Raw genomic sequence first — 55,274 nt, 5'->3', positions numbered from 1 at the left:
CACCTGCCGCGGCCGCTGGGGCAGTCGGTCCGCCACACCCCGCGCCCGGTCTGAGGCCCCCTGAGGCAGGTGCGGCCACAGATAAGGCACCCGCCCCATGTGAACGCCTGCCTCAGACGGTCAGGTTTGAGGACACACCACCACCAGAAGGAGCACAGCATGAGCATCAACGCAGACCCGCTGTTCGTCGCCGCCGAGGTTGCCTGGCGCACCGAGAGGCTGTCGACCGGGCTGGCCAGCGCCGTCCCCGCACGGCACCACGGCCACGCCATCCGCACCGCCCTCGGCCGGGTCGTGCACTCGCACCGTCACGGTCAGGGCGCCGCCCGCACCGGCTCGGCTCGGGTCGCCTGACGGCGGCCGCCCGATGGCGACCACGCTCGACGTCGACACCCACCGCGGCGACCGTCACCCAGCCGAAGCCCACCACGCCGAAACCCACGACACCCTGTCGGAGCCCTCCGACATAATCGGTGTCGTGGGTTTCGAGCGTTCGGCTGCCGGGTTGTTCGTCGGACGTGACGACGAGGCGACCAGGCTCGCCACGCTCCTCGGCATCGACGGTCCGTCAGGCACGGGCCTGGTGCTGCTGTCCGGTGATGCCGGGATCGGCAAGACCCGCATCCTCGCCGAGGTCGCGGCGCGCGCCAGGGCCCAGGACTGGACGGTGCTGGTCGGGCACTGTCTGGGTGAGGCCGGCCAGTCGCTGCCCTACCTGCCGTTCATCGAGGTCCTCGGGCGACTCGAGAGCACCTCGCCGGACGTTCTCGACCGCGTCCTGAAGGCGCACCCGGGGCTGTCCCGGTTGGTCCCCGCCCGCCGCACCGATCCCAACCCCGACGAGGCCGCGGATGCGGCGCTCGACCGCGGCGACCTCGTCGAGGCGGTCCACGCCGCTCTCGACGACCTGGCTTCCGACGCGCCGATCCTGCTCGTGGTGGAGGACGTCCACTGGGCCGACCAGTCCTCCCGCGACCTGTTGACGCTGCTGTTCACGAGGGGTTTCGCCCGTCGGGTGAGCATCGTGGCGTCATACCGCAGCGACGACCTGCACCGGCGCCACCCGTTGCGGACCACGCTCGCCCACTGGTCCCGGCTGGCCGAGGTCGAGCGGCTCGACCTCGCCCCGCTCGGCGACGACGCCGTCCGAGCGCTGGTCCGAGGGCTGCAGTCCCAGCCGCTGCCCGAGGACCAGGTGCGTCAGGTGGTCGAGCGGGCCGAGGGCAACGCGTTCTTCACCGAGGAACTGGTGGCCGCGACGGCGCTCGGGGGGTCCGGCCTGGCCGAGGACCTGTCCCGACTGCTGCTCGTGCGCTTCGACCAGCTCGAGACCTCGGGGCAGCACGTGGTCCGGGTGGCTTCGGCCGCCGGACGCCACGTGTCGCACCGGCTGCTGGCGGCCGTCGCCGGTCTCGGCGAGGCCGACCTCGACGCGGGCCTGCGAGACGCGGTCGAGCACCACGTCCTGGTCCCCACGGACACCGGCGGCTACGCCTTCCGCCACGCCCTCTTGGGCGAGACGGTCTACGACGACCTGTTGCCCGGCGAGCGGGTCCGTGCCCACGAGAGGTATGCCGCCGCCCTGGCGCAGGACCGCTCGCTCGGCACCTGGGCAGAGCTGGCCCGGCATGCCACCGCTGCGGGCCAGCGCGAGCAGGCGCGCGAGGCCAGCGTGCAGGCGGGCGACTCCGCCTTGCGCATGGCCGGGCCGGAGGAGGCCTTCCGCCACTTCAAGAACGCCCTGGCGCTGATGCCCGAGAGCGACCCCGACTGTGACGCGGTGACGTTGCGAGCGGCCGCGGCCGCCACCGCGGTCGGGCGCGTCCTCAAGGCGCTCGAGCTGCTCGAGGAGCGACTGGCCCGCCGAGGCCCACGAGCCGACCCGGCCGGGCGTGCCGAGCTGTTGGCCGCCCTGGCGACGACGGCGCGGATCACCGAGAGCACGCTCGACACGCTGGCGGCGACCAAAGAGGGCCTCGGCCTGCTCGACGGTGTCGACGAGGAACACCCCCAGATCCGGGCCCGGCTGCTCGCGGCCAAGGTGCAGGCCCTCGCCGACCGTGGGCGTGACGGCGAGGCGATCGCCGCCGTCGACGAGGCAGTCGCTGCCGCCGAGGCGTCCGGGTTGCACGACGTGGCCGACGAGGTGCGGGTCGTGGAGGCGCGCATCCTCGAACGCGCCGGCGATCCCGAGACCTCCCGGGCCACCCTCGAGCGGATCATCGCGACCTCCAGGACTCCCGGCGACCCTGCCGAGGTCCGGGCCTACCACCACCTCGGCTGGCTGCACCACCGCGCGGGACGCCTCGACGAGGCGGTCGACGTCTACCGGCGTGGGGTCGAGCGCGCCCGCGGTGCGGGGCGGCCCTGGGCCCCCTATGCCTTCGACGGCCGGTTGCTCGCCGGGATCGCCGCCTACGAACGGGGCCGGTGGTCGGAGGCCCTCGAGATCCTCGACGTCTCGAGCGAGGTCCCGCCCGAGCCCGCCCGCTCCATGCTCATGGGGGCGCGGATGTACGTCGCCGCGGCTCAGGGGGACTTCTCTGCCGTGGCGGGGTACGAGGCGTCCCGGCCGTGGTGGGAACAGGAGGGCCTGGTCCCTCTGCTGGCGGGCAGCGCCGCCATCGACCTCTACGGTCACGCCGACGACCTCGCCTCTGCCATCAGGGTGCACGACGAGGTGGTCGACGTGCTGAACCGTGTCTGGTACCCCCTGTTCCAGGGTCAGCTGCGGCTGGACGCCCTGCTGCTCGGCCAGCTGGGCAGCCACATCCAGCGGGTGCCGACCTCGGATCGCGCAGCCCTGTTGTCACGGGGCGCCGAGCTGGCCGAGTCCGCATCGCAGGTCTGGGACCGCGCGACGACGCGGCCCGGCAACGACGGACCCGAGTCCACCGCCTGGAGGGCGCGCGCCCGGGCCGAGGCCCTGCGGCTGGAGTGGCTCGGGGGAGCCGAGGTCGACCCCGCGCCCCTCGTCGAGGCCTGGCAGGACGCGGTGGACACCTTCGACGCCTACGGGCATCCCTACGAGGCAGCGCGCTCACGGGCCCGCCTCGGCACCATCCTGAAGTCGACCGGCGACCCGCGCGGCTCGGACGAGCTCAAGGCCGCGCTCGAGGTGGCCCAGCGGCTCGGAGCCGAACCGCTCCGGGCCGAGATCCGGCTCGGTGGGGGAGTCCGGACCACGCCGAAGGCGGCCTCACGGCTCGGTGAGGCCCTCACGAGCCGTGAGGCCGAGATCCTCGCGCTGGTCGCCCTCGGCCGCAGCAACCGGCAGATCGGCACTCAGCTGTTCATCAGCGCCAAGACCGCCAGCGTGCACGTGTCCAACATCATCGCCAAGCTCGGGGTGGCCGGCCGGGGCGAGGCGGTGGCCGTCGCGCGAGAGCGTGGCCTGCTGGGCTGAGCGAGGGTTAGGTTCACCTTGCTTTCCCTTGCGCCGGGTATTTACGTAACATCGGCGTTGTGAATATCCCGGTGTCCGTCGCGACGACCCACGGGGCCCCTGCGGTCCTGGAGTCACGCACGCGCGACCGGATCCTCCAGGTGATCAGCGAACGCGGTCCCATCACGGCCGCGACGCTGGCCCTGGACCTCGGGCTCACCGCCCCCGCCGTGCGTCGTCACCTCGAGAACCTCGAGGACGCCGGCCTCATCGCCACGCACGAGGTGGCCCCCGGTGTTCGCGGTCGCGGCCGCCCGGCACGCTCGTTCGTGTTGAGCGACGCGGGCCACCAGGGCCTCGAGTCCGACTACGACCACCTGGCCACCGAAGCCCTACGGTTCCTGTCGCGGGAGTCCGGCCAGGACGCAGTGCGCCGGTTCGCCGAGTCACGCGTGGCCGAGCTCGAGGGCCGGTATGCCGCCGAGCTGGCTGCCGCCGGCCCCGGCACCGCCGCTCGCGTGGACGCCCTCGTCGGCGCCCTCACGCGCGACGGTTTCGCCGCCTCGGCCCGCCCCGTGGGCGAGCCGGGCTCCACGAGCCCGTTCACCGGCATACAGCTGTGCCAGGGGCACTGCCCCGTCCAGCACGCGGCTCGGGAATTTCCGCAGTTCTGTGACGCTGAGACTGATGCGTTCTCGCGGCTGCTCGGCGTGCACGTGCAGCGCCTGGCGACGCTCGCCCACGGAGACCACGTCTGCACGACGTTCGTCCCGACCAGCAAGCCCGTCACCTCCAAGCCCGCCACGACCACCACAACCACCACCACGACTGCTGTCACACCAACACCTGTTACACCAACAGAAGGGGCCACGCGATGAGCACCAACATCGAGGAGCGGAACCCGGGTCTGAAGGACCTGGGACGCTACGAGTACGGCTGGGCCGACAGCGACACCGCTGGCGCCACGGCCAAGCGTGGCCTCAACGAGGACGTCGTGCGCGACATCTCCGGCCGCAAGAGCGAGCCCCAGTGGATGCTCGACCTGCGGCTGAAGTCGCTGCGCCTGTTCGGCAAGAAGCCGATGCCCAACTGGGGCAGCGACCTCACCGGCATCGACTTCCAGAACATCAAGTACTTCGTGAAGTCGACGGAGAAGCAGGCGACCTCGTGGGACGAGCTCCCCGAGGACATCAAGAACACCTACGACCGGCTGGGCATCCCGGAGGCCGAGAAGCAGCGCCTCGTCTCCGGTGTCGCGGCGCAGTACGAGTCCGAGGTCGTCTACCACCAGATCCGTGAGGACCTGGAGGAAAAGGGTGTCATCTTCGTCGACACCGACACCGGCCTGCGCGAGCACGAGGACCTGTTCCGCGAGTACTTCGCGTCGGTCATCCCCGCCGGTGACAACAAGTTCGCCGCGCTCAACACCGCCGTCTGGTCGGGTGGCTCGTTCATCTACGTCCCGCCGGGCGTCCACGTCGACATCCCCCTGCAGGCCTACTTCCGGATCAACACCGAGAACATGGGCCAGTTCGAGCGCACGCTGATCATCGCCGACGAGGGCTCCTACGTGCACTACGTCGAGGGCTGCACCGCGCCGATCTACAAGTCCGACTCGCTGCACTCCGCGGTCGTCGAGATCATCGTGAAGAAGAACGCCCGCGTTCGGTACACGACCATCCAGAACTGGTCCAACAACGTCTACAACCTCGTCACCAAGCGGGCGACCGCGGCCGAGGGCGCGACGATGGAGTGGATCGACGGCAACATCGGCTCCAAGGTCACCATGAAGTACCCGGCGGTCTTCCTCCTCGGCGAGCACGCCAAGGGTGAGACGCTGTCCATCGCCTTCGCGGGTGAGGGCCAGCACCAGGACGCCGGCGCCAAGATGGTGCACGCGGCCCCCAACACCTCCTCGACCATCGTCTCCAAGTCGGTGGCCCGTGGCGGCGGGCGCACGTCCTACCGCGGACTCGTGCAGATCCTCGAGGGTGCCCATGGCTCCCGCTCGAGCGTGGTCTGCGACGCCCTGCTGGTCGACACGATCAGCCGCTCGGACACCTACCCCTACGTCGACATCCGCGAGGACGACGTGACGATGGGCCACGAGGCGACCGTCTCCAAGGTGTCCGAGGACCAGATGTTCTACCTCATGTCCCGCGGGATGACCGAGGAAGAGGCCATGGCCATGATCGTGCGCGGGTTCGTCGAGCCCATCGCGCGTGAGCTGCCCATGGAGTACGCCCTCGAGCTCAACCGCCTGATCGAGCTCCAGATGGAAGGAGCAGTGGGTTGAGCCTGCTGGCCCAGAAGAACCCCGAAGCGCCGGCGGGGTCCCACGAGGACTCCGCCGCCGCATTCGTCCCCGACCAGTCGAGGGCCGAGCGCAAGACCTCGTATGCCGTGGACGACTTCGCCGTCCCCGGTGGCCGAGAGGAGGCGTGGCGGTTCACCCCGGTGGACCGGCTGTCCGCACTCTTCCAGGTCGCGCCCACCCAGGCCGACAAGGTCACCGTCGACATCCAGGCGCCAGCCGAGGTGACCACCTCGCTGGTGGACCCGAGGTCTGCCGGCGTGCTGGTCCCCGCCGACCGCGCCGCCGCGGTCGCGTGGGCCGGTGAGGCGCAGGCGACCCAGGTGTCCATCCCGGCCGAGTCGGAGCTCGCCGAGCCGGTGCGGATCACCGTCACCGCGACGGACTTCGCCCGCGTCAACGGCCACCTCGTCATCGACGCCGGGCGCCACAGCAAGGCCACCGTGGTGCTCACGCACCGCGGGTCGGCCGAGTGCGGGGCCAACGTCGAGCTCAAGGTCGGCGACGGCGCGGACCTGACCTTCGTCACGGTGCAGGAGTGGGACGACGACGCCCACCACGTCACCCAGAACGACGCCCTGATCGGTCGCGACGCCCGCCTGCGCCACATCGCCGTGACCCTCGGCGGCAAGGTCGTCCGGGTCTCGACGAACGCCCGCTACTCGGGCCCCGGTGGCTCCTTCGAGGGGCTCGGCGTCTACTTCGCCGACGCCGGTCAGCACCAGGAGCACCGCCTCTTCGTCGACCACGAGGCGCCGCACTGCCACTCCAACGTCGAGTACAAGGGCGCGCTCCAGGGCGACACCGCCCACACCGTCTGGGTGGGTGACGTGCTCATCCGTGCCAGCGCCGAGGGCACCGACACCTACGAGCTCAACCGCAACCTCGTGCTCACCGAGGGTGGTCGCGCCGACTCCATCCCGAACCTCGAGATCGAGACCGGCGAGATCGTCGGTGCCGGACACGCCTCTGCGACCGGCCGCTTCGACGACGAGCAGCTGTTCTACCTCATGGCACGCGGCATCCCGGAGGACGTCGCCCGCCGGCTGGTGGTCCGCGGTTTCTTCGCGAGCATCGTCGCCCGCATCGGGGTCCCCGAGATCTCCGAGCACCTCATGGAGGTCATCGACGCCGAGCTCGGCGCGGTGCCCGGCATCGCGGCGATCGAGGACGTCGCGTGAGCGCCGTCTCCGAGCTGGTGCCCGACGAGGCCGAGTTCGTGCGCGTCTGCCGCGTCGACGAGCTCCCCGAGCGGGGCGCGGCTGCCGCGGACATCAACGGCACGATCATGGCGATCATCCGCACCGAGAGCGGCGAGATCCACGCGGTCGACGACACCTGCAGCCACGCCAACGTCTCCCTGTCCGAGGGTGAGCTGGACGGCTGCACGCTGGAGTGCTGGCTGCACGGCTCCCGGTTCGACATCCGCACCGGCGAGCCCTCCGGGCCGCCCGCGATCGTGCCGATCAACGTCTACCCCGTCCGGGTCGAGAACGACGAGGTCTTCGTCAGCCCGACCCCCTTGAACGCCTGACCACAGAAGGAAAACGAGAAAACCATGGCAACACTTGAGATTCGTGGCCTGACGGTCACCGTCGACGTCGAGGACGGCACCAAGGAGATCCTGCGCGGGGTCGACCTGACCGTGAAGTCCGGCGAGACCCACGCGATCATGGGCCCCAACGGCTCGGGCAAGTCCACGCTGGCCTACTCGATCGCCGGCCACCCCAAGTACACGGTCACCGGCGGCACCGTCACCCTCGACGGTGAGGATGTGCTGGCCATGAAGGTGGACGAGCGCGCCCGCGCTGGCCTGTTCCTCGCCATGCAGTACCCCGTCGAGGTCCCCGGCGTGACCGTCAGCAACTTCCTGCGCACAGCCAAGACCGCCATCGACGGCCAGGCCCCCAAGCTGCGCACCTGGGTCAAGGACATGAAGGGCGCCATGGAGGCGCTGCGGATGGACCCGACGTTCGCCGAGCGCAACGTCAACGAGGGTTTCTCCGGTGGCGAGAAGAAGCGCCACGAGATCCTCCAGATGGAGCTGCTCAAGCCGTCCATCGCGATCCTCGACGAGACCGACTCCGGCCTGGACGTCGACGCCCTGCGCGTGGTCTCCGAGGGTGTCAACCGGGCCAAGCAGAACAGCGAGGTCGGCGTCCTGCTCATCACGCACTACACGCGGATCCTGCGCTACATCAAGCCCGACTTCGTGCACGTCTTCGTCGACGGCCGGATCGTGGAGGAGGGCGGCCCCGAGCTGGCCGACCGCCTCGAGGCCGAGGGCTACGACCGCTACCTCGCCACCCAGGCCTGAGCGCCACACCCAGCCACGCGGCATACCCCATGAGTGCAACGACCTTCAGCGACGGGGAGCTGGCCCGCATCCGGGCCGGCTTCCCGATCCTGTCGCGCACCGTTCGCGACGGGAAGCCGCTGGTCTACCTCGACTCCGGTGCCACGTCGCAGCGGTATGCCGGTGCGCTCGACGTCGAGCGCGCCTTCAGCGAGCAGGTCAACAGCGCGGTGCACCGCGGGGCGCACCAGCTCAGCGAGGAAGCCACCGACGCCTACGAAGGCGCCCGCGCGAAGGCTGCGCGGTTCGTCGGGGGAGCGGACGACGAGGTGGTGTTCACCAAGAACGCCACCGAGTCCCTGAACCTCGTGGCCTACGCTTTCTCGAACTCCGTTGCGGGACAAGCCAAGGATCCTCGGCTCGACCTCGGTGAGGGTGACGAGATCCTGGTCACCGAGATGGAGCACCACGCCAACCTCGTGCCCTGGCAGGAGCTCGCCCGGCGCACCGGCGCGACCCTGCGCTGGGTCGGGGTGACCGACGAGGGCCGCCTCGACCTCGACGGGGTGCACGGCCCGGCGCTGGGGGAGCTGCTCACCGACCGCACCAAGGTCTTCGCGTTCACGCACGTCTCGAACGTCCTCGGCACCATCAACCCGGTCCGCGAGCTCGCTGCCGCCGCCCGGACCGTCGGTGCCCTGACGGTCCTCGACGCCTGCCAGTCGGCACCCCACCTCGCGCTCGACGTGGCCGACCTCGGTGTCGACTTCGCGGCCTTCTCCGGCCACAAGATGTTCGGCCCCACCGGGGTTGGAGTGCTGTGGGGTCGCGGCGAGCTGCTGCACGCCATGCCGCCCTTCATCACCGGCGGCTCGATGATCGAGACCGTGCGGATGGAGGCGACCACCTACGCACCGCCGCCCCAGCGCTTCGAGGCCGGTTCGCCCAACTCGGCGCAAGCCGTCGGGCTCGGCGCCGCCATCGACTACCTCGACGAGCTGGGCCTGGACCGCATCGCGGCCCACGAGCACGCGCTGACCGAGCGACTCCTGGCGGGCCTCGCGCAGCGGCCGTGGGTGCGCATCGTCGGTCCCGCCGAGTCGGTCGACCGGGTGGGTGCCGTCGCCTTCGACGTGCAGGGGGTGCATGCCCACGACGTCGGGCAGGTGCTGGACGACCAGGGAGTCGCAGTCCGCGTCGGACACCACTGCGCCTGGCCGCTGCACCGCCGGATGGGCGTGACCGCGACGACGCGGGCCACCCTCGCGGCCTACAACGCGCCGGCTGAGGTCGACACGCTGCTCGACGCGCTCGACCGCGTCCCGGCGATCTTCGGGGTGGCGAGCTGATGGACCTCTACCAGGAGCTCATCCTCGAGCACTCCAAGCGCCCGCTGCACGCCGGTTTGCGCGAGCCCTTCGAGGCCGAGGTCCACCACGTCAACCCGACCTGCGGCGACGAGGTGACCCTGCGCGTGCACGTCGAGGGCAGCGGCAGCGACGCCGTCGTCAAGGACATCTCCTACGACGCGCTGGGCTGCTCCATCTCCACGGCCTCCACCAGTGTGCTGGCCGACGAGGTCATCGGGCACACCGTCGCCGAGGCGATGACCACGCACGAGGCGATGCGCACGATGCTCACCTCCAAGGGTGCCGACCCCGGCGACGAGGAGGTCATCGGTGACGGGGTCGCCTTTGCGGGGGTCAGCAGGTACCCGGCGCGGGTGAAGTGTGCTCTGCTGGGATGGATGGCGTTCACGGACGCGTTGCACCGAGCAGGCCATGACACCAAGAGCAGTGACACAGCCGGCAGCACGACCGGCAGCACGAACAGCGACACGAGCACCGACACGGCAACCAGCAAGGACAAGTCATGAGTGAGACGAGCACAGCCTCCCCCAACGTCGCGGACGTCGAAGAGGCGATGCGCGACGTCGTCGACCCCGAGCTCGGGATCAACGTCGTCGACCTCGGCCTCGTCTACGGCATCACGGTGGACGCGCAGAAGCATGCCGTCCTCGACATGACGCTCACCTCGGCGGCCTGCCCGCTGACCGACGTCATCGAGGACCAGACGCAGCAGGCCCTCGAGGGCCTGGTCGCGTCCTACCGCGTCAACTGGGTCTGGATGCCGCCGTGGGGCCCCGACAAGATCACCGACGACGGTCGCGAGCAGCTGCGCGCCCTGGGGTTCAACCTCTGACCGGTCCCAGGCCGAGAGTCGTCGACGTCGCCCCCGAACGGCTTGACGGCTGGCTGGAGCGGTTCGCCGCCAACAACGAGGGCTCGGCGACGCCGCAGCTCATCACGGGACGTGACGAGTTCTCGCACGACCCGTTGGGCGTGCTCCTCATCCGACGCGGTGGGTATGCCGTGGGCTTGGCGCACGGGGCCACCTTCACCGAGTCCAAGGTGGGCACACGACACGTGCAGTCCCGCACGGCTGCCGGTGGCTGGTCCCAGCAGCGCTTCGCGCGGCGACGGGGCAACCAGGCCGACGAGCTGGTCCGTGCGGTCGCCGAGCACACGCTGCGGATCCTGCCGCGCGGCATACCAACCGGTCTGGTGGTCGGCGGCGACAAGGCGCTGGTCCGCGCCGTCCTCGACGACCCCAGGCTCGCGCACCTCGACGCGCTGCCACGCCGTGAGCTCTACGACCTGCCGGACCCCCGGCGGGCGGTGCTCGAGGACGCGCTCTACCGAGGCCGCGCGGTGCGCATCACGATCCAGGACTGATCTGTCGCATGATGGCTGCATGGCGAAGTACAAGGTCAACCGGGCAGCCGTGCGGCACTGCCGCGACCTGATCAAGGCCGGCGAGGTCGTGCTCGACAGCGAGTGGGGCAGCGTGCAGCCCGACGCGGACACCGAGAACGCGTTCCTCGAGGAGCACGGCTGGGACGAGTACCCGAAGTGGTTCCTCGGGCTCACCGAGGGAGCCAACGACGAGACGAAGGCGCGGCACGCCTTCGCCTACGGCGACTTCGGCACGGTGCACCGCAGCGGGCTCATCGCGTGTGTGTACCGCGCCGCGGAGTGGCGCCACAAGGACGTCGAGCTGGCGGCGCACCGGCTGCTCCAGGAGCTCGACAAGGCTCACCCGGGTGCGAAGGACGACTGACCGCAGGTTCCCTACTCGACCGTGGCCGGGCTGAGGGTGTCGCACTGGTTGAGGTCGCCGGTCTTGTAACCGGTGGTGAACCACTGCTGGCGTGCCGCCGCAGACCCGTGTGTCCACGACTCGGGGTTCACCCGGCCCTGGGTCTTCTCCTGGATCCGGTCGTCACCGACCGACGAGGCCGCGGAGAGCGCGTCCTTGATGTCCTTGTCCGTCAGTGGCTTGAGGAAGGCCACCTCGCCGCCGCTCGTGCTCTCACCCTTGGTCTGCGTCGCGTGGTTGGCCCACACGCCGCCCAGGCAGTCAGCCATCAGCTCGATGCGGACGCTGCCGCTGTTCTTGCCCTGGGGGTTCTGCTGGGCCTGGTCGAGCAGGCCCAGGATGTCCTGGATGTGGTGGCCGTACTCGTGGGCCACGACGTACTCCTGGGCGAGGGCCCCGCTGCTCGAGCCGAACTGGGAGGACAAGATCTCGAAGAAGCTGACGTCGATGTAGACCTGTTTGTCCAACGGGCAGTAGAACGGGCCGACCTGGTTGCTTGCGGTGCCGCAGGCCGACTGGGTCGAGCCGTTGTAGAGGATCGTCTTGGAAGGCGTGTACTCCCGCTTGTACTTGGGCAGCTCCTGCGCCCAGAAGGCGTTCACCGAGTTCACCGTGGCGATGACGCGGCAGGTGTCGTTCTTGTTGGCGTCGGCACCGGTCTTGCACTCGGCGAACGCGGAACCGTCCTCGGTGCCCCCGGGTTGGACCTGGCCCTGGTCCGACGTGCCCCCGCCGGGGTTGGTCGGGAGGTCGCTCGGGTTGATCCCGAAGATGAGGGCGATGATGAGCAGGATGATGCCGCCGATCCCGCCGCCCACGACCATGCCCCCCGGGGCGCCCCCGCTGCCGCCCGACCCGACCTGCGAGGTGTCGATCTTGACATCGTCGTTGAAGCTCATCTGGCCTCCGCGGTCGTGAGGGCGTGGCTGCCCTGTGCAGCTGTACTGGTCGGTCAACTCTCCCGGTTAGACTAGTGATCTCAACCCCTGCGCGGCGCATCCGCAACTCATCGGAGCGCCCCACCCCACCTGTGATGTCTGGAGTTCCGTCGTGATTGCCGCCAGTGGGATCGAGCTGCGTGCTGGGTCCAGGCTCCTGCTCGACGGCGCGACGTTCCGGATCGCGGCCGGTGACCGGGTCGGCCTCGTGGGCCGCAACGGTGCGGGCAAGACGACCCTGACCAAGGTGCTCGCGGGGCAGGGGCAGCCTGCGGCCGGCTCGGTGACCGCGACAGGCGAAGTGGGCTACCTGCCGCAGGACCCGCGCACCGGTGACCTGCACGTCCTGGCCCGCGACCGCATCCTGTCGGCGCGCGGACTCGACCGGATCATCACCCAGATGCGTGAGGCCGAGGGCGCGATGGCCAGCGCCGACGACCAGACGCGCGACAAGGCCATGCGGCGCTACTCGCGGCTCGAGGGCGAGTTCACCGCCCAGGGCGGGTATGCCGCCGAGTCCGAGGCGGCGACCATCGCCAGTGCCCTGTCGCTCGAGGAGCGGGTGCTGGGCCAGCCGCTCGCCACCCTGTCCGGTGGACAGCGCCGCCGCGTTGAGCTGTCACGCATCCTGTTCTCGGGCGCCGCGACCCTCCTGCTCGACGAGCCGACCAACCACCTCGACGCCGACTCCATCGGCTGGCTGCGCGACTACCTCAAGGGCTACCAGGGAGGGTTGGTGGTGATCAGCCACGACGTCGAGCTGCTCGACGCCGTCGTCAACCGGGTCTTCCACCTCGACGCCAACCGCGGCGAGCTCGACCTCTACAACGTCGGCTGGAAGCCCTACCTCCAGCAGCGCGAGACCGACGAGCGGGCCCGCAAGCGCGAGTACGCCAACGCGACCAAGAAGGCCGCTGCCCTCATGGAGCAGGCCGAGAAGATGCGCGCCAAGGCGACGAAGGCGGTCGCTGCCCAGAACATGATCAAGCGCGCCGAGCGCCTGATGGCGAGCGTCGAGGGGGAGCGGACCAGCGACAAGGTGGCCAAGCTGCGCTTCCCCGATCCTTCCCCGTGCGGGCGCACGCCTCTGCGAGCCTCGGGCCTGTCCCGGTCCTACGGCAGCCAGGAGGTCTTCACCGACGTCGACCTCGCCATCGACCGCGGGTCACGCGTCGTCGTCCTGGGCCTCAACGGTGCAGGCAAGACGACCCTGCTGCGCATGCTGGCCGGCGTCGACACCCCCGACACGGGTCAGGTGGAGCCAGGCCACGGCCTCAAGCTCGGCTACTACGCCCAGGAGCACGAGAACCTCGACGTCTCCCGCACCGTGCTCTCGAACATGAAGTCCGCCGCGCCCGACTCGTTCGGCGAGACCGAGGTCCGCAAGGTCCTCGGGTCGTTCCTGTTCAGCGGTGACGACGTCGACAAGCCCGCCAGCGTCCTGTCAGGCGGGGAGAAGACCCGGCTGTCATTGGCGATGCTCGTCGTGTCCAGCGCCAACGTCCTCCTGCTCGACGAGCCCACGAACAACCTTGACCCCGCGTCGCGCGAGGAGATCCTCGGTGCCCTGCGCACCTACAAGGGGGCGGTGGTGCTGGTCACCCACGACGAGGGAGCGGTCGAGGCGCTCGAGCCAGAGCGCATCCTGCTGCTGCCCGACGGCGTCGAGGACCACTGGGGCCAGGACTACCTCGACCTCATCTCGCTGGCCTGACGGGCCCCCTGACCGCGCGGCATACCCACAGGTTTGGTGGGGATTGCGGTCGAATAATGGACGGTTATGCAATCCATAACAGGATTGGCACAATGGTTGGGTGACGCAGACCCCCACGCGACCCCAGCGGCAGGCAGGCAAGGCCACTGGCGCCTGGGCCGACGGCGACCGCACCCCTCTCAACGCCAACGAGGAGTTCAAGCAGGCCGATGACGGCCTCAACGTTCGGGCGCGGATCGAGGAGGTCTACTCCAAGGAGGGGTTCGCCTCCATCACGGGCGAGGACCTGCGCGGGCGGATGCGCTGGTGGGGGCTCTACACCCAGCGCCGTCCCGGCATCGACGGCGGCAAGACCGCCACCCTGGACCCCAGCGAGCTGGACGCCGAGTTCTTCATGCTCCGGGTCCGCAGCGACGGCGGCGCGCTCGACGGGGACCAGCTCCGCACCATCGCCCAGATCAGCACCGAGTTCGCCCGCGACACCGCCGACATCACCGACCGGCAGAACATCCAGCTGCACTGGATCCGGGTCGAGGACGTCCCCGAGATCTGGAAGCGCCTCGAAGCCGTCGGACTCACCACTGCGGAGGCGTGTGGCGACACCCCTCGCGTCATTCTGGGCTCCCCGGTGGCCGGCATCGCCGCCGACGAGGTGCTCGACGGGACCCCGGCGGTCCGCGAGATCCTCGAGCGCTACATCGGCAGCCCCGAGTTCTCCAACCTGCCGCGCAAGTTCAAGACCGCCATCTCCGGCAGCCCGAGCCTGGACGTCGCGCACGAGGTCAACGACATCTCGTTCGTCGGGGTCCAGCACCCCGAACACGGTCCCGGGTTCGACCTGTGGGTCGGTGGGGGACTGTCCACCAACCCGATGTTCGCCCAGCGACTCGGCGCGTGGGTGCCGCTCGAGGAGGTCCCCGAGGTCTGGAAGGGCGTCGTCTCGATCTTCCGCGACTACGGCTACCGCCGGCTGCGCAACCGTGCCCGGCTGAAGTTCCTGATGGCCGACTGGGGACCGGAGAAGTTCCGCGAGGTCCTCGAGACGGAGTACCTCGAGCGCACCCTCACCGACGGACCTGCACCACCCCCGCCTTCGGCACACCGTCGCGACCACGTCGGCGTGCACGCCCAGCAGGACGGCAGGTTCTGGGTCGGCGTCGCTCCCATCGCCGGCCGCGTGAGCGGCACCACCCTGTATGCCGTCGCGAAGCTGGCTGCCAAGCACGGCTCGGGTCGCGTGCGGCTCACCGCCCACCAGAAGCTGCTCGTGCTCGACGTTGCGCAGGGCGAGGTCGCCGCCCTCACCGCGGGTCTGGACGAGCTCGGCCTGCCGACCGCCCCCAGCGAGTGGCGACGTGGCCTGATGGCCTGCACCGGCATCGAGTTCTGCAAGCTGGCGCTGGTGGAGACCAAGGCACGTGCCCACACGGTCATCGCCGAGATGGAGCGTCGGCTGCCCGACTTCGACGTGCCGTTCTCGATCCACATCAACGGCTGCCCGAACTCCTGCGCCCGCACCCAGGTCGCCGATGTCGGCCTCAAGGGCATGGTCCAGACCGACGACGACGGCCACCTCGTCGAGATCTTCCAGGTCCACCTCGGCGGCGGCCTCGGCACCGAGCCACAGCTGGCCCGCAAGACCCGTGCCCTCAAGGTCCGCGCCGAGGACCTGCCCGAGTACGTCGAGCGGCTCGCCGGACGGTTCGTCGGGCAGCGAGAGGGCGACGAGTCGTTCGCGCACTGGGCCCATCGCGCCGAGGAGGACGACCTCCGATGAGTGACGCGCCGCGCGGGAGCGTCATCTACTACTGCCCGTTCTGCGCCGAGGAGGACCTGCGACCCGTGGAGGAGCCTCGCGGCGGCTGGCGTTGCAACGCCTGCGCGCGGGTGTTCACCGTCCAGCTGGCGGCCCTCGACACCACCCGCATCCCGGGTCGCCTCCGGGAGGAAGCCGAGCTGCAGGGAGGAAAGCCATGACCGCGGTCACCAGCGACACCCGTCCGGCCGACGCGCTGCGCGCTCTCGCCGCCGAGGGCGGTGACAGGTTCGCCGCGCTCGAGGCCAGCGGCGCCGAGACGTCCGGCGACGCGGCATACGAAGCCCGCGTGGAGCTGGCCCGTGAGGCCCTGCGCTGGGCGCAGGAGACGTTCGGTGAGCACCTCACCGTCGCCTCGTCGATGGGCGACGAGGTGCTGGTGCACCTCGTGGGCACCACGATCCCGGGCGCCGACGTGTTCTTCCTCGACACGGGTTACCACTTTGCCGAGACGCTGGGCACCCGCGACGCCTACGAAGCCATGCTGCCCATCACGATCCGCACCATCCTGCCCCTGCTCACGGTGGCCCAGCAGGACGCGAAGTACGGCGAGAAGCTGCACGACCGTGCTCCCGACCAGTGCTGCGCGATGCGCAAGGTCGAGCCGCTCAACCGTGCGCTCTCGACCCACCAGGCCTGGGTGACGGGCATGCGACGGGTGGACGCGCCGACCCGCACCGACATCGGCATCGTCGGGTGGGACGAGCGTCGCGAGATGGTCAAGCTCAACCCCATCGCGGGGTGGACCGACGACGACGTGGACCGCTACGTCGAGGAGCACGGGGTGTTCCTCAACCCGTTGCGGCAGGAGGGCTACACCTCGATCGGGTGCGCCCCGTGCACCCGTCCGGTCGCCGAGGGCGAGGACGCCAGGGCCGGCCGCTGGGCCGGCAAGGACAAGACCGAATGCGGGCTGCACACATGACGACGACCACCGCCGCGCGGGCGCTGCCCGCCGAGTACACCCTCGACCACCTCGACCACCTCGAGTCCGAGGCGATCCACATCTTCCGCGAGGTCGCGGGGGAGTTCGAGCGCCCGGTGATCCTCTTCTCGGGTGGCAAGGACTCGGTCGTGATGGTGCACCTGGCGCTCAAGGCCTTCGCCCCGGCGGCGCTGCCGTTCGCGCTCCTCCACGTCGACACCGGCCACAACTTCCCCGAGGTGCTCGACTACCGGGACGCGACGGTCGAGCGGCTTGGAGTGCGGCTCGTCGTGGCCCACGTGCAGGACTACATCGACGACGGCCGGCTGCGCGAGCGCGCAGACGGGACCCGCAACCCGTTGCAGACGGTCCCGCTGCTCGATGCCATCGAGGCCGGCAAGTTCGACGCGGTCTTCGGTGGAGGCCGCCGCGACGAGGAGAAGGCCCGGGCGAAGGAGCGCGTGTTCAGCCTGCGTGACTCCTTCGGCGCCTGGGACCCGCGTCGTCAGCGTCCGGAGCTCTGGGACCTCTACAACGGCAAGCACGCGGTCGGTGAGCACGTCCGCGTCTTCCCGCTGTCCAACTGGACCGAGCTGGACGTCTGGCGCTACATCGAGCGTGAGGGCATCGCGCTGCCGGACCTCTACTACGCCCACGAGCGCGAGGTCTTTGCTCGCGACGGCATGTGGCTCGCTCCGGGTGAGTGGGGCGGCCCCAAGGACTCCGAGCGGGTCGAGAGCCGCACGGTCCGGTACCGCACGGTCGGCGACATGAGCTGCACCGGCGCCGTCGACTCGGACGCCACCGACGTGGCCGGCGTGATCCTCGAGCTGGCGGCCTCCCGGCTGACCGAGCGGGGCGCCACGCGGGCCGACGACCGCATGTCCGAGGCCGCCATGGAGGACCGCAAGAAGCAGGGGTACTTCTGATGCCCTCGACCCAGGAAGCGCAGACCCCCGTGACCACTGCCGTCCAGGACCCCTCCGCCCCCGCGCGACGCCACGACCTGCTCAGGCTGGCGACGGCCGGCTCGGTCGACGACGGCAAGTCGACCCTGGTCGGGCGGCTGCTCTACGACACCAAGTCGGTGCTGGCCGACCAGCTCGACGCCGTCGAGCGGGTCAGCCGTGAGCGGGGCCTGGATGCCGCAGACCTCGCGCTTCTCACCGACGGCCTGCGGGCGGAACGAGAGCAGGGCATCACCATCGACGTGGCCTATCGCTACTTCTCGACTGCGACCCGGTCCTACGTCCTCGCCGACACCCCCGGCCACGTCCAGTACACCCGGAACATGGTCACGGGTGCCTCGACCGCGGAGCTGGCCCTCATCCTGATCGACGCGCGGCACGGGGTGGTCGAGCAGACACGACGCCACCTCGCAGTCACGGGACTGCTGGGTGTCCGTCACGTGGCGGTGGCCGTCAACAAGATGGACCTGGTCGACTGGTCGCAACAGCGGTTCGACGACATCGTCGCCGAGTTCGGCCGCCACGCAACGCGTTTCGGGATCGAGGACGTCGCGGCGGTGCCTGTCTCCGCCCTGTTCGGCGACAACGTCGTCGATCGCTCCGACCGCGCAGCGTGGTACACCGGCCCGACCCTGCTCGAGCACCTCGAGTCGGTGCCGGTCGGCACCGACCCCTCAGCGCAGCCGCTGCGCCTGCCGGTCCAGTACGTCATCCGTCCCCAGGGCGCCGAGCACCCTGACTACCGCGGGTATGCCGGCCGGCTGGCTTCCGGTGTGGTCCGCCCGGGGGACGAGGTCGTCGTCCTGCCCGGCGGAGGCCGCACCACGGTGGCCGGCATCGACCGGGCCCGCGGCGACGGATCGCTGGAGTCGCTCGACGTGGCCTTCGCCCCCCAGTCGGTGGTGCTCCGCCTCACCGACGACCTCGACGTGTCCCGCGGCGACCTGCTGGCGACTGCTGACGAACCCAGCCTGACGACCCGCAACCTCGCAGGCACCGTGGCGGTCCTGTCGGAGCACCCGCTGCGTCAGCGTGACCGTGTGCTGCTGAGGGTCGGCACGCGCACCGTGCGTGCACTGGTGGACGACATCGTGGACCAGCTCGACATCGCGACGATGGAGCACCGCGCAGCGCCTGACGGCCTCGCCCTCAACGCCATCGGTCGGGTCCGCATCCGACTCGCCGAGGACGTCGCCATCGACGACTACCGCGCGCTGCGCCGCACTGGCGCCTTTCTGCTTATCGACGAGGCCGACGGCTCCACCCTCGCGGCCGGCATGGCCGACGCTCCGGACCGCAACGCCGGAGAAGGCATCTGATGACCTCGCCCAGCTACCCCCTGACCCTCGACCTGACCGGGCGACGGGTGGTGGTCGTCGGTGGTGGACCCGTGGCGGCGCGCCGCACGGCCGGGCTCCTCGAGGCCGGGGCAGCGGTGGACCTGATCGCACCGTTCGTCTGCGAGGACCTGGCGGCACTGGTCAGGACCGACCGGATCACGTGGCAGGACCGCGACTACGTGGCCGGCGACCTCCTCCAGCCTGAGCCCGCGTGGTTGGTGCACACCGCGACCGGCGACCCGCTTGTCGACGCCCAGGTGGCCCGCGAAGCCGATGCGGGCCGCATCTGGTGCGTGCGCGCCGATGCCGCGGAGGCCTCCGCCGCCTGGACCCCCGCCGTGGCGAGGGGTGTCGCGGGCGCGGCGAGCGACGGCCTCACCATCGCCGTCAGCGCGGGCGGCGACCCCCGTCGCGCGACCGCGGTCCGTGACGCTGTCCTGGCCGCTCTCGACAGCGGCACCCTGCCAGTGCGTCGGGTGCGGCGCGACAGCCCCCAGGATGCCCCGGGGAGCGGCCCCCAGGCCGGTGTGGGACGGGTCGCCCTCGTCGGCGGTGGGCCCGGCGCCGACGACCTCATCACGGTCCGTGGCCGCGCGCTCCTGGCGGCGGCCGACGTGATCGTGACCGATCGGCTGGGACCGCGAGGGCTGCTCAGCACCGTGGCGGCGGACGTCGAGGTCATCGACGTCGGCAAGACCCCGGGCAACCACCMCGTCAGCCAGTCCCGCATCAACGAGCTCCTGGTGCACCACGCGCACCTGGGCAAGCGGGTGGTGCGGCTCAAGGGCGGTGACCCGTTCGTCCTCGGTCGAGGAGGCGAGGAGGCGCTGTACTGCGTCGAGCACAGCGTCCCGGTCGAGGTAGTGCCCGGAGTGACCTCGGCGGTGTCGGTGCCAGCGGCCGCAGGCATCCCCGTGACGCACCGGGGGATCGCCGCGTCCTTCGTCGTGGCCTCGGCGCACGAGGGCGCCGAGCACGTGCTGGCCGCAGCTGCCGATGCCRCTCCCGACGCGACGCTGGTGCTGCTCATGGGCGTCACCCGGCTGGCCGAGACCGCCGCGGCCCTGATCGCTGCCGGCCGCGCCGCCGACACGCCGGTGGCGCTGGTGGAACGCGGCTGGACCCCGGAGCAGCGCACGACCACCACCACGTTGGCCGATGCCGCCCGTGACGCGGTGGCGGCCGGAGTGCAGGCCCCCGCGGTCGTGGTGGTGGGCCAGGTCGTCAGCCTGCGGGACCGGCTCGGCGACCTGTCGGGGGAGTAGCGTCACGCGGGTGACCACCGAACCCGACATCGTCCTGCTCGCGCACGGGTCGCCGGACCCACGGCACGCCCAGGGCGTCGAAGCCCTCGCCACGCACGTCCGAGAGCTGGTTCCGCACCGCCCGGTGCACACGGCATACCTCGACCACCACCCACCCAGCCCCCGGGACGTCGGGGTGAGTCTCGGGTCCCACGCCGTCGTGGTGCCCGTGCTGCTCACGCCCGCCTTCCACGCCAAGGTCGACGTGCCGACAGCCGTCGGCGACCTGACCCAGGCGTCCGGTTCGCAGGTGTCGGTGGCCGCTCCCCTCGGGCCGCACGAGCTGCTGCTCGACGCTGCCGAGGAGCTCCTTGCTGCGCAAGGGATCTCGCCCGATCCGACGACGGCGGTGCTCCTGTATGCCGCGGGCTCCAGTGACAGCGACGCCGTCGCCACCGTGGGACGCACCCTCGCGGAGCACCCACGCGTGGGGTGGGGTCCGTGGAGCGTCGCCGCGCTCGAGGGCGGGTCGACCATCGAACAGCTGCTGCGGCGGCTCCCCGACGAGGTCGAGCGAACCGTGGTGGTGTCCTTCATGGTCGCCGAGGGGATCCTGCGTGACCGCATGGCGCAGCACTGCGGTCGGGCCGGGGTGTCCATGGTGGCTGGGGCACTGGCCCAGACCACGGCGGTGGCCCACCTCGTCCTGGAACGCGCGGACAACGTCCGCGAGCGGGTGGATAGCCTGCCTGTGTGAGCGATGCAGCCAAGTCCCACCCGCACCTGACCGTCTCTCGGGAGGGTGCCGTCCTCACGGTGACCCTCGACAACGCGGCGAGGCGCAACGCCCAGACGCCCAGTCTCTGGGCAGCCCTCGCCGCCGTGGCGACCGGGGTCGACTCGTCCGTGCGGGTGGTCGTGCTGCGCGGCGAGGGACCGTCGTTCTCGGCCGGACTGGACCGGGGCATGCTCGCGCCCGGGGGAGTCCCGGGAGAGGTCGACATGATCGCCATGGCTGCCGAGAGTGCCGGGGCCGCCGCCGAGGTCATCGAGGACTTCCAGCGCGGGTTCTCGGCCTGGGCCGCCGTGCCTGCGGTGGTCGTGGCTGCAGTCCAGGGGCACGCGATCGGTGCCGGGTTCCAGCTGGCCCTCGCGGCGGACCTGCGGGTTGTCGCAGACGACGTGCAGTTCGCCATGAGGGAGACCTCGCTGGGGCTGGTTCCCGACCTGGCCGGCACGACGCCCCTGGTGTCGCTCGTCGGCGTGGCGCGGGCCCTGGAGATCTGCGCCACGGGCCGGTTCGTGGGGGCTGCCGAGGCCGTCGCCAGCGGACTGGCCAACGTCGCCGTGCCGGTGGATGCGCTCGAGGCCACGACGGCCGACCTGGTCGCCGCCCTCCTCGCCGCACCCGAGGCCGCACTGCGTGAGCTCAAACCGTTGCTGCGCAGTGCAGCGTCGACCGATCGCGAGACCCAGCTGCGCCTCGAACGTGAGGCCCAGGGACGGTTGCTGCACGGCCTGGCCGGGCTGTTGTCGCGCTGACCACCCCGACGTCCCGGGGCCCCGCCGGGTGACCAGCAGTGGGTCCCCGGGTTGCGCGCTCGGCGCAATGTCGGTGGCGGGCTGCATGATGGGGAATGCGCCGTCGCGAGCACGGCGTTCCATCGCCATGAGCAGAGGAGACGTTTCTTGAGCCACTCGGGCTGGATGGCCATGCGATCGCTGACCCGCGACGACTCCGTCAAGGACCGCAAGCTGGCACCCGGCACCGCGAAGCGGGTCGGGTCCTACGCGCGACCGTTCCGGCGCGAGATCGGTGTCTTCCTCGTCCTGGTGATCATCGACTCGGCTCTGGTGGTGGCCACGCCGCTCCTGCTCAAGGAGCTGATCGACAAGGGCATCACGCCGCGGGACCGCGGGGTCGTCATCGAGCTCGCGCTCGTCGTGGCTGCCCTCGCCCTGGTCAGCGGCGGGCTGACCCTCCTGGAGCGCTGGTACTCCAGCCGCATCGGGGAGGGGCTGATCTACTCCCTGCGGGTCGAGGTCTTCTCACACGTGCTGCGACAACCCATCGCGTTCTTCACCCGGGCCCAGACGGGAGCCCTGGTGAGCCGCCTCAACAGCGACGTCATCGGTGCCCAGCAGGCCTTCACCTCGGTGCTCTCGAGCGTGGTGAGCAACGTCGTGTCCCTGGTCCTCATCATCGCGACGATGGCCACGCTCTCCTGGCAGCTGACCCTGGCGTCGCTGGCCCTGGTGCCGTTCTTCCTCCTGCCGGCACGGCTCATGGGCAAGCGCCTCGCCGGGCTCGCCCATGCGCAGATGGGCCTCAACGCCGACCTGGGTTCGCGGATGACCGAGCGTTTCAACGTGGCGGGCGCGCTGTTGGTCAAGCTGTTCGGCGAGCCCCGCCGTGAGGACCGTGAGTATGCCGCGCAGGCTGCTGGCGTCCGCGACATGGGCGTGCGGATCTCGATGAACCGCAGCATCTTCTTCGTCGCGCTGACGCTCGTGGCCTCGCTGGCGACCGCGATGGTCTATGGCTTCGGTGGACTGATGGCCGTCAGCGGCACCCTCACCGTGGGCACGCTGCTGGCCCTCACGGCCCTGCTGGCCCGGCTCTACGGACCGCTCACCTCGCTGTCCAACGTGCGCGTCGACGTGATGACCGCGCTCGTGTCGTTCGAGCGGGTCTTCGAGGTGCTCGACCTGCAGCCGTTGGTGACCGAGCGTGCGGATGCCCGACCTCTGCCCCCCGTCCCGGTCCGGGTCGAGGTCGACGGCGTGGCTTTCCGCTACCCCTCGGCCGACGAGGTGTCGCTCGCCTCGCTTGAGAGCGTTGCCGCCGGTGACCGCAAGGGTGGTGGGGTCGTCCTCCGGGACATCACGTTCGAGGCGCAGCCGGGACAGCTCGTCGCCCTGGTCGGTCCCAGTGGAGCAGGCAAGTCGACGATCACTTCGCTCATCGCCCGGCTCTACGACCCCTCCACGGGAGCGGTGCGGATCAACGGCGTCGACCTGCGGGAAGCCACCCTGGAGTCGGTCGCCCAGACCGTGGGAATGGTCACCCAGGAGGCGCACCTGTTCCACGACACCATCCGTGCCAACCTCACGTACGCCGCGCCGGACGCCACCGACGACGAGCTCGTGGCGGCTCTGAAGGCAGCTCAGGTGTGGTCCCTGGTGGGCTCACTTCCCGAGGGGCTGGAGACGGTCGTGGGCGATCGTGGCCACCGGTTGTCCGGCGGCGAGAAGCAACGCCTGGCCCTGGCGCGCCTGCTGCTCAAGGGGCCGGGTTTGATCGTCCTCGACGAGGCCACCGCCCACCTCGACAGCGAGTCCGAGGCGGCCGTCCAGCGGGCGCTCGACACGGCCCTGCGCGGCCGGACCGCGATCGTGATCGCGCACCGGCTGTCCACGGTCCGGGGCGCGGACCAGATCCTCGTCGTCGACGAGGGTCGCATCGTCGAACGCGGAACCCACCGCGAGCTCATTGCACGTGGTGGTCTCTACAACGACCTCTACACCACGCAGTTCGCCGACCAGGAGACCCGCGCCAGCGATGTCCCCGCCTGACGCCTGACGACCGGGCCTGTCAGGCGTCCTCCTCGTCCCAGATCCGGACCTTCCTCGGTTTGACGGGGGCGGACCGCTGCGGCGCGTCGTCACCCTCGAGGTACTCGCGTCGGGCGCCGAACCAGACCAGCACGAACCCTGCCACCATCGCGAACCACCACTGGAACGCATAGGCCTGGTGCGGTCCGAGGTCCGTGTCCGGTGGCTCCAGGGCCGTCGGCCGTGCCGGTGCCGTGCCGTCGGGCATCCGCTCCACCTCCAGGACGACGTACGCGCCGAGCAGCTGGGCTCCGACCTGCCGGCTCGCCTCGGCGAGGTTGATGCTCGCGACCTGGCCGGGGGGCAGGCTCTTGCCGAGTGAGGGCTCCGACCGGCGCAGCCAGCCGGTCACCGTGACCGTCCCGGTCGGCGAGGGCACCACGGCCGGCAGCGTCTCCGCGGACTCGGCGTTCATCACCCAGCCGCGGTCGACGAGCACGGTGGCACCCGTGGTTTCGACGAAGGGGACCAGCACCTCGTACCCATACGTGCCGTCGAAGGGACGGTTGCGGACCAGCAACGTCTTGTCCGCGGCATACCGGCCCTGCATGGTGATCCGGGTCCAGTCCTCGGCGAGCGGCATGGGCCTGGTGCCCAGCACCTCGGTCACCGGACGCGGCTCGGCGTCGTAGTGCGCGTGGATGCGGTCGGCCCGCGCAGCCTTGGCCTCGTATCGGTGCCACTGCCACTGTCCGAGGAAGTACGCGGCGACCGCAAAGGCCAGGGCGACCCCAAAGGCACCCAGCCACCGACGCGATGTGAGCACCTTGACCACTGCTTCACGGTACCCGGCTTAGGCTAGGGACCATGACGGGCCTTCCTTTCCCCAGTGTGCGCGGTGAGACCCGCGCCCCCGAGGGGACCGTGGGCCTGCCGGACCAGCTCGGCCGGGTGGCTCGCGACCTGCGCGTCTCCGTGACCGACCGGTGCAACCTGCGCTGTCGGTACTGCATGCCGGCCGAGGGCCTGCCGTGGCTGGCCAAGCCCGACATGCTCACCGACGACGAGCTCGTGCGCGTGATCGGGGTGTTCGTGGGTCTGGGGATCCAGCAGATCCGGCTGACGGGGGGCGAGCCGTTGCTTCGCCGTTCACTCGTCGACGTCGTGCGGCGTGTGGCAGCCCTCGAGCCTCGGCCCAGGATCGCCATGACCACCAACGGCATCGGCCTCGACCGCCTGGCCCAGCCCCTGGCCGATGCGGGACTGGACCGGGTCAACGTCAGCCTGGACACCGTCGACCCGAAGGAGTTCGCCGACCTGACCCGCCGAGACCGCCTCCACGACGTCGAGCTCGGCCTCAAGGCCGCGGCCGCCGCGGGCCTGGCACCGGTGAAGGTCAACGCCGTCGCGATGCGGGGGATCAACGACCACTCGGTCGCCGACCTGCTCCAGTGGTGCCTCGACCGCGGCTACGAGCTGCGGTTCATCGAGCAGATGCCGCTCGACGCCCAGCACGGGTGGGACGCCTCGACCATGATCAGCTCCGAGGAGATCCGGGAGCGGCTGGGGGAGCGGTTCGAGCTCACTGCGCTGCCGGCTGCCGATCGCGGCAGTGCCCCTGCCGAGCGCTTCCTCGTCGACGGGGGCCCCGTCACGGTCGGCATCATCGCCAGTGTCAGCGCGCCCTTCTGCGCAGCCTGCGACCGCACCCGGTTGACCGCCGACGGCCAGGTGCGCAACTGCCTGTTCTCCCAGAAGGAGACGGACCTGCTCGGTCCGATGCGGGGCGGCGCGAGCGACGACGAGCTCGCGGCCCTGATCCAGGGCGAGATGTGGCGCAAGGCCCCCGGGCACGGCATCGGCACGGCCGACTTCGTCCAGCCGGACCGCCCCATGTCCGCCATCGGCGGCTAGGGCCTCCAGAACCTGCCGCGTCGTCTCGACCAGCGGGACGGCGGGCTCAGCCCGCGGTCTCGGGGATCGCGTCGGCGGGGACGGTCTCGATGAGGAACCCGCGGATGGAGAGGAACTCACCGAGTGAGGTCCGGTGGTCGTCGCAGGCCAGCCAGACCTTGCGGCGATCGACTGTGTGGAGTGTGGGGTTGTTCCACAGGTGCGCCCACGTCGCGGTGTTGCGGCATCCCTTGGCACTACAGACCATCGAGTCCATCAACGACCGATCTGCTCGGGGCCGTCGCCGCGCGGCGTCACCGGTGCCGACGACCCCTGCGGGCGCGGCCGCACGGCGTTGGCGAGGACCACCGCGACGTAGGGCAGCACGATCGCGGCCACCGCCATGCTGCCCCAGAGCCACCACGGAGCGCCCTGCGTCGCGGTCACCGCGGCGCCGATGAAGCATGCCGTGCGGATGCCCATGGTGATCAGGTAGCGGCGGATCCGGCCCGCCTGCTCCTCGGCCAGCGACTCCGGCACGGACGTCACCGACTGCACGACGGCCTCGTCGTGGCGGTGGCGGTGGGCGCGCGGCACATGTCCACGATAGGCGCCGCAGGATGCGGTGTACCCATGGGTAGTCGATAAGGTCGCGACCGGAGGCGCAGCGCGGGTGCGCGCCCGCCGGACGCACCGCCCGAGACACACGGAGGACATCCATGGCAGGCCGCAACGTGCTGGTCACCGGAGGCAACCGCGGGATCGGCCTGTCCATCGCCAAGGCTCTGGCCGAGGCAGGCGACAACGTCGTGATCACGCACCGCTCGGGGGAACCGCCCGAGGGTCTGCAAGGAGTGCGCTGCGAGGTGACCGACTCCGCATCGGTCGACCAGGCCTTCACCGAGGCGGAAGCGATCTGGGGCGGCCCCATCGAGGTCCTGGTGGCCAACGCCGGGGTCACGCGTGACACCTTGCTGATGCGCATGTCCGACGAGGACTTCGACGTGGTCATCGACACCAACCTCGCCGGAGCCTTCCGGTGTGCGCGCCGCGCGGTGAAGGGGATGATCAAGCAGCGCAAGGGGCGGATCATCTTCATCTCCAGCGTCGTCGGGCTCTACGGCTCACCCGGCCAGACCAACTACTCGGCGAGCAAGTCCGGGCTCGTGGGACTGGCCCGGTCCATCTCCCGCGAGCTCGGTGGCCGCGGCATCACCGCCAACGTCGTCGCCCCCGGTTTCATCGAGACCGACATGACGGCCGAGCTCCCGGAGGACCGCAAGAAGGCCTACCAGGCCACGATCCCCGCCGGTCGGTTCGCACAGCCGGAGGAGGTCGCCGCAGCGGTGCGCTTCCTCGCGGGTGACGACGCGGCATACATCACCGGAGCGGTGATCCCGGTCGACGGGGGCCTGGGCATGGGCCACTGAGCCCAGTCCCACTCTCACCACACACTGACCCCACGACGAACTCCCAGCGAAAGGCACCAGACATGCTGCTCGAGGGCAAGAAGCTCCTGATCACCGGAGTCCTGATGGACTCCTCGATCGCGTTCCACGTCGCGAAGATCGCGCAGGAGCAGGGTGCGGAGGTGGTGCTCACGTCCTTCGGTCGCACCTTCAAGATCACCCAGACGATCGCCAAGCGGCTGCCGACCACGCCGCCGGTCATCGAGCTCGACGTGACCAACCCGGAGGACCTCGACAGCCTGGCCGGACGGCTGGGCGAACACGTCGACCGCCTCGACGGGGTCCTTCACTCGATCGGCTTCGCCCCCCAGGGCGCCTTCAACTTCATGGAGGGCACCTTTGAGGACGTCTCGACGGCGATGCACGCCTCGGCCTACTCGCTCAAGTCCCTTGCGGTGGCTGCGCTCCCACTGATGAGCAACGGCGGCAGCGTCGTGGGGCTCACGTTCGACGCCAAGTTCGCCTGGCCGGTCTACGACTGGATGGGCGTCGCCAAGGCGGCTTTCGAGTCGACCAACCGCTACCTCGCCCGCGACCTCGGGCCCAAGGGGATCCGCTGCAACCTCGTCGCGGCCGGCCCGATCCGCACCACGGCAGCCAAGTCGATCCCGGGATTCCAGACCTTCGAGGACACCTGGAACACGCGGGCGCCGCTCGGGTGGGACGTGAACAACGCGGTTCCGGCGGCCCAGGCCTGTGCTGCGCTCCTGTCGGACTGGTTCCCGGCGACGACGGGCGAGATCGTCCACGTCGACGGCGGCGTCCACGCGATGGGGCAGTGACCGCCCCCGCTGGCCCTCCCACCAGCCGCTACTAGGCTCGGATGCATGACGTCTGAGCCCGCCGCTGAGCCCGCCTCCGAGCCTGTTCCGGAGCACGCCCCGTGGTCGGCTTCCGAGCCTGTTTCGGCGCCCGCCGTCGCCGTGACGGAGGTGCGGGTACTCGAGGGTCCCAACCTGTACTTCGCCAAGCCCGCGATCAAGGTCAGCCTCGAGCTGCCGGGCTACCTCTCCGCCGACGAGAGTGTCCTCGCCGCCCTGGCGGCCCGCATCGAGCTGCGCAGCGCCCGTCCCGGCGCTCCGGGCACCGAGCAGCGCCAGCGCTTCGTGATGCGTCTGGTCGAGCGTGCCGTGCGCCTGCTCGCGACCGCGAGCGGGACGACCCGGTTGGGTGTGCGGGTCCGTCCCGGCAGCTCTCCGGCCAGTGTCGTGATGGCCTTCGTATGGCGCCGTCGCACGCGGGCGCGCGCGCTCGGGCTCGGAGTGGGTCCGGTCCTGCAGGCCTGGCTCGAGGGCAGCGACGTCATCGAGCACGAAGGCCTGGTCATCGGGCAGACCGAGCCGGGTGCGCGTCCCGCGCTCCTCAAGCCGCGGATCCCGGTGGCGTCGATCACCGGCACGAACGGCAAGACCACGACCACCCGACTACTCGGCCACATCGGGATGACCGCCGGGCTGCGCACGGCCTGGTCGTCCACCGATGGGATCGTCGTGCAGGGCGAGGTGGTCGAGTCAGGCGACTACTCCGGTCCCGCCGGCGCACGGGCCGTCCTCAACGCCGCCGGCGTCGAGCTCGGCATCCTCGAGACGGCGCGGGGCGGCATGCTGCTCAAGGGAATGGGGGTGAGCGCCAACGACGTCAGCGTCGTCACGAACGTCTCCGCGGACCACCTCGGTCTCCAGGGCATCGACACCGTCGACCAGCTGGCGGAGGTCAAGGCGATCGTCACCAAGGCCACCAAGCCTCGCGGCTGGGTCGTGCTCAACGGCGAGGACCCCCGCGTGTGGGCGATGCGCAACGGCATCAAGGCCAGGCCGTGGGTCTTCACGCTGCGTTCCGACGCCCCCGCGATCCGCGAGTCGCTCGACAGCGGTGGCCGCGCGATCACAGTCCTCGACGGGTCGATCACGGTGCTGGAGAACGGCCAGGACCCCGACCGGCTGGTCAGCATCCTCGACGTCCCGGCAACGCTGTCCGGACTCTCCGAGCACAACATCGCCAACGCCCTTGCGGGAGCGGCTGCAGCCCTCGGGCTCGGGCTTCCGCGCGACGCGGTGGTCGAGGGACTGCGCACCTTCGCGCCGGACGACAAGCTCAACCCCGGCCGGATGAACACCTACACGCTGCGGCGCGGCGACCAGTCCGCCATCACGGTCATCGTCGACCTGGCGCACAACGAAGCCGGTCTCGAAGCCCTCATGGACGTCGCCCATGGCCTGAAGGTCCCCGGAGGTCAGGTGCACCTCGGGTTGGGCCTGGCCGGGGACCGCACTGACGACCTGCTCGAGTCGATCGGTGAGGTGGCCGGGCTCCGGGCCGACCGGATCGTCGCGGCGCACAAGGAGCACTACCTGCGCGGGCGCACCATGGAGGAGCTGGAGTCGCACCTGCGAAACGGCCTGGCGAGGGCCGGAGTGTCCGACATCGAGTCGTACGACACCGAGCTCGCCGGACTCCAGGCCCTGGTGCCGGGTGCCGCGGACGGCGACGTCGTGGCGCTGATGTGCCACGCCGAACGCGCCCAGGTCGCGTCCTGGCTCGCCGAGCAGGGCGCCACCCCGGACACGGCCGACGACATCCGCGCCAAGGTGGTCGCGGCTCGGGGTGAGCACGAGTTCGAGGCGGAGATCGCCGGCGTGTGGGAGCTGGTCGACGACCAGCGACGCATCGACGCCATCGCCCTCCTGCGGAGCCAGCGCCCGTCCGACCCGCGGCTGGTGTTCGAGCACGCCAGCGCGCTCGACGCGGCGGGCAAGGAGCAGGACGCCATCCCGCTCTACCGCGAGTCCCTCGCCTCGGGCCTGCGCGAACCCCAGCGCCACCGGGCGCGCATCCAGCTGGCATCGAGCCTGCGGGTGGCCGGGCAGCCCGAGCTGGCCTACTCGCTGCTCACCGAGCTCAGCGCCGAGCGGCCGGGCAGCGTGGCCGTCGAGGCCTTCCGCGCCCTCGCGGGGGTCGACAGCGGACACGCCGAGTCCTCCGTCGCCGACCTCATCGACGTGCTGCTGCACCATGCTGGCGACGACGACGCCCTCGCCTACCAGCGTGCCCTGTCAGGGTATGCCGCGGAGCTGCGCGAGCGCTGACCTCGGTCAGGTGGTGGCTGGCTCGACCTCGGAAGCCTCGGCGGCGGCCGCCTCGTCACCCGACTGCTGGGCCTCGGACTGCATCTCGACGGGGTCGAGGTCCGGGTCGCCGATGCCCTGCTTGTTGTGGGCGCCGGCCTGGGCGTGCTTGGTCATCGACTCCAGCTCACCGAGCACCTCCGCGTGCTGGTCGACGCAGAGCACCACGACGTCCCCGGGGTTGGCTCGCGCCATGCAGTGTCGCACCGCGTCCACCTCGTTGAGCACGATCTCCACCTGACGGCAGCGCACGCCCTCCTTGCCGATCTCACCCTTTGCGCCCTCGGCGATGAGGTCTGCCGTCTGACCGGCGGGCCGCCCGCGCTTGCGCTCGTCCTCACGGACGACCACGACGTCGAAGTGGCGAGCCGCGAGAGCGCCCAGCTCACGCATGTCGTCGTCGCGACGGTCACCGGCTGTCGACACCATGCCGATGCGCGACACCTTGCCGAGATCCGACTGGCCGGCCTTCTGGTCGGCATAGCTCTCCACGAACTCGCCGAGCACCCGCATGCCTGGCGCGTTGTGGCAGTAGTCGACGAACACGTCCACGTTGTGCACGTTGACGAGGTTCATCCGCCCGGGGGAGAGGTAGTAGCTCGTGGTGAAGGTCCGCAGCCCCTGGCGGATCTCGTGCAGCCCGGCGCCCGCGGCAAACGCCGCGCCAGCCGCAGCCATGGCGTTGGCGACGTTGAACTTCGCCGTGCCGCCGAAGGTCGACGGCAGCAGGTGGGTCCACGCGAGCTGCATCGAGCGGCGTCCGTGCTTGATCACGATCATGTCGCCGCGGTCGGTGTGGTCGAGGACGACGGCGCGACCGCCACGGCGGCAGTAGTCCTCGATGAACTCGCGGACCTTGCTGCCGGGCGGCTGCAGCGAGAACCACACGATGCCGCCCGAGCACTTGCGACGCATCTTGCGGACGAGCTCGTCGTCGGCGTTGAGCACCGCAAAACCGTTGCGGGGCACCGCTTCCACGACGACGGCCTTGACGTCGGCGAGCTGGGCCAGGGTGTCGATGCCCTTCATTCCCAGGTGGTCAGGGGCGACGTTGGTCACCACCGCGACGTCGTTGCGGTCGTAGCCGAGCCCTTCGCGCAGGATGCCGCCGCGGGCCACCTCCATCACCGCGAAGTCGACGCGTGGGTTCTGCAGGACCATCCGTGCCGAGCGAGGACCGGAGGCGTCCGCCTTGTAGACGAGGCGCTCGTCGATGACGATGCCGTCGGTCGAGGTCATGCCGACCTTGCGTCCGATGCCCTTGAAGATGTGGGCGATCATCCGCGACGTTGTGGTCTTGCCGTTGGTCCCGGTGACCGCCACGATCGGCACCCGTGAGGGGGAGCCGGGTGGGAACAGCAGGTCCACGACCGGTTTGGCGATGAACTGCGGCTCGCCGACGGTCGGGTGGGTGTGCATCCGGAAACCCGGGGCCGCGTTGACCTCGCAGATCGCGCCCCCCGTCTCGCGGACGGGGGAGGCGATGTCGGGACAGATGAAGTCGATGCCCGCGACGTCGAGCCCGATCATGCGGGCCGCCTCCTCGGCGATCTCGACGTTGTCCGGGTGCGCGTCGAAGGTCCGGTCCACGGAGATGCCACCGGTCGACATGTTGCCCGTGAGGGCCAGCTTGACCATCTGGTCCTTGGGCGGCACGTCGTCGAGCTCGAAGCCCTGGTCCCGCACGAGTGCTGTGGCCGCGTCGTCGACCTTGATCCGGGTCAGCACCTTCTCGTGGCCCACTCCACGGCGCGGATCGGCGTTGGTGATCTCCACGAGCTCGGCCACTGTGTGGCTGGCGTCGCCGATGACGTGGGCGGGCACGCGTTCCGCGATGGCCTGCATCTTGCCGCCGACGATGAGGCAGCGGTAGTCGCGACCCGTGACCAGCGACTCGACGATGACGTAACCACGCCGCGACTCGCCCTCGGCGATGACGAAGCTCGCGCGGACCTGCTCCTCCGTGGTCAGGTCAAGGCACACACCCCGACCGTGGTTGCCGTCCAGCGGCTTGACGACCACGGGGTAGCCGATCCGCTTGGCGGCGGCCACTGCGCCGTCGGCCGTGCGCACGGTCTCCTGCTTGGGCACCGGGAGCCCGGCAGAGCCCAGCAGCCGGGTGGTCATGTCCTTGTCGCCGGCGATGTCGACGGCCAGGGCACCGGTCTTGGAGGTCATGGTCGCGCGGATCCGCTGGGCGTGGACGCCCTGGCCGAGCTGCACGAACGAGGCCGCGTTGAGCCGGATGTAGGGGATGTCGCGCGAGATCGCTTCTTCGAGGATCGCACCCGTGGACGGGCCGAAGGCCGTCCGCTGCGCCCGCCTCAGGAAGAGGTCGAGCTCCTCGGCGAAGTCGAACCCTTCCTCGGCCTGCACGAGGTGGTTGACCAGCCGCACTGCGAGCACACCTGCGGCCAGGCCGACAGCCTCGTCGGCGTAGTCGTAGATGACGTTGTAGACCCCGGCCTGACCCTTGACCGCGCGTGTCTTGCCGCGCCGCAGGTCGTGCCCCGCCTCCTGCTGGAGCTGGAGCGAGACGTGCTCGGCGACGTGTCCGAGCCAGGTGCCTTCGCGCAACCGCTCGATGAAGCCGCCCTTCACGCCCCGGGAGCAGGTGTGGTTCTCCAGGTTGGGCAGCAGCTCGAGGAGTCGGTCGGTGAACCCGGTCAGCGTGTCGGTCGGGTAGGCCTCGAGCACCCCCAGGTCGACCACCAGGTGGATCGCCGGGCTGTACGACCAGATGTTCCCGCCGCGGTAGACCCGGGACTCGACGATCGAGAGCTCGGGTGCCGGGGGGCCGGTGGGGGTGGGGCGATCTGCCATGGGATCTCCTTGCGGGTCGGGCAGTGCGAGGCGGTGGGTCAGGCCTTGGCCGTCGCGAGGGCCACCGCGACATCGGGGTGCTTCTCGACGAAGTCGACGAGGCGAACCTCGGAGAGGTCGAACGTAGCGCCTGCGGGGAGTGAATGCACCACAGCGCCCGAGACCATCAAGGGGGCACCTCTGCGGGCGTCCGGGGCATCGGACTCGGCGGCGCGGCAGTCGAGGACGAAGGCCACGCCGCTGCCGTGCACGGTGAAGACGCGCCGGTCGCGCACCTCGATCGCCGTGTCCTCGTCGATGCCCACGCCGATCAGGTTGGGCGAGGCGGCGACCATGGACATCAGCCGCCCGTACCGGGAGCGCTGGGCGAAGTGCTGGTCGATGATGACACCGTCGATGAGCCCGAGCCCCGCCGTCAGCTGCCCGTAGCGCTGTCGGGGCGTCACGCCCTCCTCGCCCATCGAGATCATGAACTGGCTCATGATCGAGGCCCCGGCCGACGTCCCGCCGATGACGGCACCGCGATCGTGGGCGCGGGCCAGGGCCTCCCCCAGCGGCGTGCCCGGGAACCGCTGGCTGAGCTTGAGCTGGCTGCCGCCGCTCATGAAGATACCGGTCGCCTGGTCGAGCAGGGCGACCAGTTCCTGGTCCTGGGCGGATGCGCGGTTGGGTGGGTTCACGACCTCGATGTCCGGGGCACCCAGACGCGTGAACACCTCGCGGTAGGAGGCGACGACCTCGTCCTCGAACGACGACGCGGTGGGGATCAGCACGATCCGCGCCCGCCTGCCCCCAGCAAGTCGGACGAACCGGCGCAGGACCGTTGCCTTTCCGACCCGGTCCTCCGCTCCGCCGATGATGAACAGGGTGGGAACCTTGCGGACCGTGCGGCCCTGCGTACTTGCCATTGCGTCAGCCTAGGAGTCAGGGGGTGGGGATCGGCGGAGCGGGGGTCGGCGTGCCGTCCGCCTCGTCCGCCTCCTCGATCTCCTCACGCGTGATCCCGAGCAGGTAGAGCACCGCGTCGAGGTAGGGCACGTTGACGGCGGTGTCGGCCTGCTCGCGGACCACGGGCTTGGCGTTGAAGGCGACGCCGAGGCCGGCCGCCTGCAGCATGTCGAGGTCGTTGGCCCCGTCACCGATCGCCACGGTGCGCGAGAGCGGCAGGCCCGCCTCGGCGGCAAAGCGGCGAAGCGCTGCGGCCTTGCCCGCCCGGTCCACGATGTCCCCGACCAGGTGGCCGGTGAGTATGCCGTCGCGCACCTCGAGCCGGTTGGCGTGGGCGTGGTCGATGCCGAGCTCGCGAGCGAGGTCCTCGACGATCTCGATGAAGCCGCCGGACACGATGGCCACCGTGAACCCGAGTCGCTTCAGGGTCCGGACGAGGGTGCGCGCACCGGGCGTGAACTGGACGGCGGCACGGACCTCGTCCAGCACGCTCACGGGTAGGCCCTCCAGGGCGGCGACTCGTTCCCGCAGGCTGTCGGCGAAGTCGAGCTCTCCGCGCATGGCGGCGGCAGTCACTGCCGCCACCTCGGCCTCGCGGCCTGCGTGGCTGGCCAGCAGCTCGATGACCTCGTCCTGGATCAGTGTCGAGTCCACGTCCATCACCACCAGACGTCGACCGCGGCGCGCCAACCCGCCGGCGGCCACCGCGATGTCGAGGCCGTGGACGCTGGACTCGAGGGCGAGCTCACGCCGCAGTCGATCGACGTCAGCACCGGAGACGTCGAACTCGACCGTGGTGACCGGATAGCGCGACAGCCGACGAATGCGGTCGATGTTGGCACCGTGCGAGGCGATGCGTGCCGTGATCGCGGCGACGCCGCTGGCCCGCAGCGGCGCCCCGAGGACGACCACAGCGGCCCGCCCGCTGCGCCGGTGCATGCTGTCGCCGGTGCCGACCTTGATCTTGACCTTGAGGTCGAGGTCGCGGCCCACCGACGTCAGGACCGAGCGCAGTCGCGCTTCGGCGTCCCCCGCCGACAGCAGCATCGCCAGCGTCAGGTGCCCACGGACCACCACCTGCTCGAGGTCGAGGACCTCCGCGCCGACGTCGGCGATGGCGTCGAAGAACGTGCTGGTGACGCCCGGCCGGTCCTCACCGGAGATGGTCACGAGCAGCGTCTGCGCGGTCAGCTCGGGCACGGCTCCAGACTATCGACGCCGGTCAGCCGCCCAGGCGGGAGTCTCGCCATGCGACCAGGTCCCGCACCCCCGGTGTACAAGCACCACATAGATAACGGTGAGATATAGATCTAGTCAGTCATGCTCAGTCATGGTCATGGACCGGCATAAGGATCTATGTTCCTCGAACGCGTCCGGAGCGACGGGCGTCAAAAGGGGAGCGGCATGCAGCGCATCATCAGTCTCGTCATCGTGTCAGTCGGGCTCGTCTCCGGCGTGAGCGCGCCCGCCAGCGGAGCGGAGGCGCCAGACCTCGCGGCCGACATGGTCGTGGCGCGGACCGGCCAGCTCGGCGAGGGTGTGCCAAGCGCCGGGCTGAACAAGGGCGGCCAGGCAATAGCGCCTGCTAGAGGCCTGCGGACGTGGGCTCAGGCCGACGGCGTCGGGCTGAGGCTGGTCGCAGAGTTGCCGCAGGGGCGCACCGACGGCGTGTTCGAGAACGTCATCCCGGAGGCTTGGACGATGGCTCCGGCCATTGACGGCACGCTCGAGATCAAGAACGAAGACGGGGTCACCGAGGGCCACGTTGAGCGTCCGTGGGCGGTCGACGCAAAGGGTCATTTCCTGAAGACGCGCTTCGTCGTCGAGGGCCGCTCGTTGCGCCAGGTCGTGGACACCAAGGGGGCGGCGTTCCCGATAGTCATGGATCCGTGGGTTACAGCGGGCTGGTGGTACTACACGCCGATCTACTACGTCGAGATGTCCTGGTCAGAGACGTGGCAGCTCAAGAACTTCATGGACACCAACTCGAGCCAGATCCCCGGGTTACTGTGCGGCTTCGTTCCCACGGCCACCGCCAAGATCACCTGCGGCGCTATATACCTGCTGGTCAAGGACGACGTGAAAAGCACTGTGAACACCGCCATCCGACTCAAGAAGTGCTACAAGGCCAGGATGCCGGCAACGGGTGGAGCCGCGTCGCTGCCGGCATACGATTCGTACTACAAGACCTGTAGGTCCTGAGAGGGGACGCATGCCAACCCGTAAGGAGCTGCGCCGTGAGGCACTGGTGCTCGTCATCATCCTGACTATTGCCGTCCTGGCGCCGCTGGTCCAAGGGCACGAGCCAGCCCGGGACAGTGAGGTCCTGACCCTGGCGGTCGGGTGGGTGCTCGTGCGGTCGTCGGTGCTTGGCGCTCGTGCCATCCGTCGCAGGCGACACTCATGAGCATGGCAACGGCGGTGCCCGTCAGGCTGATCGCCGACCCCGGTCAGCCGCCCAGGCGGGAGTCTCGCCATGCGACCAGGTCCCGCACGGGCCCGAGGTCGTACTTCGGACCACCGATCCCGACGGTGAAGAGCCGCGTGCCCACGGCATACAGGGCTTCCGCGCCGGCGGCGTAGTCGGCGACCTGCTCGGGGTGGCGACCCGGCCTGGCGGAGACGCCGGCAGACCGCTCGATCTCGCTGGGGTCGCGCCCGATCCTGGCGCACCACTCGTCGAGGACGGCGTGCTTGTGGGCGATCGTCTCGGGCCCGCCGAAGCCGTGCCAGATGGTCGCGTGCTCGGCGACGATCTTGAGGGTCTTGCGTTCGCCACCCCCACCGATCAGGACCGGGATGTCGCGCGTCGGCGCCGGGTTCAGCTTGGCCCACCGCTGCTTGACGAGCGGCAGGTCGCGGGCGAGGTTGTTCAGCCGTCCACCGGCCGTGCCGAAGTCGTAGCCGTACTCGTCGTAGTCCTTCTCGAACCAGCCCGAGCCGATGCCGAGGATCAGCCGACCCCCACTGATGTGGTCCACGGTTCGGGCCATGTCGGCGAGCAGCTGGGGGTTGCGGTAGCTGTTGCAGGTGACCAGGGCGCCGATCTCGACGCGGGACGTCGCCTCGGCCCAGGCGCCCAGCATCGTCCAGCACTCGAAGTGCTCACCGTCCCGCCCACCGTAGAGCGGGTAGAAGTGGTCCCAGTTGAAGACGACGTCGACGCCGATCTCCTCGGCCTCCGCCGCGGCCCGGCGGATCGACGCGTACTCGGCGTGCTGTGGCTGGAGCTGGATGCCGATCCGGATCGAATGGTGGGCGTCCGTCATCCGGTGACTTCCTGGAACTTGGCGATGACGGTGAGTCCTGACTCGGTGACCATGAACCCGCGCTCCCGGTCCTTGTCGGGGTCCACCCCGATGGTGGTGTCCTCGGGCACCACGACGCCCTTGTCGATGATGGCCCGCTTGATGACGCAGCCGCGTCCGACCTCGACACCGTCGAGCAGCACGCTGTCGTCGATCGTCGTGCCGCTGTGGATGTGGCACCGCGGAGACAGGACCGAGTTGGTCACGGTGGCACCGGAGATGACGACACCGGGGGAGACGGCGGAGTTGTGCGCCTCCCCGAACTTGCCGGCAGCGCCCTGGACGAGCTTGGCAGGGGCGAGCGGGCCGTAGTCGGTGTAGATCGGCCAGTCGTAGTTGTAGAGGTTGAAGACGGGGTGGATGGACACCAGGTCCATGTGCGCCTCCCAGTAGGAGTCCATCGACCCGACGTCGCGCCAGTAGGCCTGGTCGCGTGGGGTTGCACCCGGGATGACGTTGTCCTTGAAGTCGTAGACGTAGCCCTCGCCATTGTCGACGAAGTCCGGCACGATGTCGCCGCCCATGTCGTGCTTGCTGCCCGCTCGGTCGTTGTCGCGGGTGACGGCGTCGACGAGGACATCGGCGTCGAAGACGTAGTTGCCCATGGAGGCCAGCACCTCGTCGGGGGAGTCGGGCAGGCCCTTGGCGTCCTTGGGCTTCTCCTTGAAGGCCGAGATCTTGCGCCGGTCTGCGTCGTCGACCTCGATGACCCCGAACTGGTCCGCCAGCGAGATGGGCTGACGGATCGCGGCCACGGTCACACCCGCACCGGTCTCGATGTGCTGGGCCACCATCTGGGAGAAGTCCATGCGGTAGACGTGGTCGGCGCCGACCACCACGACGATGTCGGGCTTCTCGTCCGTGATCAGGTTGAGGCTCTGGAAGATCGCGTTCGCTGACCCGAGGTACCAGTTCTTGTCGACGCGCTGCTGCGCAGGCACGGGCGCGACGTAGTTGCCGAGCATCGTGGACATCCGCCAGGTCTTGGTGACGTGTCGGTCGAGGCTGTGCGACTTGTACTGCGTCAGCACGACGATCTTGAGGTAGCCGGAGTTCACGACGTTGCTCAGGGCGAAGTCGATGAGCCGATAGATCCCTCCGAACGGGACAGCTGGTTTTGCCCGGTCAGCGGTCAGGGGCATCAGTCGTTTGCCCTCTCCGCCGGCGAGGACGATGGCAAGAACCTTGGGAACCCCGCGTCGATAAGGCATGGTCCGACCCTAGGCAATCCGCGCCCTCGCGGCGACCCCACTGCACGACTAATCTCACGACCGTGAGAGTCGACATCCTGACCAAGGAGTACCCGCCCAACATCTACGGTGGCGCGGGGGTGCACGTCGCAGAGCTGGTGCGGGCGCTGCGCGACCGCGGCGACATCGATGCGCGGGTCCGAGCGTTCGGCGAACCCGTGTCGGAGGAGGGCACCACGGGGTATGCCGACCTGCCGGACCTGGGTGCCGCGAACGCGGCCGTCCGGACGATGGGCGTCGACCTGGCGATGGCCGGTGACTGCGTCGGTGCCGACCTCGTGCACTCGCACACGTGGTACGCCAACTTCGGCGGGCACGTCGCGTCCCTGCTCGGGGGCATGCCCCACGTCGTGAGCGCCCACAGCCTCGAGCCGATGCGCCCGTGGAAGGCCGAGCAGCTCGGTGGCGGCTACCGCGTGTCCTCCTTCATGGAGCGCACGGCCTACGAGGGCGCCGACGCCGTCATCGCCGTGAGCGAGGGCATGCGACAGGACGTCCTGCGCAGCTATCCCTCGATCGACCCCGAACGCGTCAAGGTCGTCCACAACGGCATCGACTCCCAGCTGTGGCAGCGCCACCGTGACGACGACACGGTCCGTCGGCACGGGGTCGACCCCGACGGGAAGTCGGTCATCTTCGTCGGCCGCATCACCCGGCAGAAGGGCCTGCCGTACCTGCTCAAGGCAGCCGCCCAGCTGCCACCCGACGTCCAGGTGGTGCTGTGCGCCGGGGCGCCGGACACCCCGGAGATCATGGCCGAGGTGACCAGCCTCATGGACGAGCTCAAGGCGACGCGTGAGGGCGTTGTCTGGATCCCCGAGATGCTGCCGCGCGGAGAGGTCGTCGCACTCCTTTCTGCTGCAACGGTTTTCGCCTGTCCGTCGATCTACGAGCCATTGGGCATCGTCAACCTCGAGGCGATGGCGTGCGAGCTCCCGGTCGTCGCCACGGCGACGGGCGGCATCCCCGAGGTCGTCGTGGATGGCGAGACCGGCTGGTTGGTGCCCATCGACCAGAAACAGGACGGCAGCGGCATACCCCTCGATGCGGACCGGTTCGTCGCGGACCTCGCCGCAGCGTTGACCGACGCCGTCAGCGACCCGGCCAGGGCCGACGCCATGGGGTTGGCCGGGCGCAAGCGGGCAGTCGACTCGTTCTCCTGGGCGACCATCGGGGAGCGGACCAACCAGGTCTACCTCGAGGTGCTGCGCCAGCGGATGCTCCAGTCCTGACCGCACCCGTCGGCGGCCGCGCCTAGGAGACCGGGGTGGCCACCCTTTCGTCTTCGGTCGTCGAGGTGCCCTCGGCTGTCGGGGTGTCCCCGGTCGTCGGGGTGTCCTCGGTCGTGGGGGTGAGGTAGGCGTGCACGAGGGGAACGGCCGACGCCCCCTCACCACTCGCCGAGGCAACCCGCTTCATCGAGCCCGCCCGGATGTCGCCGGCGGCGAAGATGCCGGGCACCGTGGTCGCCAGATTGGCCGGCGGCACGTCGTCGACCCACTTGCTCCGCGGCACGTCACGCCCGGTGAGCACGAAGCTGTGCTTGTCGCGAGCAAGCTCGGGCGGCAGCCAGTCACAGCGCGGTTCGGCCCCGAGCAGCAGGAACAGACCTCGCGCCTGCTTGGTCGTCCTCTTCCCGGTGGTGATGTCCTCGAGGCAGAGCCACTCCAGCTGGCCCTCACCACCACCGTCCACCACGCGGGTGCAGGGCAGCACCGTGATGCGCTCGTTGTAGGCCATCTCCTCGATGAGGTAGCGCGACATCGTCTCCTCGAGCCCGACCCGACGGACGACGATCGTCACCGACCTCGCGAACCGAGCCAGGTGCAGCGCTGCCTGCCCGGCGGAGTTGCCACCTCCCACGACCACGACGTCGTAGCCCTCCATCTCGCGGGCCGCCGTCATTGCCGCCCCGTAGTTGACGCCGGCGCCCACCAGTGCGTCGAGCCGCGGGACTCCGAGCCTTCGGTACGCCACCCCGGTGGAGATGATTACGGTCCTGGCCCGGACGTCGCCCCCACCGGTGCGCAGGAGGTGGGGAGCCCCGTCGGTCCCGGGCTCCAGAGCAGTGACCTCCCAGCCGGTCAGGAACTCGGTCCCGAAGCGCAGGGCCTGGTTCCGTGCGCGCTGGGCCAACCTCATGCCTGAGATGCCGCGGGGGAAGCCGAGGTAGTTGCGGATCATCGAGCTGGTGCCGGCCTGCCCGCCGATCGCCTCCGCCTCCAGCACCACGACGGACAGTCCTTCCGACGCTCCGTACACGGCGGCGGCGAGTCCGGCCGGGCCGCCACCGACGACCGCCAGGTCGACGACCTCGTCGAGCTCGAAGGTGCGCGGTGGGCCGTTGACCGCGATCGCGACGTCGCGGACGCTCGTGGCCTGGATCGGTGTCCGGTTGGCCGCGGTCACCACCGGCCAGCGCAGCTCGTCCACGCCGAGCTGCTCGCGGATCCCCGCGAGGTAGTCCTGGAGCGCCGGCTCGTCGGGATGCCACACCCGGTTCTGCATGCCCATCCGGTCGAGGAAGTCGCGGATCGCCATGGTGAGCGCGTCCTGGGTCGGCGAGATGACCTTGGCGGCCACGACTTCGGGCTGGGGGACGGTCGAGGTCCACTCGGACAGCAGGTCGGTGATCGCGTTGTGGAACTCCTCGTCGCGCTTGCCACGCGGCATGAGCAGGTAGGCGTCGTACTTGCCCTTGGCCATGCCGGCCCGGAGCCCGGGGGCATCCGCCAGGAAGTACTCCCACGGCGCGGCGACGACGCGGCGGGCAGTGGGCACCACGAGGCGCCAGCGGTGGAAGGCCTCGTGGACGCTCTCGACGTCCGGCAGCCGCGAGTCCGTCACGAACAGCGCCACGTGGTCACCCCGGTCATGGATCTCGCGGGCGATGGACTCGGCCTCGCCACAGGAGCCGGCGGTGCGCAGGTCGTAGTCGCGCTGGTACCGGCTCCGGAACTCCTCGAGCAGGGTGTCGGCATGGTGCTCGGACACGAGGATGATTGCGGGGTCGAAGACTGCGGGGTCCGCCATGCCGTCCGAGTCTAGTTGCCGGAACGGACCCCTCCCAGTGGTCAGGCTGGTCGCCATCCGGCCAGCACCGCACACGCGGCGTTGGTCGCGTCGGCGAGGGCCCGCTCGGAGGCCCGTTGCAGGCGCAGCAGGACGCGGTGCCTCGACGACGCCTCGGCCGCGGTCAGGGCCCCGTCGCCAGCGCGGAGCGCGACGTCGACCACCGAGTCGATGGTGCCCGCGAGGGCGATGACGCGCGCGGCCCGGCCCGGCAGGGCGGGTGGCAGGCCCCAGCGACCTCCGAGGGCCGCGTCGGCCAGCGTGCGGGCCGCACCCGCCCCGAACGGCTGGCCGCCGATCGCGTCGATCGCCTCGGTTGCCGCGCGGATCTCCTCACGCAGGTGGCGCTCGAGTTGCGAGGCCTCGAGCGCCTCCACCCGGTGGCGCGGCACCGGATCTGCGTCGTATGCCGTCCAGTCCACCCGGGTGCCTACGTCCAGACCTCCTTCGGGGCCGCCGCCATAGGTCGAGATCGTGGGCACGAGAAGCCCTCCCAGGCCGGGAACGAAAACGCACTCGCCGCCCGCGGCGGCCGCGCCCTGCGCCTCGACGGAGGCACCCGGCATACCCACGAGGTCGCCGGGGGCCGGCAGGGCGACGAGCAGGGCCCGCTCACCGAGGTCGTGCCACAGGTCCAGGCGGTCGAGGTCACCGGCGACGTGGTCGATGTCGGGAAGGGCCTGGGCGATCGAGCGCTCCAGCGGGGTGCCCGTGGCCCACGCGTGTGTCGTCCACAGCGAAAGGCGCACGCACGCAGGGAGTTCGGGCATCCCGCCAGCCTAAGCCGATAGGGTCCCGTCCCATGAGTGACGTCCTTGAGTTCGCAGGAGTGAGCGTCGTCCGGGGTCAGGCGACCCTGCTCGACGACGTCTCCTGGGAGGTCGAGGAAGGGCAGCGCTGGGTCATCCTCGGCCCCAACGGAGCGGGCAAGACGACACTGCTCCAGCTGGCCGCAGCGCGGATGCACCCGACCCGCGGCGTGGCCGGTGTGCTGGGCGAGGTGCTCGGGGCGGTCGACGTGTTCGAGCTGCGACCCCGCATCGGGCTGGCCTCGGCGGCCCTGGCCGAGCGGATCCCGTTCGACGAGATCGTGCACAACGTCGTGGTGACCGCGTCCTACGGCGTCGTCGGCCGGTGGCGGGAGAGCTACGAGACGTTCGACCACGCTCGGGCGTCCGAGCTGCTGGTCGCCCTGGGGGCCGACCACCTGGCCGACCGCACCTACGGCACGTTGTCAGAGGGGGAGCGCAAGCGGGTGCAGATCGCGCGCGCCCTGATGACCGACCCCGAGCTGATGCTGCTCGACGAACCTGCCGCCGGGCTCGACCTCGGTGGCCGCGAGGACCTCGTCCGGCGACTGGGCGTCCTCGCAGGCGACCTGGAGGCGCCGGCCCTGATCCTGGTCACCCACCACGTCGAGGAGATCCCGCCCAACTTCACCGACCTGCTCCTGCTGCGCGAGGGACGGATCGTCGCGCAGGGTCCGGTCGAGATCACCCTCACCGAGGCCAACCTCTCGGCCACCTTCGGCATGCCCCTGGAGCTGGAGCGTCGAGGCGACCGGTGGACGGCGCGACTGCGTGTCGACGAAGGAACGTCCGAGCCTCGCCCGTCGTCCTAGAGTTACCTGACCACTGAGAGGGAGGGGTGTCATGGACTGGTTCGCGGAGAACCCGTGGCTCGCGTGGCTGGGGGTGGCGCTGATCCTGGCGGCCATCGAGGCCGCCACGGTCGATTTCGTGTTCCTCATGCTGGCCGGTGGTGCACTGGCTGGAGCGGCGACATCGGCGATCGGGGTCGCCTTCCCGGGTCAGGTGATCGTCGCCGTCGTCGTCGCAGGACTGCTCCTGCTGCTGGTGCGCCCGATCATCACCCGGAAGTTCATGGTCGCCGAGGCCAGCCACGGAATCGGCGCGCCCGGTCTCGTCGGCCGCAGCGGGAGGGTGCTGCAGGCCGTCACCGCGACCGACGGTCGCGTCAAGGTGGGCGGGGAGACCTGGTCCGCACGCACGCCGCAAGGCGGCGACCCATGCCAGCCCGGCCAAGAGGTCCGGGTTGTATCCATCGAGGGGGCCACCGTGATCGTCACCGGCATCACGGCGGGTCAGAAAACGGAGTAGACGTGGACGGCATTGGAGCAGGCTTCATCGTCCTGCTGATCCTGGTTGCCTTTGCGCTGATCGTGCTCTTCCGCACGGTGCGCATCGTGCCCCAGCAGACTGCCCTGATCATCGAGCGGCTCGGCCGCTACGCCCGCACACTCGAAGGCGGCATCCACTTCCTGGTGCCGTTCGTCGACAAGGTGCGCGCGAACGTCGACCTGCGCGAGCAGGTCGTGTCGTTCCCGCCCCAGCCGGTGATCACCTCGGACAACCTGGTCGTCAATATCGACACGGTCATCTACTACTCGGTCATCGACGCGAAGTCGGCCGTGTACGAGATCGCCAACTTCATCCAAGGCATCGAGCAGCTCACCGTCACCACCCTGCGCAACGTCATCGGCTCGCTCGACCTGGAGCAGACGCTGACCAGCCGCGACCAGATCAACGCCCAGCTGCGTGGTGTCCTCGACGAGGCGACGGGCAAGTGGGGCATCCGCGTCAACCGCGTCGAGCTCAAGGCCATCGACCCGCCGCACTCCGTGCAGGAGTCGATGGAGAAGCAGATGAAGGCAGAGCGTGAGCGCCGCGCCCAGATCCTGTACGCCGAGGGCACCAAGCAGTCCGCGATCCTCACGGCCGAAGGTGAGAAGCAGAGCCAGATCCTCCGGGCCGAGGGTTCGGCCCAGGCCCGCATCCTCGAGGCCCAGGGCCAGGCCCGCGCCATCCAGCAGGTCTTCGACGCGATCCACCGTGGCAAGCCCACGCAGAAGCTCCTGGCCTACCAGTACCTCCAGGTGCTCCCGCAGATCGCCCGTGGCGACGCCAACAAGATGTGGATCATCCCCAGCGAGCTGACGGACGCCCTGCGCGGCATCGGTGGGGCCCTGGGTGCCACGGACAAGCCCACTGGCCCGGACGGTGACGGCGAGGAGGAGTGGGTCGACCCCGGCCAGCTCGCCGACGCCTTCGACGAGACCGTTCTGGAGGACCCCATGCAGGCCCTTGCGGAGGCCCGCGGGCTCGCGGGGAAGGCCAGCCAGGAGGCCACCGAGCATGCGGCGCCGGTGAAGCGGGTCCAGCCCCCGATGAAGCCGCCGGCTGACACCGTGCCCGACTTCGAGCCGCCGGCCCCACCGGCTTCGCTGCCCGTGGAGCCGCCGCCGGCAGACGCGGACGAGGCGCCCAAGCCGCCGCCCGCCTGACCCCACCTCACAACACGGTATGCCGCCCACGCACCCGCGCGGGCGGCATACCTCTGTCTTGGACGGGCGACACCCGTCGCTAGGGTGACGTGGTGTCCGTCTTCGAAGCCCTCGGGATCTTCCTCGCAGGCCTGGCGGCGGGGACCATCAACACCGTGGTCGGGTCGGGCACCCTCATCACGTTCCCCACCCTGCTGTTCTTCGGCTACCCGCCAGTGGTGGCCAACGTGTCCAACACCGTCGGCCTGGTGGCCGGGGGAGTCACGGCAGTCCATGGCTACCGGGCCGAGCTCGAGGGCGCCGGGCGCACCCTCCTGCGGCTCGCACCCGCGTCCCTGCTCGGCGGCGTCATCGGTGCGGTGCTGCTCCTCGTGCTGCCCGCGGAGGCGTTCCAGGCGATCGTGCCGGTCCTGATCGGCCTGGGGCTGCTGCTGGTGGTGGTCGGTCCCCGCCTGCAGGCTCGGGCCGTCGAGCGCCACGAGGCGGGGGTCGCGCCGGCGTCGTGGCACGGCGCGGCCCTCACCGGGGGAGTCCTGGTCGCCGGCATCTACGGCGGCTACTTCGGTGCCGCCCAGGGCGTCATCCTGATGGGACTGATGAGCGCCCTGTCCAGCGAGCCCATCCAGCGGCTCAACGGGTTCAAGAACGTCCTCGCCACCATCGTCAACGCCGTGGCCGCCATCACCTTCATGGTGGTGGCGTGGGGCCGGATCGACTGGCTGGTGGCGCTGTTCATCGGGCTGGGCGCGTTCGCCGGCGGCTTCGTCGGCGCGAAGGTGGGCCGCCGGCTGCCCCCACTTGCGCTGCGCGCCGTCATCATCGTGGTGGGACTCGTCGGGATCATTAAGATCGTCTGGTTCAGCTGATGGAGTGGACTCCGGTCCTGCTGCTCGGTCTGGCCCTCTTCGCGGGAGCGTTCGTGCAGTCGTCGATCGGCTTCGGCATGGCCGTGGTCGCAGCCCCGTTCCTCGTGCTGTTCGCACCCGAGCTCATGCCGGGAGCCCTCCTGGTGACCAGCTTCTCGCTGCCGGTGGTCCAGCTCGTCCACGGGCCTCGCGACATCGCCTGGCGGCCACTGTCATGGGCCCTCGTGGCGCGGCTGCTGGTCATGCCGTTGGGCGTCGCAGCAGTGGCACTGCTGTCGGTGCGGGCGATCTCCGTCGTCACCGGTGTGCTCATCCTGCTCACGGTCGCCGCGTCGGTCTCGGCTCTCGAGGTGCGAACCACTCCGGTGAACTCGGCCGTGGCCGGCGCCATCGCAGGGTTCTCCGGCACTGCGGCCTCGATCGGCGGCCCGTTCCTGGCGCTCGTGCTGCAGCACGAACGCCCCACCCGCCTGCGCGCCACGCTGTCGGTCTTCTTCCTGGCTGGAGCCGCCATGGCGGTCGCCGGGCTGAGCTTTGCAGGGGAGTTCACCCGTGGACAGCTCGTGGCCGGCCTCGCCTGGATCCCGTTCATGGCCTTGGGGTATGCCGCGGCGGCTCCGGCCCGCGCCCGCCTCGACCGCGACCGGTTGCGCCGGGCGGTGCTCGCCTTCTGCGTCCTGGCCAGCGTGAGCGTCATCGTGCGCGCCCTCCTGTCCTGAGTGATCTAGCCTGCTCGCCGTGCCCATCACGATCACCAGCAGCGACGACGACCGCCTGACCGACTACGTCTCGCTCACCGACGTCGCGCTGCGGCGCAGGACCGAGCCCGAGCGCGGGCTCTACATCGCCGAGTCGGAGAAGGTCATCCGGCGGGCCCTGCAGGCCGGGCACCGACCGCGCAGCTACCTCATGGCCCAACGGTGGCTGACCGACCTGGCTGACCTGGTCGAGCAGGCCGAGGCCGGCGGCGTACCGGTCTTCGTCGGCGAGCACGACGTCATCGAACGGCTCACGGGGTTCCACCTGCACCGTGGGGCGCTTGCCTCGATGCAACGGCCCGAGCTGCCGAGCGTGGCGGACCTCGTCGCCGGCGCCCGACGGGTGCTGGTCCTCGAGGACATCGTCGACCACACCAACGTGGGCGCCGTCTTCCGCTCGGCCGCGGCCCTCGGGGTCGACGCGGTCCTCGTCACTCCCCGATGCGCAGATCCGTTGTACCGCCGGTCGATTCGAGTCTCGATGGGCACCGTCTTCCAGGTGCCGTGGACGCGCATCGACCCCTGGCCCGGCGGCATCGCCGACCTCCAGGCCGCTGGGTTCACCGTGGCCACCCTGGCCCTGGCCGACGACGCGGTGAGCCTCGACGAGCTGGCCGCCAACCCGCCAGAACGACTGGCACTCGTGCTCGGCACCGAGGGAGACGGGCTGTCCCACCACACCCTTGACGCGGCCGACCTGACGGTGACCATCCCCATGGCCGGGGGTGTGGACTCCCTCAACGTGGCCGCTGCGGGCGCGGTGGCCGCGTGGGCCCTGCGCCCCACGGGTCAGTCGACGAGGCGCTGAAGGAGGTCGCGCAGCTCGCTGGCCGGGTCCGCCGTGAGGCCTCCGTGCACCGGCCCGGGCTGGACCACAGTGCTCCGGGGCGCGCTGAGCCAGCCGAACCTGCGCCCGAGCCCACCCAGGGTGGGCAGCCCACCACCGGTGACGCCGCGGCATACCTGGCAGATGGTCTCCAGCGCCTGGTCGACGTCGTCGACGTCGACCTGGGGTGCGAAGGCGTGCAGCCTGACCGGGTCGACCCGGTAGGCCGCTTCGAGGAAGTCGGCGCCCTGGCTGTAGAGGACGAGCCCGACGTTGAGGAACTCCTCGCGCTCCACGCGGGGCACGCAGCGAAGCACGACGTACTGGTAGCCGTGGACGGTCATGACAGGTCCCCTGGAAGCCAGGCCGTCGGGTTCGCGACGCGGGCCAGGAGGTGCTCGACGTAGGCCGCTCGGACGGCTCGGGGCGTGTCGAGACCGGGTGCCTGCTCCAGCCAGCCGTCGGGCACCGCGTCGACGACGCCGGCAAGGAGCTCGGAGGTGATGGTGGGGGACAGCCGCTCGTGGGCGGCGCCGGTGCCGGAGGCGACATCGCGAAGGACGTGGGTGCTGGCATCGAAGGACTGGTCGGCGAATCGCTGTGGGTCGGCGCCCCGACTCGGCCAGCCGTGATGGAAGTACAGCGCCGCACCGTGGTCAATCAGCCACGGGTTGCGGTGCCAGACAAGGAGGTTGGGGTTGCTCCAGGTGCGGTCGACGTTGGCGGTGAAGGCGTCGAGCCACAGGATGTCGGCGGCCGTGTCGGGTGCGGGTGGCCGTGAGCCGTCGTACCCGAACGAGCCGGGCAGGAAGTCGATGCCGAGGTTGTGGCCGAGGCTGGCCGTGAGCAGGTCCTGGACCTCCTCGTCCGCTTCATACTTGGCAATCGGTGCCTGGAGGTCGACGACCACCATGCGGGGCACGTTGAGGTCGAGGGCGCGCGCCAGCTCGCCAACGATGACTTCGGCGACGAGGACCTTGACGCCCTGCCCCGCTCCGCGGAACTTCACGACGTAGGTGCCGAAGTCGTCGGCCTCGACGATGCCCGGCAGTGAGCCACCCTCCTTGAGGGGAGTGACGTAGCGCGTGGCGGTGATCTGGTCGAGCACGACGCCCAGCCTAGGGTGCTGCGCGCCGTGCCCGAGTCAGGTTGCTCAGGGGGCCAGGCAGGTGGCGTGGTTCAGCGCCGCGATCACGGCCTCGCGCCAGCTCAGCCCCGAGGTGGCCGTCCGGCAGGAGGCGCCACCGCAGTCGCACTGCCAGCGCCACGTGCCGGTCCCTGCCCGGTGCACGTGAGGGTGGTGGTGGGCCGTGTCCGCCCGGGTGTGGTGTCGCGTCTGCATGATCCTGCCCCCCTTGGCCGCGCCGCCCCTTGGCACGTCCTGACTCCCAAGAGGCCGGGCCTGGACCGGTGATACGTCGGATACGGCGTGTCGCGTGACCCGGTCGGGTGAGCGGTCACATCCGGCGGGACAGCGGCTACCGAAAGTCGCCCTCCGGTACGAGACCTTCGACGAACGAGGCGAAGTCGGCTGCGAGCAGCGTGATCCGGTAGTCGACCTCCTGGTCGACGTGCACGACTGTGGGCTCGCCCGAGCCGCGATAGTCGAGGGCAATCATGTCGTGCCCGGCAGAGGGACAATCTGCGAAGTAGACGCCTATGTCGGGATAGCCCCACTCCCGGACCCAGAAGCGGCTGCCGAGCTCCCCGCCAAGGCTGAAGGGCGCGGTCCGGCCGATCGCAGCGATGTTCGTGATGCCGACGTGATCCCTTGCCCACGTCGTCGGCGAGCCGGTCCGATGGGCATCCCGCGCGAGGCGACCGCCATTGTGCTTGCTCGCAAGACGCACGTACGCCTCGGGAAGTGTGACGCCGAGTTCGGCCTCCAACGACTGGATGAGGCTCGCTTCCGGTGCGGGCTCGAACGCGGCCGCGTCGTCGCAGAACAACCGTGCACTTCCCCCCATGCGAGCAACCTATCCGTCAGCGTGCACGTCAGGTGAGGTGGTTGCGCACCGCGTCGATCGTGTCGGCCTCCTCGGCCGTCTTGTCGTCGCGGTAGCGCAGCACCCGCGCGAACCGCAGCGCCATCCCCCCTGGATAGCGCGACGAGGTCTGGATGCCGTCGAAGGCGATCTCGACGACCTGTTCGGGACGGACGGGCACGACGTAGCCCTCGGTGCCGTCGGTGGCCAGCTCGGTGAACCGCTCCGTCTGCCAGGCCAGCATCTCGTCGGTCATGCCCTTGAACGTCTTCCTGCCACCATCGTGACCGATACTTTGGAGGTTGGAGAACCGCTCTCCCACGGTCCCGCCGTGGCGCCGAGGCAGCGCCGGACCTTCGGGGACTTTCATCAAGCCCTGAACTTTGCGAGGATCCGGACCTGACTGGGCCTGTAACGATCAGGTCCGAACCGGGAGGGGCTTCATGAGCAGCTCGTGGCTCTCGACACTGCTCGACCAAGAGCGAATCGAAACGGTGCAGGCAATCGCTGCGCGCACGGAGGATGTTAGAGGCCTCCCCGACAGGACCGGATCAGAGGTAGCCGAGGACTTCGGTAACCGCTATGCCCTCCGCTACTTGACCCCGTCTCAGTTGACCTCTTTCAACGCAGGAAGCGATCGGCCACATTGGGTGACGCCGACAGCCATCAGTCCCGACGATGTCGTGTCTTGGCTGGCGCTCTTCACCCCGGGCACGCCGCGTAAGCACGTTCTTCTACTCGACCTTAACGAAGTCGAAATCGTTAGGGGTCCCGCTTGGATACGGCTGGGTCAGGGAATCGAGTACTACCTTCCCAACGGCTTTCCGGGAGAAGCCGTCGTCCACGTCGGCGTTCTTGAAGTGAGGTAGTCATGGCAGCCGAGTCCTTCAAGGAACAGCAAGGTCTGCTCGCAGAGTGGGAAGCACGCCTACCGGGCGTGGTCTCCGAGGCGCGGGGCAACGAACCTTCGGAGGTTTCCTTCGGTGAGCGGCACGGTAGTTGGATCCTGAGCATCGCGTGGCACCAAGCTGACATGCTTCGAATCGCTGAACTCGCGATCACCAATCCCGAGGCTGTGCCGGACGACCAGACGGACGCGGTGGCTATCGAGGTCCGCGCATCGGCCACAACGGACGAACGGTTCGTCGTCGAGAAGCCGTATGAGAGTCGTCGATCGGTAAAGCGTATTCCGGATGACTTCCTTGCGTTGAGGCTGGCCACTGCGGTACGTCGAGCCGCTGCCTTCACCCCTCAAAACCTTCAGCAGACCTATGTGACGGGAGGGGGTCTCGACGAGAGTCTCGACGTCTGATTCCCGTCTCGGAACGCACCGAGAGGGCCTGGCGCCGCGCTGTACTCGCGGGCGGAACGAGCACGTCCAGGAACCGCGCGGATGATGCGCTCGGGCCCCATCGGGAGTCGGTGCGAGTGCGACGCGCCCGCCCAATACCAGGTGGCTCATTCTGGAAGCGCACCGCAATCTGCGTGTGGAAATACAGAATCTGTGAGATGTTCTGTACCTATCCACTAGGGGGACACATGGCTGAGGCGGAACTCGATCAGTTGCTGAAGCGGATGCCGGCGATCGCAGAGGCGGTCGAGAAGTTCACTTCCGAGGCGATTCAGAGTCAGGTGTTGGAAGCACTAATCGGCGCGTTCCAGGTGGGCGCGGGCTCCGACGACGACGAGGGCGTGACCGACGGATTGGCGTCCGGCGATAGCAAGGCGGACGCGCGTACCGTCACCGAGCCTTCCGGTCTCGCGGCCGCGAACGGCACGGGCACCGCGAAGCGCACAGCGCGTAAGTCCGCAGGTTCGCGAGCGAAGCAATCGTTCTCTCTCGACAAGGACCTGGACATGGTCCGAGGCGGTCCGAAGAGCCTCAAGAATTTCGTCGGCGAGAAGCAGCCAAAGACCGTGCTCGACAAGGTGCTCGTTTCCGTGTACTGGCTCACTCGGATTCTGGAAGGCGATCAGCCTGCCACGCTCGACCGCGTGTACACCTGCTTCAAGCACATGGAGTGGCCCATCCCGAGCGATCTGGCAAACACCGCTCAGCAGGCAGGCGCCAAGGGCTGGCTCGACAGCCGTAAGCGCGACGACATCAAGGTGGTCATTGGAGGCGAGAACCGGGTCGAGCACGAACTGCCCGCGGAGCCGAAGAAGTGACCCAGCCGACTCTGCTTGAGTTCCTCAGCCCCGTGCTGACTGGATCGCGTCGTGACATCTGCCTCGCCGCGATGCTCTATCTCAAGCATGCGCCCGACGGAATCACGGCGTCGGAGCTGAAGCAGGCGCTCACTGCCGCACGAGTCCCGAAGGCAAAACAGTTCAACGTCGCAGACGTTCTCGGAAAGGCTGGGGCGCTGGTGAAGGTGGAGCCTGGCACACGCCCACATCGGTGGTCGCTCACGACGTCCGGCGAGAGCCACGTCGCGGACTTGCTGGGGCTCCACGCGCCGCAACCTGAAGCGGTCAACGCCGCCGATGGTCTAACGGCGCTACTCGGACGAATCGGCGACGAGGTCATCAAGGGCTACGTCGAGGAAGCTCTGACTTGCTATCAGGTTGACGCACGGCGCGCTGCTGTCGTGTTCCTGTGGTCTGGAGCGATCCGACACCTTCAGCAAGCGGCCCTAGCCTACGGAACGTCCGTGATCAACCAGGCGATCCAGAAGCACGACCAGCGATCGAAGTCTGTTTCCAAGGTCGAGGACTTCTCTGGAGTCAAGGACGTCACCCAACTGCTCGCCTTCAGGGAAGTCGGTCTGCTCGACAAGGGCGAGTGGCAGACCCTCCAGGAGGGTTTGGATCTCCGGAACCGATGTGGCCACCCGACGCGCTACCGACCCGGCGCCGCCAAGGTCGCCGCGTTCATCGAGGACGTCATCAGCATCGTGTTCTAGCGCATTCCGGAGCGAGGCGGGGGAACCGGGATCCACTCCCAGAGCCCGAGCAGTCCGGACAGGGGACAGGAGCCTTCAGCGCGGGCCGCGGCCAGCGTCTCTCGGTTCTGGCATCCAGGAGCGCCGTCAATCCGGCATCCGGAGGCTCCCCAGGGCCGTCCTGCGCTGTCCGTTCGCTCCGCTTGGGCGACCGATTAGGGCACCGGCTTTTCCAGATGCGACCGAACCATGTCGATCGTGTCGGCTTGGTCCGGTTCCTTGTCATCCCGATAACGGACGACTCTGGCGAAGCGGAGCGCAGCGCCACCCCGGTAACGACTTGACCGCTGGACGCCGTCAAAGGCGATCTCGACGACCTGCTCCGGCCTCACGTAGACGACGTGACGATCGCGCTGAGTCTCGAGTGCAAGGAAGCGCTCGGTCTGCCACGCCAGCATCTCGTCGGTCATTCCCTTGAAGGTCTTTCCAACCATGGTCCAGCCGGGTTCGTAACGATCCTGCAAAGTCTTGCCCAACATCACGAGTCCGCCCGTATCTGGGTCGCGGGCACCGAGGTGGATGTTGGACAGCCACCCACGGCGTCGGCCGCTGCCCCACTCGACCGCGAGCACCACGAGGTCGAGCGTGTGCCGGGGCTTGACCTTCACCCAGCCCGCACCACGGCGGCCGGCGGCATAGGGCGCTGACGGGGCCTTGACCACGACGCCCTCGTGCCCATCGCCCACCAGGCGCCCGAAGAAGTCCCCTGCCTCTGTGGACGTGGCCGCGGTGATACGTGGCACCAGGGAGGGGCCGGGAACCAGCTCGGCGAGCCGGGCGAACCGCACCGAGGCCGGCAGCTCGAGCAGGTCCTCGCCGTCGACATGGAGCAGGTCGAAGAAGTACGGGGTGACCGGCACCCGGGCCCTCAGCTCGGGTACACCGGTGCTGCTCATCGTGCGGGACGCTGTTTCCTGGAACGGGCGGGGTCGCCCTGCGGCGTCGAGCGCGATGGCCTCGCCGTCGATGACGACGGTCCCGACGTCCAGTGCGAGGACTGCCTCGACCACCTCAGGTAGTCGATCGGTGATGTCGTCGAGCGAGCGCGTGAAGAGGCGCACCTCGTCGCCGTTGCGGTGTGCCTGGAGCCGGATGCCGTCGAGCTTGCCGTCGACCACGACCCCCTCGGTGGTGTCACCCACCTGTTCCCACGCGGCGTCGATGTCCGGGGCCGACGCCGCGAGCATCGGTCGCAGCGGTCGACCGACCTCGAGGTGGATCGCGGCCAGCGCGTCGGCGCCCCCGGTCAGGGCCGCAGCGGCCACCGGCCCGGCATGCCCTGCCAGCATCACCGCGCGCCTGACGTCGGCCTCCGGCAGCGCGGAGGCCGACGCGATCGCCGCCAGCACCACGCCGTCGAGAGCGCCCTGCCTCACCTGCCCGGTCACCAGCGCTCGGAGGTAGTCCTGCTCGGGTGCGGTCAGCCGGGCGAACAGGGCCCCCACCGCGGCTGCCCTGGTGGCCCCCGACCCCGAGCCCGAGATGGCGCCGATCGTGGTGAGGGCGGCGTCGACCTCCGCCACCGTGATGGTGGCCGAAGGCGCCGGCTCGGGGAGGGCGGACAGCCCGCGCCAGCTCACCCCCACGCGTCGCTGCGGCAGCACCCCCGAGAGGTATGCCGCGACCGTCGCCGCGTCGTGTGGGCCGGCCGCACGCAGCGCGTCGGCCACGGCTGCCGTCTTGGCCAGCCGGGACCGCGTCTCAGTGGCAGCACGCGAGGCGGCGACGACGTCAGCGAGGAGCACGGACCCACGCTAGTCTCGCCCGCCGACAGCGGAGGGGGATCAGCCGGCCAGCACGGTCTTCAGGTCGACGGACTCGAAGCCGTGGGCCTCGGCAACGGGTGCGTACGTCACTGCTCCGTCGTGCGTGTTGAGCCCCAGGGCGAGGGGCCCGTTGGCCCTCAGCGCGTCGCGCCATCCCTGGTTGGCGAGCTGCACGGCATACGGGAGGGTGACGTTGGTGAGGGCATAGGTGCTCGTGTGGGGCACCGCGCCCGGCATGTTCGCCACGCAGTAGAAGACCGAGTTGTGCACCTCGTAGGTGGGGTCGGCGTGCGTGGTCGGCCGCGAGTCCTCGAAGCAACCGCCCTGGTCGATCGAGATGTCGACGAGCACCGAGCCCGGCTTCATCCGGGAGACCTGCTCGTTGGTGACCAGCTTGGGTGCCTTGGCCCCGGGGACCAGCACCGCGCCGATGACCAGGTCCGCGTCGATGATGGCCCGCTCCACCTCGTAGGCGTTGGAGGCGACGGTCTGGCAGTGCCCCTGGTAGATGGCGTCCGCGTGCCTCAGCTTGGCGATGTCGCGGTCGAGCAGCAGCACCTCGGCCTGCATGCCCAGGGCGATCGCGGCGGCGTTCATGCCGGAGACCCCGGCCCCGATGACAACCACCTTTGCGGCATACACCCCGCTGACCCCGCCCATGAGGACGCCACGACCGCCCTGAGCCCGCATCAGGGTCTGAGCGCCGACCTGGGGAGCCAGCCTGCCGGCGACCTCGGACATCGGGGCGAGCAGCGGCAGCGAACGGTCCGGAAGCTCCACGGTCTCGTAGGCGATACCGGTGACCTTGCGCTTGACGAGCTCTTCAGTGAGGGGCTGGTCGGCGGCGAGGTGCAGGTAGGTGAAGAGGGTCTGGCCCTCGCGCATCCGGTGGTACTCCGGCTCGATCGGCTCCTTGACCTTGAGGATCAGGTCACCGGTGCCCCAGACGTCGTCCGCGGTGCCGAGGATCGTCGCACCCGCGGCGATGTAGTCCTCGTCGAGGATGGAGGAACCGACCCCCGCCTCCTTCTCGACGAAGACCTCGTGGCCGTTGACGACGAGCTCGTGCACACCCGATGGGGTGATGGCCACGCGGTACTCGTTGTTCTTGACCTCGCGCGGAATGCCGATCTTCATCTGGTCCTCCTGGTTGGTCCCTCACGCAGTGGTCCATCGCGTGTGACGGCGACGTCAGGCCGCCACCGCCCACCTTCCCAGATGCGCCATGGCGATGACACGTTTTCGCTGTTCAGCAGGTTTTCCGGACTTGCACCGTCGGCGT

Annotated in this window: 57 protein-coding genes and 1 pseudogene (1 of these 58 cut by a window edge); 40 read left to right on the top strand and 18 right to left on the bottom strand. The window is 69.8% G+C overall.

The window, feature by feature from the left end:
- From AC1DWR_RS05395 to AC1DWR_RS05335, 13 genes are all read left to right on the top strand, one after another.
- Positions 1-54, top strand: partial view of a hypothetical protein gene (locus AC1DWR_RS05395; protein WP_477612834.1) — the end only. Its footprint begins 120 nt before the window's first position; only the last 54 of its 174 coding nucleotides appear in the window; the start codon falls outside the window, past its left edge; its stop codon occupies positions 52-54.
- Between the two features lie 105 nt (positions 55-159).
- On the top strand, positions 160-354 hold the full coding sequence (locus AC1DWR_RS05390; protein WP_477612835.1) for a hypothetical protein: 195 nt from the start codon (positions 160-162) through the stop codon (positions 352-354).
- A 13-nt stretch (positions 355-367) separates the two neighbouring features.
- On the top strand, positions 368-3,406 hold the full coding sequence (locus tag AC1DWR_RS05385) for a helix-turn-helix transcriptional regulator (RefSeq protein WP_477612836.1): 3,039 nt from the start codon (positions 368-370) through the stop codon (positions 3,404-3,406).
- 59 nt (positions 3,407-3,465) lie between these two features.
- Positions 3,466-4,263: a helix-turn-helix transcriptional regulator gene (locus tag AC1DWR_RS05380; RefSeq protein ID WP_477612837.1), complete on the top strand. Its 798-nt coding sequence runs from the start codon at positions 3,466-3,468 to the stop codon at positions 4,261-4,263.
- Positions 4,260-5,681 carry a Fe-S cluster assembly protein SufB gene (gene sufB, locus AC1DWR_RS05375; protein ID WP_477612838.1) on the top strand — a complete coding sequence of 474 codons (1,422 nt, stop codon included), beginning with the start codon at positions 4,260-4,262 and terminating at the stop codon, positions 5,679-5,681. The genes AC1DWR_RS05380 and sufB overlap by 4 nt, the downstream gene beginning before the upstream one ends.
- A complete protein-coding gene (gene sufD / locus AC1DWR_RS05370) occupies positions 5,678-6,880 on the top strand; it encodes a Fe-S cluster assembly protein SufD (RefSeq protein ID WP_477612839.1) in 1,203 nt (400 codons plus the stop codon). Before sufB ends, sufD begins: the two co-directional genes overlap by 4 nt.
- Positions 6,877-7,233 carry a non-heme iron oxygenase ferredoxin subunit gene (locus tag AC1DWR_RS05365; RefSeq protein ID WP_477612840.1) on the top strand — a complete coding sequence of 119 codons (357 nt, stop codon included), beginning with the start codon at positions 6,877-6,879 and terminating at the stop codon, positions 7,231-7,233. Before sufD ends, AC1DWR_RS05365 begins: the two co-directional genes overlap by 4 nt.
- Positions 7,234-7,257: 24 nt before the next feature.
- Positions 7,258-8,016, top strand: coding sequence for a Fe-S cluster assembly ATPase SufC (sufC, locus tag AC1DWR_RS05360; RefSeq protein WP_477612841.1), 759 nt, complete (start codon positions 7,258-7,260; stop codon positions 8,014-8,016).
- A gap of 29 nt (positions 8,017-8,045) precedes the next feature.
- Entirely contained in the window at positions 8,046-9,344 is a 1,299-nt protein-coding gene (locus AC1DWR_RS05355) for a SufS family cysteine desulfurase (protein ID WP_477612842.1), read from the top strand.
- Entirely contained in the window at positions 9,344-9,871 is a 528-nt protein-coding gene (gene sufU / locus AC1DWR_RS05350) for a Fe-S cluster assembly sulfur transfer protein SufU (protein ID WP_477612843.1), read from the top strand. The genes AC1DWR_RS05355 and sufU overlap by 1 nt, the downstream gene beginning before the upstream one ends.
- Entirely contained in the window at positions 9,868-10,197 is a 330-nt protein-coding gene (locus tag AC1DWR_RS05345) for a metal-sulfur cluster assembly factor (protein WP_477612844.1), read from the top strand. Before sufU ends, AC1DWR_RS05345 begins: the two co-directional genes overlap by 4 nt.
- On the top strand, positions 10,131-10,730 hold the full coding sequence (locus tag AC1DWR_RS05340; RefSeq protein WP_477612845.1) for an acVLRF1 family peptidyl-tRNA hydrolase: 600 nt from the start codon (positions 10,131-10,133) through the stop codon (positions 10,728-10,730). Before AC1DWR_RS05345 ends, AC1DWR_RS05340 begins: the two co-directional genes overlap by 67 nt.
- Before the next feature lie 19 nt (positions 10,731-10,749).
- Entirely contained in the window at positions 10,750-11,115 is a 366-nt protein-coding gene (locus AC1DWR_RS05335) for a hypothetical protein (protein ID WP_477612846.1), read from the top strand.
- Between the two features lie 11 nt (positions 11,116-11,126).
- On the opposite strand, the gene ypfJ is transcribed toward AC1DWR_RS05335, so the two are convergent.
- Positions 11,127-12,053 (bottom strand): KPN_02809 family neutral zinc metallopeptidase, encoded by a 927-nt coding sequence (gene ypfJ, locus AC1DWR_RS05330; RefSeq protein WP_477612847.1) that lies wholly within the window; start codon positions 12,051-12,053, stop codon positions 11,127-11,129.
- A 151-nt stretch (positions 12,054-12,204) separates the two neighbouring features.
- Here ypfJ and AC1DWR_RS05325 point away from each other — a divergent pair, with 151 nt between their 5' ends.
- From AC1DWR_RS05325 to AC1DWR_RS05280, 10 genes are all read left to right on the top strand, one after another.
- On the top strand, positions 12,205-13,806 hold the full coding sequence (locus AC1DWR_RS05325) for an ABC-F family ATP-binding cassette domain-containing protein (RefSeq protein ID WP_477612848.1): 1,602 nt from the start codon (positions 12,205-12,207) through the stop codon (positions 13,804-13,806).
- A 100-nt stretch (positions 13,807-13,906) separates the two neighbouring features.
- A complete protein-coding gene (locus AC1DWR_RS05320) occupies positions 13,907-15,583 on the top strand; it encodes a nitrite/sulfite reductase (protein WP_477612849.1) in 1,677 nt (558 codons plus the stop codon).
- Entirely contained in the window at positions 15,580-15,783 is a 204-nt protein-coding gene (locus AC1DWR_RS05315; RefSeq protein WP_477612850.1) for a hypothetical protein, read from the top strand. The genes AC1DWR_RS05320 and AC1DWR_RS05315 overlap by 4 nt, the downstream gene beginning before the upstream one ends.
- Entirely contained in the window at positions 15,780-16,547 is a 768-nt protein-coding gene (locus AC1DWR_RS05310) for a phosphoadenylyl-sulfate reductase (protein ID WP_477612851.1), read from the top strand. The genes AC1DWR_RS05315 and AC1DWR_RS05310 overlap by 4 nt, the downstream gene beginning before the upstream one ends.
- Positions 16,544-17,476 (top strand): sulfate adenylyltransferase subunit CysD, encoded by a 933-nt coding sequence (gene cysD, locus AC1DWR_RS05305; RefSeq protein WP_477612852.1) that lies wholly within the window; start codon positions 16,544-16,546, stop codon positions 17,474-17,476. Before AC1DWR_RS05310 ends, cysD begins: the two co-directional genes overlap by 4 nt.
- Positions 17,476-18,834: a sulfate adenylyltransferase subunit 1 gene (locus AC1DWR_RS05300; protein WP_477612853.1), complete on the top strand. Its 1,359-nt coding sequence runs from the start codon at positions 17,476-17,478 to the stop codon at positions 18,832-18,834. Before cysD ends, AC1DWR_RS05300 begins: the two co-directional genes overlap by 1 nt.
- Positions 18,834-20,120 (top strand): uroporphyrinogen-III C-methyltransferase, encoded by a 1,287-nt coding sequence (gene cobA / locus AC1DWR_RS05295; protein WP_477623797.1) that lies wholly within the window; start codon positions 18,834-18,836, stop codon positions 20,118-20,120. The genes AC1DWR_RS05300 and cobA overlap by 1 nt, the downstream gene beginning before the upstream one ends.
- Before the next feature lie 10 nt (positions 20,121-20,130).
- Positions 20,131-20,856, top strand: coding sequence for a sirohydrochlorin chelatase (locus AC1DWR_RS05290; RefSeq protein ID WP_477612855.1), 726 nt, complete (start codon positions 20,131-20,133; stop codon positions 20,854-20,856).
- Complete coding sequence (locus AC1DWR_RS05285; RefSeq protein ID WP_477623796.1) at positions 20,853-21,641, top strand: enoyl-CoA hydratase/isomerase family protein; 789 nt, start codon at positions 20,853-20,855, stop codon at positions 21,639-21,641. The genes AC1DWR_RS05290 and AC1DWR_RS05285 overlap by 4 nt, the downstream gene beginning before the upstream one ends.
- A gap of 165 nt (positions 21,642-21,806) precedes the next feature.
- The gene (locus AC1DWR_RS05280; protein ID WP_477613420.1) at positions 21,807-23,675 is read left to right on the top strand and encodes an ABC transporter ATP-binding protein; all 1,869 of its coding nucleotides are present in this window, start codon (positions 21,807-21,809) and stop codon (positions 23,673-23,675) included.
- Positions 23,676-23,694: 19 nt separating this feature from the next.
- Here the strand turns inward: AC1DWR_RS05280 and AC1DWR_RS05275 are convergent, their stop codons facing one another.
- Positions 23,695-24,489 carry an SURF1 family cytochrome oxidase biogenesis protein gene (locus AC1DWR_RS05275; RefSeq protein ID WP_477612857.1) on the bottom strand — a complete coding sequence of 265 codons (795 nt, stop codon included), beginning with the start codon at positions 24,487-24,489 and terminating at the stop codon, positions 23,695-23,697.
- 32 nt (positions 24,490-24,521) lie between these two features.
- On the opposite strand from AC1DWR_RS05275, the gene moaA reads away from it, so the two are divergent.
- Entirely contained in the window at positions 24,522-25,568 is a 1,047-nt protein-coding gene (moaA, locus tag AC1DWR_RS05270) for a GTP 3',8-cyclase MoaA (RefSeq protein ID WP_477612858.1), read from the top strand.
- A gap of 46 nt (positions 25,569-25,614) precedes the next feature.
- Here moaA and AC1DWR_RS05265 read toward each other — a convergent pair whose 3' ends face one another.
- A complete protein-coding gene (locus AC1DWR_RS05265) occupies positions 25,615-25,824 on the bottom strand; it encodes a hypothetical protein (protein WP_477612859.1) in 210 nt (69 codons plus the stop codon).
- Positions 25,824-26,144, bottom strand: coding sequence for a DUF3099 domain-containing protein (locus tag AC1DWR_RS05260; protein WP_477612860.1), 321 nt, complete (start codon positions 26,142-26,144; stop codon positions 25,824-25,826). Before AC1DWR_RS05260 ends, AC1DWR_RS05265 begins: the two co-directional genes overlap by 1 nt.
- Before the next feature lie 122 nt (positions 26,145-26,266).
- On the opposite strand from AC1DWR_RS05260, the gene fabG reads away from it, so the two are divergent.
- From fabG to AC1DWR_RS05245, 3 genes are all read left to right on the top strand, one after another.
- Positions 26,267-26,977 carry a 3-oxoacyl-[acyl-carrier-protein] reductase gene (gene fabG / locus AC1DWR_RS05255; protein ID WP_477612861.1) on the top strand — a complete coding sequence of 237 codons (711 nt, stop codon included), beginning with the start codon at positions 26,267-26,269 and terminating at the stop codon, positions 26,975-26,977.
- A gap of 62 nt (positions 26,978-27,039) precedes the next feature.
- Positions 27,040-27,798 carry an enoyl-ACP reductase FabI gene (gene fabI, locus AC1DWR_RS05250; protein WP_477612862.1) on the top strand — a complete coding sequence of 253 codons (759 nt, stop codon included), beginning with the start codon at positions 27,040-27,042 and terminating at the stop codon, positions 27,796-27,798.
- A gap of 45 nt (positions 27,799-27,843) precedes the next feature.
- Positions 27,844-30,102: a tetratricopeptide repeat protein gene (locus AC1DWR_RS05245; protein ID WP_477612863.1), complete on the top strand. Its 2,259-nt coding sequence runs from the start codon at positions 27,844-27,846 to the stop codon at positions 30,100-30,102.
- 6 nt (positions 30,103-30,108) lie between these two features.
- On the opposite strand, the gene cphA is transcribed toward AC1DWR_RS05245, so the two are convergent.
- Genes cphA through serB form a run of 3 tightly spaced genes read right to left on the bottom strand, consistent with a single transcriptional unit; the run spans position 30,109 to position 35,112 of the window.
- Positions 30,109-32,964 carry a cyanophycin synthetase gene (gene cphA, locus AC1DWR_RS05240; protein WP_477612864.1) on the bottom strand — a complete coding sequence of 952 codons (2,856 nt, stop codon included), beginning with the start codon at positions 32,962-32,964 and terminating at the stop codon, positions 30,109-30,111.
- Between the two features lie 38 nt (positions 32,965-33,002).
- Positions 33,003-33,872, bottom strand: a complete 870-nt coding sequence (locus AC1DWR_RS05235) for a cyanophycinase (RefSeq protein WP_477612865.1) — start codon at positions 33,870-33,872, stop codon at positions 33,003-33,005.
- 16 nt (positions 33,873-33,888) lie between these two features.
- Positions 33,889-35,112, bottom strand: a complete 1,224-nt coding sequence (gene serB / locus AC1DWR_RS05230; protein WP_477612866.1) for a phosphoserine phosphatase SerB — start codon at positions 35,110-35,112, stop codon at positions 33,889-33,891.
- A 204-nt stretch (positions 35,113-35,316) separates the two neighbouring features.
- Between serB and AC1DWR_RS05225 the strand changes: the two genes are divergently transcribed.
- A complete protein-coding gene (locus AC1DWR_RS05225; protein WP_477612867.1) occupies positions 35,317-36,114 on the top strand; it encodes a hypothetical protein in 798 nt (265 codons plus the stop codon).
- 10 nt (positions 36,115-36,124) lie between these two features.
- Complete coding sequence (locus AC1DWR_RS05220) at positions 36,125-36,319, top strand: hypothetical protein (protein ID WP_477612868.1); 195 nt, start codon at positions 36,125-36,127, stop codon at positions 36,317-36,319.
- Between the two features lie 43 nt (positions 36,320-36,362).
- On the opposite strand, the gene AC1DWR_RS05215 is transcribed toward AC1DWR_RS05220, so the two are convergent.
- Both AC1DWR_RS05215 and glgC read right to left on the bottom strand, forming a co-directional pair.
- Entirely contained in the window at positions 36,363-37,181 is an 819-nt protein-coding gene (locus tag AC1DWR_RS05215; RefSeq protein ID WP_477612869.1) for an LLM class F420-dependent oxidoreductase, read from the bottom strand.
- Positions 37,178-38,431: a glucose-1-phosphate adenylyltransferase gene (glgC, locus tag AC1DWR_RS05210; protein ID WP_477612870.1), complete on the bottom strand. Its 1,254-nt coding sequence runs from the start codon at positions 38,429-38,431 to the stop codon at positions 37,178-37,180. Before glgC ends, AC1DWR_RS05215 begins: the two co-directional genes overlap by 4 nt.
- Before the next feature lie 62 nt (positions 38,432-38,493).
- Here glgC and glgA point away from each other — a divergent pair, with 62 nt between their 5' ends.
- Positions 38,494-39,702, top strand: coding sequence for a glycogen synthase (gene glgA, locus AC1DWR_RS05205; protein WP_477612871.1), 1,209 nt, complete (start codon positions 38,494-38,496; stop codon positions 39,700-39,702).
- A 22-nt stretch (positions 39,703-39,724) separates the two neighbouring features.
- Here glgA and AC1DWR_RS05200 read toward each other — a convergent pair whose 3' ends face one another.
- Together AC1DWR_RS05200 and AC1DWR_RS05195 are read right to left on the bottom strand one after the other, a co-directional pair.
- The gene (locus AC1DWR_RS05200) at positions 39,725-41,503 is read right to left on the bottom strand and encodes an NAD(P)/FAD-dependent oxidoreductase (protein ID WP_477623795.1); all 1,779 of its coding nucleotides are present in this window, start codon (positions 41,501-41,503) and stop codon (positions 39,725-39,727) included.
- A 41-nt stretch (positions 41,504-41,544) separates the two neighbouring features.
- Positions 41,545-42,312: a hypothetical protein gene (locus tag AC1DWR_RS05195; protein WP_477612873.1), complete on the bottom strand. Its 768-nt coding sequence runs from the start codon at positions 42,310-42,312 to the stop codon at positions 41,545-41,547.
- Positions 42,313-42,344: 32 nt separating this feature from the next.
- Between AC1DWR_RS05195 and AC1DWR_RS05190 the strand changes: the two genes are divergently transcribed.
- The 6 genes from AC1DWR_RS05190 (at position 42,345) to AC1DWR_RS05165 (ending at position 47,278) form a co-directional block, all read left to right on the top strand.
- Entirely contained in the window at positions 42,345-43,163 is an 819-nt protein-coding gene (locus AC1DWR_RS05190) for an ABC transporter ATP-binding protein (protein WP_477612874.1), read from the top strand.
- Between the two features lie 31 nt (positions 43,164-43,194).
- The gene (locus tag AC1DWR_RS05185; protein ID WP_477612875.1) at positions 43,195-43,662 is read left to right on the top strand and encodes an NfeD family protein; all 468 of its coding nucleotides are present in this window, start codon (positions 43,195-43,197) and stop codon (positions 43,660-43,662) included.
- Positions 43,663-43,673: 11 nt separating this feature from the next.
- A complete protein-coding gene (locus AC1DWR_RS05180) occupies positions 43,674-44,846 on the top strand; it encodes an SPFH domain-containing protein (RefSeq protein WP_477613421.1) in 1,173 nt (390 codons plus the stop codon).
- A 92-nt stretch (positions 44,847-44,938) separates the two neighbouring features.
- Positions 44,939-45,712 carry a sulfite exporter TauE/SafE family protein gene (locus tag AC1DWR_RS05175; protein WP_477612876.1) on the top strand — a complete coding sequence of 258 codons (774 nt, stop codon included), beginning with the start codon at positions 44,939-44,941 and terminating at the stop codon, positions 45,710-45,712.
- A complete protein-coding gene (locus tag AC1DWR_RS05170; protein ID WP_477612877.1) occupies positions 45,712-46,431 on the top strand; it encodes a TSUP family transporter in 720 nt (239 codons plus the stop codon). The genes AC1DWR_RS05175 and AC1DWR_RS05170 overlap by 1 nt, the downstream gene beginning before the upstream one ends.
- Before the next feature lie 19 nt (positions 46,432-46,450).
- A complete protein-coding gene (locus AC1DWR_RS05165; protein WP_477612878.1) occupies positions 46,451-47,278 on the top strand; it encodes a TrmH family RNA methyltransferase in 828 nt (275 codons plus the stop codon).
- Here the strand turns inward: AC1DWR_RS05165 and AC1DWR_RS05160 are convergent.
- The 5 genes and pseudogenes from AC1DWR_RS05160 to AC1DWR_RS05140 all read right to left on the bottom strand — a co-directional run.
- Complete coding sequence (locus AC1DWR_RS05160; RefSeq protein WP_477612879.1) at positions 47,260-47,640, bottom strand: DUF3037 domain-containing protein; 381 nt, start codon at positions 47,638-47,640, stop codon at positions 47,260-47,262. The two genes, AC1DWR_RS05165 and AC1DWR_RS05160, sit on opposite strands and share 19 nt — an antisense overlap.
- The gene (locus tag AC1DWR_RS05155) at positions 47,637-48,404 is read right to left on the bottom strand and encodes a HipA family kinase (RefSeq protein WP_477612880.1); all 768 of its coding nucleotides are present in this window, start codon (positions 48,402-48,404) and stop codon (positions 47,637-47,639) included. The genes AC1DWR_RS05160 and AC1DWR_RS05155 overlap by 4 nt, the downstream gene beginning before the upstream one ends.
- Before the next feature lie 45 nt (positions 48,405-48,449).
- On the bottom strand, positions 48,450-48,638 hold the full coding sequence (locus AC1DWR_RS05150; RefSeq protein ID WP_477612881.1) for a hypothetical protein: 189 nt from the start codon (positions 48,636-48,638) through the stop codon (positions 48,450-48,452).
- 136 nt (positions 48,639-48,774) lie between these two features.
- Complete coding sequence (locus tag AC1DWR_RS05145; RefSeq protein ID WP_477612882.1) at positions 48,775-49,263, bottom strand: SMI1/KNR4 family protein; 489 nt, start codon at positions 49,261-49,263, stop codon at positions 48,775-48,777.
- Positions 49,264-49,291: 28 nt separating this feature from the next.
- Positions 49,292-49,552 (bottom strand): annotated as a pseudogene (locus AC1DWR_RS05140) (ATP dependent DNA ligase); the annotation flags it as partial.
- Between the two features lie 172 nt (positions 49,553-49,724).
- On the opposite strand from AC1DWR_RS05140, the gene AC1DWR_RS05135 reads away from it, so the two are divergent.
- The 4 genes from AC1DWR_RS05135 to AC1DWR_RS05120 all read left to right on the top strand — a co-directional run bounded on the left by AC1DWR_RS05135 (position 49,725) and on the right by AC1DWR_RS05120 (position 52,187).
- Positions 49,725-50,150: a hypothetical protein gene (locus AC1DWR_RS05135; RefSeq protein WP_477612883.1), complete on the top strand. Its 426-nt coding sequence runs from the start codon at positions 49,725-49,727 to the stop codon at positions 50,148-50,150.
- Positions 50,151-50,152: 2 nt separating this feature from the next.
- Positions 50,153-50,593, top strand: coding sequence for a hypothetical protein (locus AC1DWR_RS05130; protein WP_477612884.1), 441 nt, complete (start codon positions 50,153-50,155; stop codon positions 50,591-50,593).
- 227 nt (positions 50,594-50,820) lie between these two features.
- Complete coding sequence (locus tag AC1DWR_RS05125; protein WP_477612885.1) at positions 50,821-51,450, top strand: hypothetical protein; 630 nt, start codon at positions 50,821-50,823, stop codon at positions 51,448-51,450.
- Positions 51,447-52,187, top strand: coding sequence for a hypothetical protein (locus AC1DWR_RS05120; RefSeq protein ID WP_477612886.1), 741 nt, complete (start codon positions 51,447-51,449; stop codon positions 52,185-52,187). The genes AC1DWR_RS05125 and AC1DWR_RS05120 overlap by 4 nt, the downstream gene beginning before the upstream one ends.
- A gap of 194 nt (positions 52,188-52,381) precedes the next feature.
- Here AC1DWR_RS05120 and AC1DWR_RS05115 read toward each other — a convergent pair whose 3' ends face one another.
- Positions 52,382-53,971 (bottom strand): ATP-dependent DNA ligase, encoded by a 1,590-nt coding sequence (locus AC1DWR_RS05115; RefSeq protein WP_477623794.1) that lies wholly within the window; start codon positions 53,969-53,971, stop codon positions 52,382-52,384.
- 39 nt (positions 53,972-54,010) lie between these two features.
- Positions 54,011-55,129, bottom strand: coding sequence for an alanine dehydrogenase (ald, locus tag AC1DWR_RS05110; RefSeq protein ID WP_477612888.1), 1,119 nt, complete (start codon positions 55,127-55,129; stop codon positions 54,011-54,013).
- Positions 55,130-55,274 lie beyond the last annotated feature (145 nt).

This window comes from Pedococcus sp. P2_E2 (genome assembly GCF_056403955.1).
Note: the sequence above shows the minus strand (reverse complement) of the source record. Positions and strands in the feature narration are given on the sequence as shown.

What these genes read in the sequence shown, in the direction of transcription:
- AC1DWR_RS05390 (WP_477612835.1), top strand. Translation starts at nt 160, where the DNA reads ATGAGCATCAACGCAGACCCGCTGTTCGTCGCCGCCGAGGTTGCCTGG.
- AC1DWR_RS05385 (WP_477612836.1), top strand. Translation starts at nt 368, where the DNA reads ATGGCGACCACGCTCGACGTCGACACCCACCGCGGCGACCGTCACCCA.
- sufB (WP_477612838.1), top strand. Translation starts at nt 4,260, where the DNA reads ATGAGCACCAACATCGAGGAGCGGAACCCGGGTCTGAAGGACCTGGGA.
- sufC (WP_477612841.1), top strand. Translation starts at nt 7,258, where the DNA reads ATGGCAACACTTGAGATTCGTGGCCTGACGGTCACCGTCGACGTCGAG.
- AC1DWR_RS05355 (WP_477612842.1), top strand. Translation starts at nt 8,046, where the DNA reads ATGAGTGCAACGACCTTCAGCGACGGGGAGCTGGCCCGCATCCGGGCC.
- sufU (WP_477612843.1), top strand. Translation starts at nt 9,344, where the DNA reads ATGGACCTCTACCAGGAGCTCATCCTCGAGCACTCCAAGCGCCCGCTG.
- AC1DWR_RS05345 (WP_477612844.1), top strand. Translation starts at nt 9,868, where the DNA reads ATGAGTGAGACGAGCACAGCCTCCCCCAACGTCGCGGACGTCGAAGAG.
- AC1DWR_RS05335 (WP_477612846.1), top strand. Translation starts at nt 10,750, where the DNA reads ATGGCGAAGTACAAGGTCAACCGGGCAGCCGTGCGGCACTGCCGCGAC.
- ypfJ (WP_477612847.1), bottom strand. Translation starts at nt 12,053, where the DNA reads ATGAGCTTCAACGACGATGTCAAGATCGACACCTCGCAGGTCGGGTCG.
- AC1DWR_RS05315 (WP_477612850.1), top strand. Translation starts at nt 15,580, where the DNA reads ATGAGTGACGCGCCGCGCGGGAGCGTCATCTACTACTGCCCGTTCTGC.
- AC1DWR_RS05310 (WP_477612851.1), top strand. Translation starts at nt 15,780, where the DNA reads ATGACCGCGGTCACCAGCGACACCCGTCCGGCCGACGCGCTGCGCGCT.
- cysD (WP_477612852.1), top strand. Translation starts at nt 16,544, where the DNA reads ATGACGACGACCACCGCCGCGCGGGCGCTGCCCGCCGAGTACACCCTC.
- AC1DWR_RS05300 (WP_477612853.1), top strand. Translation starts at nt 17,476, where the DNA reads ATGCCCTCGACCCAGGAAGCGCAGACCCCCGTGACCACTGCCGTCCAG.
- AC1DWR_RS05280 (WP_477613420.1), top strand. Translation starts at nt 21,807, where the DNA reads ATGGCCATGCGATCGCTGACCCGCGACGACTCCGTCAAGGACCGCAAG.
- moaA (WP_477612858.1), top strand. Translation starts at nt 24,522, where the DNA reads ATGACGGGCCTTCCTTTCCCCAGTGTGCGCGGTGAGACCCGCGCCCCC.
- AC1DWR_RS05265 (WP_477612859.1), bottom strand. Translation starts at nt 25,824, where the DNA reads ATGGACTCGATGGTCTGTAGTGCCAAGGGATGCCGCAACACCGCGACG.
- fabG (WP_477612861.1), top strand. Translation starts at nt 26,267, where the DNA reads ATGGCAGGCCGCAACGTGCTGGTCACCGGAGGCAACCGCGGGATCGGC.
- fabI (WP_477612862.1), top strand. Translation starts at nt 27,040, where the DNA reads ATGCTGCTCGAGGGCAAGAAGCTCCTGATCACCGGAGTCCTGATGGAC.
- AC1DWR_RS05245 (WP_477612863.1), top strand. Translation starts at nt 27,844, where the DNA reads ATGACGTCTGAGCCCGCCGCTGAGCCCGCCTCCGAGCCTGTTCCGGAG.
- cphA (WP_477612864.1), bottom strand. Translation starts at nt 32,964, where the DNA reads ATGGCAGATCGCCCCACCCCCACCGGCCCCCCGGCACCCGAGCTCTCG.
- AC1DWR_RS05235 (WP_477612865.1), bottom strand. Translation starts at nt 33,872, where the DNA reads ATGGCAAGTACGCAGGGCCGCACGGTCCGCAAGGTTCCCACCCTGTTC.
- AC1DWR_RS05225 (WP_477612867.1), top strand. Translation starts at nt 35,317, where the DNA reads ATGCAGCGCATCATCAGTCTCGTCATCGTGTCAGTCGGGCTCGTCTCC.
- AC1DWR_RS05220 (WP_477612868.1), top strand. Translation starts at nt 36,125, where the DNA reads ATGCCAACCCGTAAGGAGCTGCGCCGTGAGGCACTGGTGCTCGTCATC.
- AC1DWR_RS05215 (WP_477612869.1), bottom strand. Translation starts at nt 37,181, where the DNA reads ATGACGGACGCCCACCATTCGATCCGGATCGGCATCCAGCTCCAGCCA.
- glgC (WP_477612870.1), bottom strand. Translation starts at nt 38,431, where the DNA reads ATGCCTTATCGACGCGGGGTTCCCAAGGTTCTTGCCATCGTCCTCGCC.
- AC1DWR_RS05200 (WP_477623795.1), bottom strand. Translation starts at nt 41,503, where the DNA reads ATGGCGGACCCCGCAGTCTTCGACCCCGCAATCATCCTCGTGTCCGAG.
- AC1DWR_RS05195 (WP_477612873.1), bottom strand. Translation starts at nt 42,312, where the DNA reads ATGCCCGAACTCCCTGCGTGCGTGCGCCTTTCGCTGTGGACGACACAC.
- AC1DWR_RS05190 (WP_477612874.1), top strand. Translation starts at nt 42,345, where the DNA reads ATGAGTGACGTCCTTGAGTTCGCAGGAGTGAGCGTCGTCCGGGGTCAG.
- AC1DWR_RS05185 (WP_477612875.1), top strand. Translation starts at nt 43,195, where the DNA reads ATGGACTGGTTCGCGGAGAACCCGTGGCTCGCGTGGCTGGGGGTGGCG.
- AC1DWR_RS05170 (WP_477612877.1), top strand. Translation starts at nt 45,712, where the DNA reads ATGGAGTGGACTCCGGTCCTGCTGCTCGGTCTGGCCCTCTTCGCGGGA.
- AC1DWR_RS05160 (WP_477612879.1), bottom strand. Translation starts at nt 47,640, where the DNA reads ATGACCGTCCACGGCTACCAGTACGTCGTGCTTCGCTGCGTGCCCCGC.
- AC1DWR_RS05150 (WP_477612881.1), bottom strand. Translation starts at nt 48,638, where the DNA reads ATGCAGACGCGACACCACACCCGGGCGGACACGGCCCACCACCACCCT.
- AC1DWR_RS05145 (WP_477612882.1), bottom strand. Translation starts at nt 49,263, where the DNA reads ATGGGGGGAAGTGCACGGTTGTTCTGCGACGACGCGGCCGCGTTCGAG.
- AC1DWR_RS05135 (WP_477612883.1), top strand. Translation starts at nt 49,725, where the DNA reads ATGAGCAGCTCGTGGCTCTCGACACTGCTCGACCAAGAGCGAATCGAA.
- AC1DWR_RS05130 (WP_477612884.1), top strand. Translation starts at nt 50,153, where the DNA reads ATGGCAGCCGAGTCCTTCAAGGAACAGCAAGGTCTGCTCGCAGAGTGG.
- AC1DWR_RS05125 (WP_477612885.1), top strand. Translation starts at nt 50,821, where the DNA reads ATGGCTGAGGCGGAACTCGATCAGTTGCTGAAGCGGATGCCGGCGATC.
- ald (WP_477612888.1), bottom strand. Translation starts at nt 55,129, where the DNA reads ATGAAGATCGGCATTCCGCGCGAGGTCAAGAACAACGAGTACCGCGTG.